The sequence below is a fragment of the Gordonia sp. 852002-50816_SCH5313054-c genome, assembly GCF_001665925.1.
Classification (GTDB): domain Bacteria; phylum Actinomycetota; class Actinomycetes; order Mycobacteriales; family Mycobacteriaceae; genus Gordonia; species Gordonia jacobaea.
Genome location: NZ_LZTE01000057.1, coordinates 1 through 57671, shown reverse-complemented (window position 1 = coordinate 57671; position 57671 = coordinate 1). Strand labels below are relative to the sequence as shown.

At 66.3% G+C, this 57671-nt stretch carries 46 protein-coding genes, 1 pseudogene and 2 riboswitches (1 of these 49 running past the window's edge); of the genes and pseudogenes, 19 read left to right on the top strand and 28 right to left on the bottom strand.

Features of this window, described 5'->3' with window-relative positions; all coding sequences use genetic code 11:
* On the top strand, positions 1–305 hold the final stretch of the coding sequence (locus tag A5788_RS13645) for an adenosine deaminase (RefSeq protein WP_231894100.1). Its footprint begins 910 nt before the window's first position; 305 of the gene's 1215 nt are visible here — the last part of the coding sequence; its start codon lies beyond the left edge, outside the window; it ends in the stop codon at positions 303–305.
* A 68-nt stretch (positions 306–373) separates the two neighbouring features.
* On the opposite strand, the gene A5788_RS13640 is transcribed toward A5788_RS13645, so the two are convergent.
* Genes A5788_RS13640 through A5788_RS13630 form a run of 3 tightly spaced genes read right to left on the bottom strand, consistent with a single transcriptional unit; the run spans position 374 to position 3027 of the window.
* Positions 374–1675 (bottom strand): hypothetical protein, encoded by a 1302-nt coding sequence (locus A5788_RS13640; protein WP_064868700.1) that lies wholly within the window; start codon positions 1673–1675, stop codon positions 374–376.
* Between the two features lie 57 nt (positions 1676–1732).
* Positions 1733–2683, bottom strand: coding sequence for a C40 family peptidase (locus A5788_RS13635; protein WP_064868703.1), 951 nt, complete (start codon positions 2681–2683; stop codon positions 1733–1735).
* Positions 2680–3027 carry a type VII secretion target gene (locus A5788_RS13630; RefSeq protein ID WP_064868706.1) on the bottom strand — a complete coding sequence of 116 codons (348 nt, stop codon included), beginning with the start codon at positions 3025–3027 and terminating at the stop codon, positions 2680–2682. Before A5788_RS13630 ends, A5788_RS13635 begins: the two co-directional genes overlap by 4 nt.
* A 105-nt stretch (positions 3028–3132) precedes the next feature.
* Here A5788_RS13630 and upp point away from each other — a divergent pair, with 105 nt between their 5' ends.
* The gene (gene upp, locus A5788_RS13625; RefSeq protein WP_049699795.1) at positions 3133–3756 is read left to right on the top strand and encodes a uracil phosphoribosyltransferase; all 624 of its coding nucleotides are present in this window, start codon (positions 3133–3135) and stop codon (positions 3754–3756) included.
* Between the two features lie 53 nt (positions 3757–3809).
* Here upp and A5788_RS13620 read toward each other — a convergent pair whose 3' ends face one another.
* The 4 genes from A5788_RS13620 to A5788_RS13605 are packed head-to-tail and all read right to left on the bottom strand — an operon-like array spanning position 3810 to position 7888.
* Positions 3810–4604 (bottom strand): ABC transporter ATP-binding protein, encoded by a 795-nt coding sequence (locus A5788_RS13620; protein ID WP_064868710.1) that lies wholly within the window; start codon positions 4602–4604, stop codon positions 3810–3812.
* 60 nt (positions 4605–4664) lie between these two features.
* Entirely contained in the window at positions 4665–5318 is a 654-nt protein-coding gene (locus tag A5788_RS13615) for a hypothetical protein (RefSeq protein WP_049699794.1), read from the bottom strand.
* 48 nt (positions 5319–5366) lie between these two features.
* Entirely contained in the window at positions 5367–7058 is a 1692-nt protein-coding gene (locus A5788_RS13610; RefSeq protein WP_064868800.1) for a phospho-sugar mutase, read from the bottom strand.
* A gap of 17 nt (positions 7059–7075) precedes the next feature.
* Positions 7076–7888, bottom strand: coding sequence for a purine-nucleoside phosphorylase (locus tag A5788_RS13605; RefSeq protein ID WP_064868713.1), 813 nt, complete (start codon positions 7886–7888; stop codon positions 7076–7078).
* Between the two features lie 58 nt (positions 7889–7946).
* On the opposite strand from A5788_RS13605, the gene A5788_RS13600 reads away from it, so the two are divergent.
* Together A5788_RS13600 and A5788_RS13595 are read left to right on the top strand one after the other, a co-directional pair.
* Positions 7947–8660, top strand: coding sequence for an enoyl-CoA hydratase/isomerase family protein (locus A5788_RS13600; RefSeq protein WP_064868716.1), 714 nt, complete (start codon positions 7947–7949; stop codon positions 8658–8660).
* Complete coding sequence (locus tag A5788_RS13595) at positions 8657–9823, top strand: amidohydrolase (RefSeq protein ID WP_064868719.1); 1167 nt, start codon at positions 8657–8659, stop codon at positions 9821–9823. The genes A5788_RS13600 and A5788_RS13595 overlap by 4 nt, the downstream gene beginning before the upstream one ends.
* A gap of 37 nt (positions 9824–9860) precedes the next feature.
* On the opposite strand, the gene A5788_RS13590 is transcribed toward A5788_RS13595, so the two are convergent.
* Positions 9861–10343 carry a gamma-glutamylcyclotransferase gene (locus A5788_RS13590; RefSeq protein ID WP_049699792.1) on the bottom strand — a complete coding sequence of 161 codons (483 nt, stop codon included), beginning with the start codon at positions 10341–10343 and terminating at the stop codon, positions 9861–9863.
* A 166-nt stretch (positions 10344–10509) separates the two neighbouring features.
* Between A5788_RS13590 and A5788_RS13585 the strand changes: the two genes are divergently transcribed.
* The 5 genes from A5788_RS13585 to A5788_RS13565 all read left to right on the top strand — a co-directional run bounded on the left by A5788_RS13585 (position 10510) and on the right by A5788_RS13565 (position 16184).
* Entirely contained in the window at positions 10510–11913 is a 1404-nt protein-coding gene (locus A5788_RS13585) for an NAD(P)H-quinone dehydrogenase (protein ID WP_064868722.1), read from the top strand.
* Positions 11914–12032: 119 nt separating this feature from the next.
* Positions 12033–13427: a hypothetical protein gene (locus A5788_RS13580; RefSeq protein WP_064868725.1), complete on the top strand. Its 1395-nt coding sequence runs from the start codon at positions 12033–12035 to the stop codon at positions 13425–13427.
* On the top strand, positions 13424–13870 hold the full coding sequence (locus tag A5788_RS13575) for a hypothetical protein (RefSeq protein WP_064868728.1): 447 nt from the start codon (positions 13424–13426) through the stop codon (positions 13868–13870). The genes A5788_RS13580 and A5788_RS13575 overlap by 4 nt, the downstream gene beginning before the upstream one ends.
* Before the next feature lie 63 nt (positions 13871–13933).
* Entirely contained in the window at positions 13934–15676 is a 1743-nt protein-coding gene (locus A5788_RS13570) for a glycerol-3-phosphate dehydrogenase/oxidase (protein ID WP_064868731.1), read from the top strand.
* Positions 15677–15761: 85 nt separating this feature from the next.
* On the top strand, positions 15762–16184 hold the full coding sequence (locus tag A5788_RS13565; RefSeq protein WP_064868734.1) for a pyridoxamine 5'-phosphate oxidase family protein: 423 nt from the start codon (positions 15762–15764) through the stop codon (positions 16182–16184).
* Positions 16185–16231: 47 nt separating this feature from the next.
* Here the strand turns inward: A5788_RS13565 and A5788_RS13560 are convergent, their stop codons facing one another.
* Together A5788_RS13560 and A5788_RS13555 are read right to left on the bottom strand one after the other, a co-directional pair.
* Positions 16232–17044, bottom strand: coding sequence for a DNA-formamidopyrimidine glycosylase family protein (locus A5788_RS13560; protein ID WP_064868737.1), 813 nt, complete (start codon positions 17042–17044; stop codon positions 16232–16234).
* Positions 17037–21704 (bottom strand): ATP-dependent helicase, encoded by a 4668-nt coding sequence (locus A5788_RS13555; RefSeq protein ID WP_064868803.1) that lies wholly within the window; start codon positions 21702–21704, stop codon positions 17037–17039. Before A5788_RS13555 ends, A5788_RS13560 begins: the two co-directional genes overlap by 8 nt.
* 53 nt (positions 21705–21757) lie before the next feature.
* Positions 21758–21912: riboswitch (cobalamin riboswitch) on the top strand.
* Between the two features lie 22 nt (positions 21913–21934).
* Here A5788_RS13555 and A5788_RS13550 point away from each other — a divergent pair.
* Positions 21935–22162, top strand: a complete 228-nt coding sequence (locus A5788_RS13550) for a CbtB domain-containing protein (protein ID WP_005207836.1) — start codon at positions 21935–21937, stop codon at positions 22160–22162.
* A 24-nt stretch (positions 22163–22186) separates the two neighbouring features.
* Entirely contained in the window at positions 22187–23002 is an 816-nt protein-coding gene (locus tag A5788_RS13545; RefSeq protein ID WP_064868740.1) for a CbtA family protein, read from the top strand.
* An 87-nt stretch (positions 23003–23089) separates the two neighbouring features.
* Here A5788_RS13545 and A5788_RS13540 read toward each other — a convergent pair whose 3' ends face one another.
* The gene (locus A5788_RS13540) at positions 23090–23764 is read right to left on the bottom strand and encodes a (2Fe-2S)-binding protein (protein WP_064868743.1); all 675 of its coding nucleotides are present in this window, start codon (positions 23762–23764) and stop codon (positions 23090–23092) included.
* A gap of 130 nt (positions 23765–23894) precedes the next feature.
* Between A5788_RS13540 and A5788_RS13535 the strand changes: the two genes are divergently transcribed.
* Positions 23895–25118 (top strand): acyl-CoA dehydrogenase family protein, encoded by a 1224-nt coding sequence (locus tag A5788_RS13535; RefSeq protein ID WP_064868746.1) that lies wholly within the window; start codon positions 23895–23897, stop codon positions 25116–25118.
* Positions 25119–25144: 26 nt separating this feature from the next.
* Here the strand turns inward: A5788_RS13535 and madC are convergent, their stop codons facing one another.
* The 8 genes from madC to A5788_RS13495 form a co-directional block, all read right to left on the bottom strand.
* On the bottom strand, positions 25145–26677 hold the full coding sequence (gene madC, locus A5788_RS13530; protein ID WP_064868806.1) for a MadC family VWA domain-containing protein: 1533 nt from the start codon (positions 26675–26677) through the stop codon (positions 25145–25147).
* A 13-nt stretch (positions 26678–26690) separates the two neighbouring features.
* Positions 26691–27788: a MadB family AAA-type ATPase gene (locus A5788_RS13525; protein WP_064868749.1), complete on the bottom strand. Its 1098-nt coding sequence runs from the start codon at positions 27786–27788 to the stop codon at positions 26691–26693.
* A 143-nt stretch (positions 27789–27931) separates the two neighbouring features.
* Positions 27932–29203: an NDMA-dependent methanol dehydrogenase gene (gene mdo / locus A5788_RS13520; RefSeq protein ID WP_064868752.1), complete on the bottom strand. Its 1272-nt coding sequence runs from the start codon at positions 29201–29203 to the stop codon at positions 27932–27934.
* 154 nt (positions 29204–29357) lie between these two features.
* Positions 29358–30068, bottom strand: coding sequence for an MgtC/SapB family protein (locus tag A5788_RS13515; protein ID WP_197494465.1), 711 nt, complete (start codon positions 30066–30068; stop codon positions 29358–29360).
* 322 nt (positions 30069–30390) lie between these two features.
* Positions 30391–31668 carry an Nramp family divalent metal transporter gene (locus A5788_RS13510; RefSeq protein ID WP_064868755.1) on the bottom strand — a complete coding sequence of 426 codons (1278 nt, stop codon included), beginning with the start codon at positions 31666–31668 and terminating at the stop codon, positions 30391–30393.
* Positions 31669–31835: 167 nt separating this feature from the next.
* Positions 31836–34688, bottom strand: a complete 2853-nt coding sequence (locus A5788_RS13505) for a molybdopterin-dependent oxidoreductase (protein WP_064868758.1) — start codon at positions 34686–34688, stop codon at positions 31836–31838.
* Entirely contained in the window at positions 34685–35515 is an 831-nt protein-coding gene (locus tag A5788_RS13500) for an FAD binding domain-containing protein (protein ID WP_064868761.1), read from the bottom strand. The genes A5788_RS13505 and A5788_RS13500 overlap by 4 nt, the downstream gene beginning before the upstream one ends.
* 28 nt (positions 35516–35543) lie before the next feature.
* Positions 35544–36923: an 8-oxoguanine deaminase gene (locus A5788_RS13495; protein WP_064868764.1), complete on the bottom strand. Its 1380-nt coding sequence runs from the start codon at positions 36921–36923 to the stop codon at positions 35544–35546.
* Positions 36924–37272: 349 nt separating this feature from the next.
* Here A5788_RS13495 and A5788_RS13490 point away from each other — a divergent pair, with 349 nt between their 5' ends.
* Positions 37273–38751, top strand: a complete 1479-nt coding sequence (locus A5788_RS13490) for a nucleobase:cation symporter-2 family protein (RefSeq protein ID WP_064868767.1) — start codon at positions 37273–37275, stop codon at positions 38749–38751.
* A 39-nt stretch (positions 38752–38790) separates the two neighbouring features.
* Here the strand turns inward: A5788_RS13490 and A5788_RS13485 are convergent, their stop codons facing one another.
* Together A5788_RS13485 and A5788_RS13480 are read right to left on the bottom strand one after the other, a co-directional pair.
* Entirely contained in the window at positions 38791–39396 is a 606-nt protein-coding gene (locus A5788_RS13485; protein ID WP_064868770.1) for a L,D-transpeptidase, read from the bottom strand.
* Positions 39397–39482: 86 nt separating this feature from the next.
* The gene (locus A5788_RS13480; RefSeq protein WP_064868773.1) at positions 39483–40934 is read right to left on the bottom strand and encodes a short-chain fatty acyl-CoA regulator family protein; all 1452 of its coding nucleotides are present in this window, start codon (positions 40932–40934) and stop codon (positions 39483–39485) included.
* Positions 40935–41052: 118 nt separating this feature from the next.
* On the opposite strand from A5788_RS13480, the gene prpD reads away from it, so the two are divergent.
* The 4 genes from prpD to A5788_RS13460 all read left to right on the top strand — a co-directional run bounded on the left by prpD (position 41053) and on the right by A5788_RS13460 (position 48144).
* Positions 41053–42564 carry a 2-methylcitrate dehydratase PrpD gene (prpD, locus tag A5788_RS13475; RefSeq protein ID WP_064868776.1) on the top strand — a complete coding sequence of 504 codons (1512 nt, stop codon included), beginning with the start codon at positions 41053–41055 and terminating at the stop codon, positions 42562–42564.
* A complete protein-coding gene (prpB, locus tag A5788_RS13470; protein ID WP_064868779.1) occupies positions 42564–43511 on the top strand; it encodes a methylisocitrate lyase in 948 nt (315 codons plus the stop codon). The genes prpD and prpB overlap by 1 nt, the downstream gene beginning before the upstream one ends.
* The gene (locus tag A5788_RS13465) at positions 43508–44638 is read left to right on the top strand and encodes a bifunctional 2-methylcitrate synthase/citrate synthase (protein WP_064868783.1); all 1131 of its coding nucleotides are present in this window, start codon (positions 43508–43510) and stop codon (positions 44636–44638) included. Before prpB ends, A5788_RS13465 begins: the two co-directional genes overlap by 4 nt.
* Positions 44639–44754: 116 nt before the next feature.
* Positions 44755–48144 (top strand): pyruvate carboxylase, encoded by a 3390-nt coding sequence (locus A5788_RS13460; protein WP_064868786.1) that lies wholly within the window; start codon positions 44755–44757, stop codon positions 48142–48144.
* A 123-nt stretch (positions 48145–48267) separates the two neighbouring features.
* Here the strand turns inward: A5788_RS13460 and A5788_RS13455 are convergent, their stop codons facing one another.
* A complete protein-coding gene (locus tag A5788_RS13455) occupies positions 48268–48900 on the bottom strand; it encodes a nucleoside/nucleotide kinase family protein (RefSeq protein ID WP_064868789.1) in 633 nt (210 codons plus the stop codon).
* Positions 48901–48971: 71 nt separating this feature from the next.
* Positions 48972–51296: a 5-methyltetrahydropteroyltriglutamate--homocysteine S-methyltransferase gene (metE, locus tag A5788_RS13450; RefSeq protein WP_064868792.1), complete on the bottom strand. Its 2325-nt coding sequence runs from the start codon at positions 51294–51296 to the stop codon at positions 48972–48974.
* A 142-nt stretch (positions 51297–51438) separates the two neighbouring features.
* Positions 51439–51629, bottom strand: a riboswitch (cobalamin riboswitch).
* Between the two features lie 165 nt (positions 51630–51794).
* Between metE and A5788_RS13445 the strand changes: the two are divergent.
* Positions 51795–52645: pseudogene (locus tag A5788_RS13445) on the top strand (SDR family oxidoreductase).
* A gap of 3 nt (positions 52646–52648) precedes the next feature.
* Here A5788_RS13445 and uraH read toward each other — a convergent pair.
* From uraH to A5788_RS13430, 3 genes are read right to left on the bottom strand one after another with little or no spacing between them, the layout of a single operon-like run.
* Positions 52649–52975 (bottom strand): hydroxyisourate hydrolase, encoded by a 327-nt coding sequence (uraH, locus tag A5788_RS13440; protein WP_049699533.1) that lies wholly within the window; start codon positions 52973–52975, stop codon positions 52649–52651.
* 10 nt (positions 52976–52985) lie between these two features.
* Positions 52986–53507: a 2-oxo-4-hydroxy-4-carboxy-5-ureidoimidazoline decarboxylase gene (gene uraD, locus A5788_RS13435; protein ID WP_049699532.1), complete on the bottom strand. Its 522-nt coding sequence runs from the start codon at positions 53505–53507 to the stop codon at positions 52986–52988.
* Positions 53508–53516: 9 nt separating this feature from the next.
* Positions 53517–55514, bottom strand: a complete 1998-nt coding sequence (locus tag A5788_RS13430) for a solute carrier family 23 protein (RefSeq protein ID WP_231894101.1) — start codon at positions 55512–55514, stop codon at positions 53517–53519.
* Between the two features lie 162 nt (positions 55515–55676).
* On the opposite strand from A5788_RS13430, the gene A5788_RS13425 reads away from it, so the two are divergent.
* A complete protein-coding gene (locus tag A5788_RS13425; protein WP_231894102.1) occupies positions 55677–56273 on the top strand; it encodes a nucleotidyltransferase family protein in 597 nt (198 codons plus the stop codon).
* A 19-nt stretch (positions 56274–56292) separates the two neighbouring features.
* Here A5788_RS13425 and A5788_RS13420 read toward each other — a convergent pair whose 3' ends face one another.
* Both A5788_RS13420 and A5788_RS13415 read right to left on the bottom strand, forming a co-directional pair.
* Positions 56293–57162 (bottom strand): 3-hydroxyacyl-CoA dehydrogenase, encoded by an 870-nt coding sequence (locus tag A5788_RS13420; RefSeq protein ID WP_049699531.1) that lies wholly within the window; start codon positions 57160–57162, stop codon positions 56293–56295.
* Positions 57163–57241: 79 nt separating this feature from the next.
* Positions 57242–57592, bottom strand: coding sequence for a hypothetical protein (locus tag A5788_RS13415; protein WP_064868795.1), 351 nt, complete (start codon positions 57590–57592; stop codon positions 57242–57244).
* Positions 57593–57671: the final 79 nt, after the last annotated feature.

The window sequence follows — 57671 nt, the reverse complement described above, 5'->3', positions numbered from 1 at the left end:
TTCCGCTCGAACTCTGCCCGAGCTCGAACGTGCAGACCGGCGCGGTCGCCTCGATGGCCGATCACCCGTTCAATGCGCTCGCGCGGCTGCGATTCCGGGTCACCGTCAACACCGACAACCGGCTGATGAGCGACACGACGATGAGCAAGGAGTTCTATCGGCTCGCGCAGCAATTCGGTTACGGCTGGGCCGATTTCGAGCGATTCACCGTCAATGCGATGAAGTCGGCGTTCATCCACTTCGACGAACGCCTCGCGTTCATCGACGAGGTGATCAAGCCCGGCTACGCGGTCCTGATCGGCTGACTCGGCTCAACCGTGCGGCACGACGTCGAGCTTGACTCAGACGTCGGGCCGCATCCGGGATGGACTCGTCAGCGCTTGATCTCCAGGCGGTCCTCGAAATCGTGCTCGAGTGCGCGCCACGCCTCGGCCTCGTTGTCGAACGGTGCCGAGGGTGCCAACCGCTTCGGGTCCGGGTTGATCGCGTAGTCGACGAACCAGCCGAGCGGGGTCGTGCTCGCCAAGGCCTCCGAGACTGCGTCGTCGTCGGCGTAATCGGCTGCGTCGGAGAACAATTCGACGGCGAGGTCGAGCTGGTTGCGGTCGATGCGGCGCGGGCCGTCGAGGATGTCCTCTGCGAGGCCGGGCAGCACGTAGACGTTGTCGTCGATGACGTCGAACTCGAGTGCCCCATCGGTTGCCTCGGTGCGGACGTCGGTGAACGTGGAGACGTCGGTGAGATCGTGGTCGTTGTTCTCGGCGAGGAATTTCGACAGCGTGCGCGGCGAGGTGAACACGAAGATCCTGCCCCGTGCACCGAGGAACACGGGGTCGTCTCCGAGGTAGCAGCGCAGCGAGAGGTATTCGCCGGTTCCGGTGACGATCTTGATCGGGTCGATGCCGACGCCCGCCCAGAAATCGTCGTCGTCGATGTCATCGAGGTCGTCTTCGTCGTCGTCCGCGGACTCGTCGGCGCCCGTCGCGGCCGTGACAACCGCAGCAGCCTCGGCGTCTTCGGAGTCGTCGTCGAGCAGGTCGATGTCGTCGTCGGGCTCGTCCTCGTCCTCGGCCGACGCCGCGGCTTCGAGTTCATCGGCGGCGACCGTGACGGCCGCAGCGTCGACGTCGGGGGTCTTGATGACGTCATCGATGGCGTCGAGGACGTCGTCCCAGTGCTTGGCGATGAGACGCCCGATGCGGACCCACAGGTCGACGCCGTCGCGGCCCTCGAAATTGCGGGTACCGGTCGTCACCGCTCCGAGGATCGGGTTGCCGTTGAAGAACTTGGTGACGGTGATCAGTTCGCAGACCTCGCCGAGGATGCGCACGATCTCGAGTGCGTCCTCGAGTTCGGCGATCACCTCGGGTGTCGGGTCTTCTGCTGCGAGCTCCGGCACACCGACGAGATCGTAGGTGTGGCGGTCGTCGGGGATCAGTTCGTCGGCCGAGAGCTGCTTGACGGTGTCCCACGCCGGGTGCTCGATGAGATCGTTGTCCGTGTCGGTGCGGACGAAGCCGACGAGCTCGGCGACGCCGGGGAATACGTACAGGTCATCGTCGAGTCCGAGGAATGCCTCCCACTCGTCGTCGCCCTCACGCCAGCGTGGCGCCCACAGGGTGAAACCGTTTCCGTTGGTGAGTCCGAGTTCGATGGGAACGATGTCTCCGGCCATGAGGCAACAGCGTAGCGATGATCACTGTGAACTCGATACCTGCCCCGTCCGCCCCGATCACTTCGGCCGGAAGAAGCCCTGGAATCCCTGCCCCGCGTTGGTGGTCCGCAACGGGGAAACGCCCACCGGGTCGCCGGCCTCCACGAGCTGGTCGTTGCCGATGTACATCGCGACATGCCCGTCCCACACGGCGAGGTCGCCGGGCATCAACTGATCTTGCGTGACCGCCATACCTGCGGTGTCTTGCTCCTGCGCCAGTCGAGGAAGTTCGACGCCCGCCTGTCGGTATGCCCACTGGGTGAATCCGCTGCAATCGAAGCCGTCGGGTGTGGTGCCACCCCAGACGTACGGCACGCCCTGCTGGCTCAGCGCTGCACGGACCGCGGCGGCCGCGCGTTCGTTCGGTGCGTACGCGACCGAGCCGTCGGGGAGCGTGACCGCGACGCCCTTGCCCGTCGGCGACGACGCTGTGTTCGCCACGGGTTGCGAGCCGACCTCCGCCGGTGCCTCGTGACGGCCGAGTTCGGACATCGTCCTGGTGTCGTCGGCGAGGTCGGTCTGCGCACGCGACACGATCGACAGCCCGCGCTGCACGTGGTCGACGGCGACCGGCACGATGGCCGCCAGGCCCGCCGGCGTCGACAGCGCGGGACCCATCGCGATGGCAGCGCGCTCGAACGAATCGACGAGCTCGCGCAGTTGTCGGGCGGCGAGTTCGATTCGAGCACTTGCGGTTTCCACCAGTGTGGCGATCTGCCGTCCGTCGTCGTCGACTGTGGTCGAGGTGCGCGCAATGCGGTCGGCTGCCGCTGCCGCGCCACCTGACCCGATTCCGCGCCACTCGTTCTGCACGGCAGACGTTGCCGCCGCTGATGTTCGACGCACCTCGTCGAGGTCGGTGCTCGCCGATCGGATCATCGTGGCGGGATTCTCGGCGGGCAGCACACCGGTGCCGAGTGCGGTGATCAGGATTCGCAGGGGTGCGATGAGGATGTCGACGGTGATCATGGCAGGCGCAGCCCCATGTCGGAGGCGCTCGCGGTGTCGGCGTCGGAGTAGGCGACGGCGGCGGTCGTCGTGTTGGTACCGATTCGATCGTGTGCGACGGCGATGGAGTCGAGTCGCTCGGCGCGGGCCTGCATCGTCGCTGACAGTGCCGCGAGGAAGTCGGCTCCGATCACCCCGAACGTCGGTGTCAGTGCCGCGAGGTCGGCCCGGCCGGCGGTCGCGTGTGCGGCGACACGGTGCCCCGCGGCGCGCTGGGTGCCCGCGTAGGCATCGAGTGCGGCGGTCTCGAGTGCGGCGAGTGCTGCGGTGTCGAGGGAGGTGCGATAGGAGGTGAGGTCCGTCATGCGAATTGAGACGGCGAGAAGCCACGATCGGTTCCATCGAATTTGCGTTCTCGTGGCTGCCGGACAAGTGCGCACCGACGGTGGACGCGCCCTAGAGTGATCCGCATGCAGGTACAGATCGTCGAACATCCGCTTGCCGCGGCCCGGCTCACCACGTTGCGCGACAAGACGACCGGTAACGCGGGATTCCGTGCGGCACTGTCGAGTCTGACGCAGATGCTGGTGTACGAGGCATTGAGCTCTGCGAAATCTGCGGTCGTCGAGATCGAGACGCCGTTGCAGCCCTACACCGGTTCGAGGCTGGAATGTGCGCCGCTGCTCGTACCGGTCCTGCGTGCGGGAGTCGGCATGGTCGATCAGGCCCTCGCGATGGTGCCCGAGGCGCACGTCGGATTCGTGGGTATCGCGCGCGACGAGGAGACCGCTCAGCCGGTGCCGTACCTCGAATCGCTGCCCGATGATTTGTCCGGATTCCCGGTGTTCGTCCTCGATCCCATGCTGGCCACCGGCGGATCAATGCTGCACACGATCGAACTCCTCGTCGCACGCAACGCGACCGACATCACCGCGGTCTGCGTCGTCGCGGCACCGGAAGGTGTTGCTGCACTGGCTGATTCAGGGCATCCGGTGCGTCTTGTGGTTGCATCGGTCGACGACGGACTCAACGAGGCCGCCTACATCGTGCCCGGTCTCGGCGATGCGGGTGACCGCCAGTTCGGGCCGCGCTGAGGGCACGGTTCGGAGTCGGGAGATTCGACGCCTGGGTTTCACGCCAAGGCGCGCTACGCGGCGGTCGCCGACCAGCGGCCGTCGTGGCGTCGGACCGAGACCGGATGGTCGAAGCAGGCGCTGATCTCCTCCGAGGTCAGCGTCTGGGCAACCGGTCCCGACGCCGTCACCTCGCCAGCGCGGAGCAGCATAGCGTGCGTCGTCGAACTCGGCAGATCCTCGAGGTGATGGGTGACCAGCACGCTCGCAAGGCGGTCGACGTCTGAGCGCAGGCGGTCGATCGCCGACAACAGACGCTCGCGGGCGGCGAGGTCGAGGCCGGTTGCGGGCTCGTCGAGCAGCAACAGGGCAGGACGCGGCATGAGAGCGCGCGCGATGAGCGTGCGACCGCGCTCGCCCTGGCTCATCACCGGCCATTCGGAGTCGCGTCGGGCACTCATGCCGAGCATGTCGAGCAGATCGTCGGCGTGGCGATGCTCGTCGTCGGTGTAGGCGTGGCGGCGGTCGAGTTCCGGGGTGTTGGTCAGACCGGTCAGCACGACGTCGTGCGCGGTGATCGGTACGTCGATGCGCCAGCGCGGATCGACGTGACCGATGTGAGTTCGCAGTTCGCGCATGTCGACCCGACCGAGCCGACGACCGAGCACATCGACAGTTCCGGTGGTGGGGTGGCTGCGCGCGCCCAGGATTGCCATCAGCGTCGACTTGCCCGCCCCGTTCGGTCCCAACAGCGCCCAGTGCTCGCCCGGAGAGACCGACAGGCTCACGTCATGCAGCAGCTTCCGTCCCCCGCGGACGACGTCGACCGATGAGGCGTTCAGGACTGGCGCGTCGGTGGATGAACTCACCCGTCAGTTGTAATCCAGCGACGCCGACGCCCCGTCACGGGGTACAGGGGAGAGCGCAGTTCAGGATGCGGTCCAGTACGCATTCATCGGCTCGGTGGCGATGGTCTCGCCGTTCTTCTCGATATCGAGTTGGCTTGGCCCCACGACGTAGGTCACGTTGCCGTTGGTGGCTCGATAGGTGTCGCCGCTGCGAGTCGGATAGCCGACTTCGACGGAGTTCCCCTCGGCGTATCCCTTGTAGTACCAGCGTCCGGCCTGCGAACCCACCTGGCAGATCACGATCTGCGAGCGATTGGTCGCAGCGATCACCATCGCCGGGTCGTCGGCCGCGTTGCACCGTGGACCCGCGGTGAATCCCTGCCAGTCGGTTCCAGAGATGTCGGGGGTGGCATGCGGGGTCGTAGGGCTGTCTGTGTCCTGAGTGCCGTTGTTCTGGGGATTCTTGTTCTGGATTTCGGGAGGGCGAGTGCCGTTCTGGGCGCCACCTGAGCCTGCCGTGGTGGTCGCGGGTCCGACGTTGCCCGGTGCCCCGGACGTCGGTGCAGGTGAACTCGACGCCGCCGCCGAGTTCGAGTCGTCGCCTTCGAGACGGGGGAGCAGGATCAACGCGGCCAGTACAACTCCGACGACGAGAAGGATTCCCGTCGCGATCGCGATGATCACCGCCGGAGACGACCACGGCGACCGCTGCGGGGGCTGCTGGGGGTAGGTCATGCGGAGCATTCCTTCCGTCGGTGACCCGTCACGGACCTCTGGTGTCGATCAGGTGCGGCCGTACTCGGCGAGTTCGGCCGCGACACGCAGCGTCAGGTCGTCGAGCAGATGAACAAGTGCGCGGGTATCTGCACCGTATGTCGTCGGCGCCGCCGATTGTGTTGCCGACACCACGAAATCGGGAGGTGTCGTCATTTCGATGTAGTACTTGAGTTTCGGCTCGGTGCCGGACGGGCGTGCCATCACCCGTACCGACATTCCGTCGCCCGCAACGCCGCGCAACGCGATCAGATCCGTGCGCAGACTGTCGCTGCGTCGGGCGTAGTCCGCCGCCGTCACCGCGATGTCGGCCAGTGTGCTCGGCGGCGCGGTGCGTAGCCGCTCCATCAATGCGGCGATCACCGTGGTGTCGTCGACGCGCACCGAGTGTTGGCGCGTCACATGCACGCCGTGTGTCTCGTACAGCTCGAGGAGCAGGTGCGCCACACCGCGGCCGTCGCGGCGACAGCGGTCGGCCAATACGGCCAATGCCACCGCCGCGCTGATGCCGTCTTTGTCGCGCACCGCGTCGGGGTCGACACAGTGCCCTATCGCCTCCTCATAGGCGTATCGCAGCGGTTCTCCGGCGCGCACAAGCCATTTGAAGCCGGTCAGCGTCGTCACATGGTGGGCGCCCGCACGCGTGGCGATCTTCTCCAGCAGACTGCTCGACACCAGCGTGCTCGCAACGACCGGGGGTTCTCCGTCGGGGCCTGCCGCACCGTCGGAGAGGATGAACGAGCCGAGCAGCGCGCCGGTCTCGTCGCCGGTGAGCATCCGCCAGGTGCCCTCGACGCGCGTGCCCACGGCGCACCGGTCGGCGTCGGGATCGAGCGCGATCGCAATGTCGGCGTCGACCTCTTCGGCGAGCGCGAGCAGCAGGTCACTCGCGCCTGCCTCCTCGGGGTTGGGGAAGTCGACGGTGGGGAAGTCGGGGTCGGGTTGGAACTGTTCGTCGACGACGTGGACGTCGGTGAATCCTGCACGCGCGAGGGCGTCGACGGCGATCGCACCGCCGACGCCGTGCATCGGAGTCAGTGCGATCCGCAACGAGGTGTCGGCGACGGTCGGGAAACGCCTGCCGACGCGATCGAGGTAGCGGCCGACGACCTCGTCGGCACGCGGGTCGTGCACGACGGGCTGGCGGGGAATGTCGACGGCGTCGGGTGATGCCGCGATGAGCTCCTCGATCTCACCGTCGGCGGGCGGAACGATCTGTGCGCCCCCGGCGAGGTAGACCTTGTAGCCGTTGTCGCCGGGTGGGTTGTGGGATGCCGTGATCTGGACCCCCGCGACGGCGTCGAGATCGCGGCACGCGAACGCCACCAGCGGCGTCGGGCCCGGCGCCGGAACGACGACGACGCGGAAGCCTGCCGCCGCGAGGACCTGTGCCGACGCTGCGGCGAACGGCTCGGAACCATGGCGGGCGTCACGACCGACCACGACTGAACCGCCACCGTGTCCGTGCTCGATCAGCCACGCGGCAAGGCCCGCCGTCGCTCGGGTGACGACCGCGACGTTCATGCCGTTGGGGCCCGCGCGCACCGGGCCGCGCAGTCCCGCGGTACCGAATCGCAACGGTGCTGCGAAACGCTCGGCGAGGTCGGCGTCGTCGACTGTGGTCAGTTCGGCCCGGGTTGCGGGATCTGGATCGGCGGCGATCCATGCGGCAACCCGCTCGTCCGCGACTCCGTCGCTCACGTCCCCGACTCCGTCGCTCACGCGGTGCCGAGTTCTTCGATGATCGCGGCGAGCAGCGTGCCCATTCGTGCCGCAGACGCCCGCCCCACCTCGAGTACCTCGGTGTGGCTGAGCGGTTCTCCGGTGATGCCGGCCGCGAGGTTGGTGACCAGAGAGATCCCGAGAACCTCCATCGCCGCGGCCCGTGCGGCGATCGTCTCGTGGACCGTCGACATACCGACCAGGTCGGCGCCGATGGTGCGGAGCATGCGGATCTCCGCCGGGGTCTCGTAGTGGGGCCCGGGTAGTCCGGCGTACACGCCCTCGGCAAGCGACGGCTCGATACCGCGGGCGACGCCGCGCAGCCGGGGCGAGTAGGCATCGACCAGATCGACGAACTGCGCACCGACAAGCGGCGAACGCGCGGTGAGGTTGAGGTGGTCGCTGATGAGGACCGGTTGGCCGACGGACATGTCGTCTCGTAGGCCGCCCGCCGCGTTGGTCAGCACGATCGTGCGCGCGCCGGCCGCCGCTGCGGTGCGTACCGGGTGTACGACGCGGGCGAGGTCGTGGCCCTCGTAGGCGTGAATCCTGCCCAGCATCAACAAGACTCGACAGTTCCCGATCCGCACCGAATGAATGACGCCGCCGTGTCCCGCTGCCGTCGGCGGCAGGAAGCCGGGAATGTGGGCCATCGGCACCGACGCGATCGGTGCGCCGAATGCCTCCGCCGCCGGAGCCCAGCCGGACCCGAGGACGACCGCGACGTCGTGCGTTGAGGCATCGGTTTCGGCTGCGATGGTCGCGGCCGCGGAGATGGCCGCGGCGTCGGCGTCGACGGTGGGATCCATGGGCATCACACTAGGGGCATCCTGCGTGCCGCGTGTGACCAGGCGATAAGGTCAACCCATGCCGTATCTGTCTGACGCTGCGCAGTCCGAGAATCCCGATATCGCCTACCTGTACCTCGGGTCGCCGGGTGTCGAACTCGACGAGAACAATCCCGAGAACCGGTTCAGCCCTGCGTGGCTCGACGCGATCGAAGGTCTGCTCGACGAGATCGCCGCGGGTCCGGACAAGGCACTGGTGATCACGTCAACAGGCAAGTTCTTCACCAACGGACTCGACACCGACTTCGTCTTCGCCAACGCATCCGAGCTGCCCGCCTACCTCGACCGGGTGCATGCGCTCTACGCGAAGGTTCTGACGCTTCCGCAGTCGACGGTCGCAGCGATCAACGGTCACGCCTTCGGCGCCGGCGCCATGCTCGCGCTGTGCGCCGACTACGCGGTCATGCGCACCGAACGCGGCTTCTGGTCGCTCCCTGAGGCCGCACTGAACATGCCGTTCCCGCGCGGGATGGCCGGCCTGCTCACCACACGACTGCCGGATCGCACTGCCACAGAGGCAATGCTGACCAGCCGCCGCTACGGTGCGGCCGACGCCGTGGCAGCGGGCATCGTCGACGACGCCGTGTCGGCGGACGAGCTACTGACGCGGGCGGGTGAGGTGGCCGCTGAGCGCACGGCGGTCGCCGGGCCCAATCTTGCCAACGTCAAGCGAGCTCTGCGGCAGCACCTTCTCGCCGATCTCGTCGCCCCGACGCCTGCCGCGCTGCTATGAGCGACGGCGCGTCGATCATCGACGACTGGTGGGCGGCTCATCGCGCCGACGTCGTCGGTTGGCGGCGTGCCATCCACCAGCAGCCCGAGTTGTCGCGGCAAGAGGTCAAGACCACCGAGATGGTCATGGCGCTACTCGGAGAAGTGGGCCTGAACCCCACGCGTCTTCCGCTGGGAACCGGGGTGGTCTGCGATCTCGGCCCGACGACGGGTCAGCGCATCGCGCTCCGTGCCGACATGGACGCGCTGCCCATCACCGAGCACACCGGATTGCCGTTCTCCTCCACCGTCGAGGGTGTCTCGCACTCGTGCGGCCACGATGCGCACACCGCGATCCTGATCGGGGTGGCCCGGCTGCTCGCGGCCGTCCCGTCGCTACCGGTCGGTGTGCGACTGATCTTCCAGCCCGCCGAGGAGGTCATGCCGGGCGGTGCGCTCGACGCCGTCGCCGCCGGAGTGACCGAGGGCGTCAGTCGGATCTTCGCGCTGCACTGCGATCCGCGACTTCCCGTCGGCTCCGTCGGCCTCCGTGCAGGCGCACTGACATCTGCAGCGGATCACATTGAGCTGCAGATACATTCGCCCGGTGGGCACACGTCGCGCCCGCACCTCACCGGCGACATCGTGTACGCGATGGGCACGGTGATCACCGGACTTCCCGGTGTGCTGTCGCGCAGGGTCGACCCACGCTCGGGCACGGTGATGGCGTGGGGTGCGGCGCATGCGGGCAACGCGCCCAACGCGATTCCGCAGGAGGGCATGCTTCGAGGCACCGTCCGCACCGGAGATCACGCCACATGGGGTGAGTTGGAACCGTTGGTGCGCAGCGTCGTCGGGCAACTACTCGGCCCGCTCGGAGTGTCGTACGACCTGTCCTACTTTCGCGGAGTGCCGCCGGTCGTCAACGACGAGACCGCGATCGCGATGTTGGCGACCTCGGTATCGGCACTCGGACCCCAGGCCATCGCGGATACCCCGCAATCGCCTGGCGGAGAAGACTTTTCGTGGTATCTCGAGCACGTGCCGGGCGCGATGGGCAGGCTCGGTGTGTGGGACGGGATGGGGCCGCAGATGGACTTGCACCAACCCAACTTCGACCTCGACGAGCGCGCGCTCGAGGTCGGCGTGCGCACCCTCGCGGGCGTCGTGCTCGACATAGCCTGAGTCGACGCCGACCGAGGTGATGCCCCGCCGGGGCCTCTCAGGAATCGATCGGGCCGGGTCCCGGTCCGACGTTGCGCGCTTCGCGCAACCTGATGTCCTGTACGTAATCGGCTGGGGCGCCTGCGCTTTCGGCCGCGTCGGCCATCACGCCGAGGTAGCGTGCCGACGGGAGTCCGCCTTCGAAGGCGTCCATCACGTAGAGCCACGCGAGCACGGGTCCGTCGGCGGTGTCGACGCGGGCGCGGATCTTGCGGTGGATGCCGAGTTCTGAGCCCTCCCAACGGTCGAGGGTTGCCTCGTCCTCGTCGGGGACGTCGTAGAGGACGACGAAGACCTGGGCCTCGGGGTCGTCGCGGTCCTCGGTGACTGTCGCGAGCGAACCCTCCCAGCCGATGTCGGCGCCGGCAAAGGTGAGTCGCCAACCGCGCAGCCAGCCGGTCCCCGACATCGGGGAGTGCGGTGCGCGCTCGGTCATCTGGTCCGGACTCATGTTGGACCCGTACGCGGCATATATCGGCACGTCGGGAAACTCTAGATGGTCGCGGCCCGTCACGAAAGCGGACGGTGAGCGACGCGACTCGCCCCGTGACGGCGTGGACGCCCGGGTGGGACTAGGTTGGAGGTGTTGAGCGGCGCCTGTATGTGCCGTGCCCGATGGCCCCTCTCGCCGAACAGGAGTGTGCTCTGTGACCAGGATCGTGATCATCGGCGGTGGCCCCGCCGGATACGAGGCCGCGCTGGTCGCGGCAGCGTACGGCGCCGACGTGACCGTGATCGACTCCGACGGCATCGGCGGCGCGTGTGTGCTGTGGGACTGCGTGCCGTCGAAGACCTTCATTGCCTCGACCGGCATCCGAACCGAGGTTCGACGGGCCATCGACCTGGGCATCAACCTGCGTACCGACGACGCACTGGTCACCTTGCCGCAGATTCACCAGCGCGTCCGCGACCTCGCGTTCGCGCAGTCAGCCGATATCCGCGACCGGCTGCTCAGCGAGGGCGTGACACTCGTGTCCGGCTACGCATCACTGGAGGAGACGCACCCGGGGATCGCGTCGCATCGTGTCGTCGCCACGCTGCAGGATGGCACCACTGAGCACTACGACGGCGACGTCGTCCTGATCGCGACGGGCGCGTCGCCGCGGGTACTTCCCGACGCCAAACCGGATGGCGACCGCATCCTGACGTGGCGCCAGCTCTACGACCTCGAGAAGCTGCCGGAGCATCTCGTCGTCGTCGGCTCGGGTGTGACCGGTGCCGAGTTCGTGCACGCCTACACCGAACTCGGCGTGAAGGTGACGCTCGTCTCCAGCCGCGATCGCGTGCTGCCGGGCGAGGACGAAGACGCAGCGCTGGTCCTCGAGGATGCGCTGGCCGAGCGCGGCGTCGAATTGGTCAAACATGCGCGTGCCGACAAGGTGGAACGCACCGGCGACTCCGTGACCGTGTACCTCGCCGACGGCCGCACGGTGACCGGATCGCACGTGCTGATGACCGTCGGTTCGGTCCCCAACACGAAGGACACCGGTCTCGATCGGGCGGGAGTCGCGACCGACAAGGGCGGCTACATCACCGTCGACCGGGTGTCGCGCACCTCTGTGCCGGGAATCTACGCGGCGGGCGACTGCACCGGATTGTTCCCGCTCGCCTCCGTCGCCGCCATGCAGGGGCGCATCGCGATGTACCACTCGCTCGGCGAGGGCGTGAGCCCGATCAAGCTGAAAACCGTTGCCTCCGCGATCTTCACGCGTCCGGAGATCGCCACCGTCGGTGTCTCGCAGCAGGCGATCGACGCAGGCGAGTACCCGGCGCGCACCGTGATGCTGCCGCTCTCCACCAACCCGCGCGCCAAGATGAGCGGTCTGCGGAGAGGTTTCGTCAAGATCTTCTGCCGCCCCGCGACCGGTGTCGTGATCGGTGGCGTGGTGGTCGCACCGACGGCGTCGGAGTTGATCCTTCCCATCGCGTTGGCCGTGCAGAACAAGCTGACCGTCGGCGATCTCGCCCAGACCCTCTCGGTCTATCCCTCGCTGTCGGGTTCGATCACCGAGGCCGCTCGGCAGCTCGTGCGGCACGACGACCTCGACTGAGTCGCTCGCCGCGGTCCGGAGTTAGTGCACAGGCGTGAGGATCCCCGGTCGGACGCGTCGATGTCGCGGTACTCTTCGACTTCGGCGAGATCGAGCGACTACTGACGGGGGAGGTCCGCGTGCCGGGTCAGTCTTTCTCGCATTCCCCCGATGCGTCGGCGGAGGTCAGTGCCACCGGCTCTCGGAACGCGTATCTGCTCACGCCCGGGGGTTCTCACGCGACGAGCGACGGGCGTACCCCGTGGGCGTCGATGAGTGTTTCCGAGATCCTGGCGAAGATCGAGAGCATTACCGACAGCTCAGCCAGTGGTGATGCGAAAGCGATTCAAGCCGCGCTCGACGCCGTGAGCAAGGTTGTGGAGAGTCTGACGAGCGCCTTCGGGGACGACACGATGCTCGGGCGTGCCGCCGAGGGCAGCAGCGCGGCGGGTGCGGGCGTCGGCAACGTCATCACCACGGCAGCCGAGTCCGTGCGGCCGGCGATCGACGCGCTCGCACAAGCCCGCAGCGTTCTCGCCAACACCTCGCAGCAGGCCGGTGCCGTCAGGCATGCGGCCGCGCAGATCCGCGCGCATCCCGAGGACGCGTCGACGCTGCGCGCGCAGGTCGTGTCGCTGATGGAGGGCGTGTATACAAACCCGATGATCAGCGTCCAGACGTGGCTGCCGGAACTTCCGGCCGCGTCGTCGGATCAGATCACCGGCAGCGACTCGGGTCAGGGTGTGGCCGCGGGTACGGGCGTGGATTCGGGGCGCGGGCAGTCGGGCAACATCGCTGATTCCGATCTGAATGGCTCTGCCGGACCGGGGGCGGGTGGCGGCGCGACGACCTCGTCACCGACACCGTCGACTGCGTCACCCGGTGCCGGTCGCGCCGGCCCCGGCGCACCCTCGAGCGCCGCGGGCACGTCGGCCGCTGGCACGGGCGACGCCGATGCCGACCGGCTCACTCGGGGCGGCCTCGGCAACGCCGACTCCTCAGCGGACACCACGGCGGCCTCACCGGCGAACGGTGTCGGCGCACGCGGTGCGGCGGACTCCGGGCGATCGGACTCGCTCGGCGCAGGTCGCGGCGGATCGTCGGGTCTCGGTACGGGTCAGGGCATCGGCGTCGGTTCGGGAAGTGCGCTTGCACCCTCCCTCGGCGCGTCGCGACCGCCGGGGATGGCGGCCGCGCCGTCGACGCCCGCAACGTCGGCGACTCCGAGCGCGGGACCCGCAATGCGGACCGGTCCCACCTCCGCGATGCCGCCGGGGTCGGCCGGCGGTGCGCGTGACCGCGGCGACGACAAACACCAGTCGGCCCGCTACCTCAACACCCGTGAGCACGGCGAGGAGATCGTCGGAGACCTCCCGCTCGTCGGTCCTCCGGTGATCGGCGACTGGACGCCACAGTCGATGCCGCCGCTCGATCCCGCTGCCGATACCACTGCTGCCGAACCGAAGGTCGATGCACAGCGATCCGACGCGCGCTCGGGCGCCGAGTCCTCTCGTGAGCGGGGCGGGGGCCGATGACCCCGCACGCCGCGCCCGGTCGGATCGACAGGCTGTCGGCAGACGTCCGCGGTCTCGCCGACCGCATTGCCGACGACGTTGTCGACGATGCTCTTGCCCGGCTGGCTGTCGTCGTCGTCGATGTCACCGACATCGGTGGGGTCGAATCGGTACTCGACGCGATGACCCAGTGGCAGGCCACTCGTCGGGTGTCGATGGACACCCGCAAGCGACTCGACGCCGCGTTGATGCAGCGCGATATCGACGGTCTCGCCGCACACCGTGTCGGCGACGTGTTCACGCAACGTGTCCATTTCCGTGCCGCCCGCGGATTGACTTGTCTGGCAATAGTTTTCGACCCGGACATTGCCGCTCGACGTCGAATACGTGAAGCGGTGTACGAGGCGTCGGTGGCACTGGGCGGCAGCGCGGGTGTCGTCGGCGTGCTGGTCGAGTTCACCTGATCGGGTGCCCACGCGCCGGATCAATGACGGGTGAACCCTCGAGGTGTCGATTAGTCTCGGCTCATGGAGACGGAGTTCAATCCGGACCGACCTGCCGACCTCGGGCCGCTCTACCGCGAGCAGGCGTGGCGTCGGTTGGGTACCGAACAGTTCGACATCGTCGTCATCGGCGGTGGTGTCGTCGGAGTCGGAGCCGCTCTCGACGCCGCGACGCGGGGACTGCGGGTCGCGCTCGTCGAGGCGCGTGACATTGCCTCGGGTACGTCGAGTCGGTCGTCGAAGATGTTTCACGGCGGACTGCGCTACCTCGAACAACTCGAGTTCGGATTGGTGCGCGAGGCGCTCCACGAACGTGAACTCTCGCTCAGCCTCTTGGCCCCACACCTGGTCAAGCCGTTGCCGTTCCTCTACCCGCTCACGCATCGCGTCTGGGAACGCCCGTACGTCGCCGCGGGAATCTTCCTCTACGACACGATGGGCGGCGCCAAATCGGTACCGGGCCAAAAGCACGTCACCCGGTCGGGCGCGCTCCGCGTGGCGCCCGCGTTGAAGCGCGATTCGTTGATCGGCGGCATCCGCTACTACGACACCGTCGTCGACGACGCCCGGCACAGTCTCACCGTCGCGCGCACGGCCGCAAACTACGGTGCGGTGATCCGCACCTCGACTCAGGTGGTCGGATTTCTGCGCGATGCCGACCGCATCATGGGCGTGCGCGTCCGCGATACCGAGAACGGTGAGACAGCCGAGATCAAGGCGCACTGCGTGATCAATGCGGCAGGCGTGTGGACCGACGAGGTGCGCGCACTGTCCAAGCAACGTGGGCGGTTCAAGGTGCGGGCGTCCAAGGGCGTACACATCGTGGTGCCGCGCGATCGGATCGTGAGCGAGACGGCGATCATTCTGCGCACCGCGTCGTCGGTGTTGTTTGTGATCCCGTGGGAGACGCACTGGATCATCGGGACGACCGACACCGACTGGCACCTCGACCTCGCACACCCCGCTGCGACCCGCGCCGACATCGACTACCTCCTCGAACGCGTCAACGAGGTGCTGGTGACGCCTCTGCGTCACGACGACATCGAAGGCGTCTACGCCGGCCTGCGCCCACTTCTCGCGGGCGAGGACGAGGCGACGTCGAAGCTCTCCCGCGAGCACGCGGTGGCCGAGGTCGCACCGGGACTCATCTCGATCGCCGGGGGCAAGTACACGACGTATCGCGTAATGGCCGCCGACGCCGTCGATGCCTGCGTCGACTTCATCCCGACACGCGTTGCACCGTCGATCACCGAGCGTGTCCCGCTCATCGGTGCGGACGGCTACTTCGCGCTGATCAACCAGTGTGAGTCGCTCGGCGAGAAGTACGGGCTGCATCCCTATCGTGTCCGCCGGCTGCTCAACCGGTACGGATCGCTGATCGACGACGTGCTGTTCTACGCCGCGGACGATCCGTCGCTGTTGCGTCCACTCGAGGCCGCGCCGCAGTATCTGCGCGTAGAGATCGTGTACGCGGCCGTCGACGAGGCAGCGTTGCACCTCGAGGACATCCTGGCGCGCAGAACCAGGATCTCGATCGAGTACGCACATCGCGGTGTGGACTGCGCCCAGGAGGTCGCCGACCTCGTCGCGCCGGTTCTCGGCTGGAGTCCCGAGAAGGTCGCTTTCGAGGTTGAGACCTACCAGGCGCGGGTCGCCGCGGAGATCGCCTCACAACAGCAACCCGACGACGAGTCGGCCGACGCACTACGCGCCGCCGCACCGGAGTCGCGGGTGGACATCCTCGAACCCGTGCCGGTTCCGGACTGATCGCGCATTTTCCTTTCAGGACCAAATGCCCTTCGCTCGGTAACCTCGGCGGCGTGACAATGAAAATATGAGCAGAGGAGACGCCATGGTGCACAATCCCATTCACGAGCTTCCCGTCGACGAGGCATGGGCGCTGCTCGCCAGCTCCGACGTCGGAAGGATCGCGTTGAGCGTCGGGGGACAGCCCGACATCTTTCCCATCAACTACTTCGCCGGAGACGGCCGCGTGTTGATGCGAACAGCGGAGGGCACCAAGCTCGCCGAACTCGCCGTCAACGGCAAGGTGGCCTTCGAGGCCGATGCCTACAACGACGACGGTGGGTGGAGTGTCGTGGTCAAGGGGTCGGCGCGAATCCTGAGCACCGGTGCCGAGATCGCCAAGGCCGACGAGGCCCCGCTGCGGCCATTGATCCCGACGCTGAAGTACAACTACATCGAGATCGTCCCCGACGAGGTCAGCGCCCGCCGCTTCGAGTTCGGCCCGGAGCCGGAGCGGTATCCGGTCTGAGCGTCGTCGCCACGTCGGCTCGGACGTCGTAGTCGCCTGTCTGACGTTTAGGTCTGGCAGCGAGGGCAGTAGTACACGACCCGATCCTCCCTGGTCGAGTCCGGCCGATCACGCCAGAACTCGCGGGCGATGAGCGTTCCGCATCGTCGGCACGGTTGGCCGATTCGTCCGTACACCCAGGTGCGCGCATTGTGTCCGGTGCGACCGGTTGTGGTGCGCGCCGTGCGAAGCCTATTGGCCCACAACATTCTTCGACACAGGTCGACGAGCGGCGGCACGTCGACGTCGGCGACGAGTCGGTCGGGTCGGATGCCCCGAAGAAAGCATGCCTCACACCGGTACACGTTGCCGACGCCTGCCATGAGCCGTTGCTCGAGGAGCGCCTCGCCGATCTTCGCGTCCGGGTGTGCCTCGATGTTGGCGACGGCGCGCGCGGCGTCGAAGTCGTCGGAGAGAAGGTCGGGTCCGAGGTAGTCGAGGTCGGCGGCCGCACGAGGGAGCAGCTCAAGAATCCCGAGTTCGAATCCGACGGCCTCGTAGCCGTTGGCCTGCAATACGATTCGCGCCTGGAAGGCGGGTTTGCGCCATCTGGTGCCGACGCGATGGACGTGCCACACGCCCTCCATCTTCAGATGGCTGTGGATGCTGACGCCGTCGGGCGCCGACGTCGCGGTCCCCAGTGCCGGCACCACGTCGATGAGAAGGTGTTTGCCTCGGGAGCGAACCGCGGCGACGTGTCCGCCCCGCAGGTCGGTGGTGGCCAGCGACGGGATGCGAAAGTCGGTGCGCTCCAACGTGGTCTGGTCGAATGCGCGACGGAGACGGTCGGCTGCCTGGTAGACGGTATCGCCCTCAGGCATGTTGTCCGTATCGCATTCGGAGGCCACGGGGCGTGGTCGCGAAACCTGCGCCGACGAAGACCTGCTGCAGTTCGGAGCGCAGCGCGGTGACGCCGTCGATCGAGTCGATGGTCAGGCGGGCGACACGTCCGGCCCGCACGACGTCGGCGAGCGCCGCCGCCATGGTCTCCAGTGCGGGGACGTCGTCGCTGAAGGTCAACACGGTCTTCCCGCCGCGCTCGACGAACGCCAAGAGTTCGCCCTCCACCAGACATACGAGGGCGCCCGGTTTGCGCCCCGGTCGGTGCCCGCCTGCGCCGGGCGCCGTCTCGGGCCAGGGGAGTGCTGCCCCATACGGATTGGCCGGGTCGGTGGCGGCCAGGACCGTCGCGGTGTTCGGAGCTCGATGACTGCCCGGCGCACTGTCGGTCAGTGCGTGGCGGCGTAATTGGTCGACGGTGGAGGTGCCCGCGAACTGTGCGCCGCCGAGGCCGTCGACGTAGTAACCCCGTCGCACCTGGCCGCTGTCTTCGAAGATGTTGAGTGCCTTGTAGATTCGTGCGAAACCTCCGACGACGTCCTCCGCCGTCACGCTGCCCTTGGTGACAACCCCGTAGCGGGCGAGTAATTGGTCGCACAGGGCTTGCGTCGCGACGGTTGTCTCGAGTAGCGCACCCGGCGTTGCGAACCAACGGCCGGTTGCCGTGGAGGGCGTCGCGGCGCCGCCTGTCTGGGAGAGGAGATGCCGCGTGCTCAGCCGTCCGGGCCGCAGGCGCGGGGCCTGGCCGCGCGATCGGTGTGACGGCATTGCCCGACTCGACGACGAGGTACGACGAGGAGTCTGCAACGCACGGACCGGTGCAAAGGTGTCGTTGCTGACGTGGCCGGCCCAGACGAGGTCCCACAGGGCGTCCTCGACCTGCTGGCGCGTCGTGGTGGCGCCCGGCGATGATGCGCTCTGAGTCGAGGCGTCGTCGAGTAGCTGGGCAAAACGCAGTCCGCCGCCGGTGCCGAAGGTCTCGAGAAGGCGGGTGTGGATCTCGGTGGTGTCGATCTCGACCTCGGTCGGTACGAACAGCGGTGCGAGGTCGGCGGGGAAGAAGCTGATCCAGCCGTCGGTCGAGCCGATCCGGCCGTGCCCCGCCCACATGAAGTCGCCGCTGGAGAGGAGTTCATCGAGCATGGCGGGCCGATAGTCGCTGATCCTGCTCGGCAAGATCAGCGACTCCCACGCCGACGCCGGAAGCTGATGGCCCGCCAGTTGGTCGAGCACTGCCGCGAGTCCGTCGACGCCGGTGAGTCTTTCGTCGTCGGCGACGTGCTGCCAGGCTCCGAGGAATCGGGCGAAGGTCGGTCCGTCGACAGGCGCGACATCGGCGCGGCTTGCCGCGAGCGAGCCACGTCGGATCTGCCCGAGGACGTCGCTGTGACACCACTGCGTGGTCCATGCGGGGCTGCCGTCGGGATTGTCGTCGGTGGCGGGTAAAAAGTCGCCTTCGACGACCTTGCGTTCGGCCGCCAGGCGAATCAGCGTGTCGCGCACCACCGCCGGTGCCATTCCGATCGACTCGGCGGCCTCGTCGACGGTGAACGGGCCATGGGTTCGTGCGTACCGATGAACTAGATCGCCGACGGGATCGGGGACCGACTCGGTAAACGCTGCCGGAACGCCCAGTGGCGCAGGAACTCCCAAAGCGTCGCGCAGGCGTGCGGTGTCTTCGACCGCCGCCCACAGCGGCACGCCGCGGATGCTCACCGAGATGATCGCGCCGCGTCGATGCAACTCGGTCAGCATGTCGAGCGCCGCAGGGCTGTCGTCGTCGCGTCGATACCGCAAGGCCACCTCTTCGGTGGTCAGAGGACCGAGCCACCGCAGTAGGTCGGCGATATCCTCGGCGTCGCGTGCCTTGCGGTGCTCATCGAGGCGTTGCAGCCGTGCGACCACGGCGGCGATGACGGCTGGATCGAGCAGTTCGCGCAGATCGACGCGCCCGAGGAGTTGCGCGAGGAGCGCGGTGTCGAGGGAGAGTGCCGCGGCACGACGCTCGGCAAGCGGGGCGTCGTCGTTGTACATGAATGCTCCGACGTAGCCGAACAGCAGCGATGCCGCGAACGGCGACGGTTCGGGCGTCTCGACCTCGATCAGTCGGATACGTCGCGAGCGGATGCGGGTGAGGAGGTCGGTGAGCGACGGAAGGTCGTACACGTCCTGTAGGCACTCGCGAACCGTCTCGAGGATGATCGGGAAGTCGGGGAATTGCGATGCGACGGAGAGCAATTGGGCGCTGCGTTGACGCTGCTGCCACAGCGGGGCCCGCCGGCCGGGGTCCCGGCGGGGGAGTAGCAGTGCTCTGGCCGCGCACTCCCGGAAGCGGGAGGCGAACATCGCCGAGTCGGCGAGTGCGTCGGTGACCATCTGTTCGATCTCGTCGGGATCGACGACGAAGACCGCGGAGCCCGGCGGTTCGTCGTCGGTGTCGGGGAGGCGCACGATGATGCCGTCGTCGGATGCGGTGACGGCGCCGTCGAGTCCGAGGGTGGCCTGTAGGCGGGCGGAGATCGCCGATGCCCACGGCGCGTGGACGCGTAAACCATAGGGGGAGTGCAGGATCAGGCGCCAGTCGCCGAGCTCGTCGCGGAACCGTTCGATGATCAGGGTGCGGTCGGTCGGTAGTTGTCCTGTCGCGTCGCGCTGCTCGGAGATGATCGACGCGAGGTTGTCGCGTGCGTATTCACTGAGTCCGAGTTCGGTTGCCTGACGGTCGAGTTCGGACTCGTCGGCGACGGAGCCGACGAATTTCCCGATGGCCGCGCCCAGTTCGGCCGGGCGGCCCTGTGCGTCGCCGATCCAGAACGGGAGGCGCCCGGGCTGACCGAACGCGGGTGAGACCAGCACGCGGTCGTGGGTGATGTCCTCGATCCGCCAACTCGTCGCGCCGAGCGCGAAGACGTCACCGACGCGCGACTCGTAGACCATCTCCTCGTCGAGTTCGCCCACGCGGCTGGACTTTTCGCCGACCATGAACACGCCGAAGAGTCCACGGTCGGGGATGGTGCCGCCGGAGGTGACCGCCAACCGCTGCGCACCACGGCGGCCGGTCAGCGTGCCCGCATCACGATCCCAGGTGACACGAGGACGCAGCTCGGCGAACTCGTCGGAGGGGAAGCGACCCGAGATGAGGTCGAGGGTCGCCTCGTAGATCGACCGGCTCAACTCCCGGTACGGCGCGGCGCGGCGGACGACGCCGTACCATTCGTCGACGTCGAGCACATCGAGAGCGGCCGCGGCGATCGTCTGTTGCGCAAGCACATCCAGTGGATTGCGCGGCACCTGCAGCTCTTCGATCGCGCCCGCACGCATCCGCGAGACGGCGACCGTGCAGCCGATCAGATCGGTGCGATGCTTGGGATACAGAACACCCTGACTGATCTCGCCGACCTGGTGGCCTGCGCGACCGATCCGCTGCAGCCCGCTGGCCACCGACGGTGGTGTCTCGACCTGGATCACCAGATCGACGGCGCCCATGTCGATGCCGAGCTCGAGTGAACTCGTCGCGACCACACAGCGTAGGCGGCCGCTCTTGAGGTCGTCTTCGATCTCGGCGCGCTGTTCCTTGGAAACAGAGCCGTGGTGCGCGCGGGCCAGGACGGTCGCTGCGCCGGTGGTGGCTCCCGACGCCATGACCATTGCTGGCGCGCCGCCGCCGGCGCGGTCGTTGCGTGGCGGTTCGCGGCCGGGCTCGGTGCGTTGCTCGTGGATCTCGTTGAGCCGCGCGGTCAGGCGCTCGGCGAGCCGTCGGGAATTGGCGAACACGATGGTCGTGCGATTGGTCTCGATGAGGTCGACGATCGACGCCTCGACGTAGGGCCAGAGCGAACCCGCCGTCGGGGAGAACGCGTCGTCGAGCTCGTCCGAGTCCGGTGCGTCGGGTGGCGGTGGGATGTTCGCCATGTCGGGTACCGGGACGTCGACGCGGAGGTCGAAGGTCTTCGACGCCTTCGGGCGCACGACGGTGCACGGGCGGGAGCCGGAAAGGAACTCGGCGACCAGCTCGGGTGGGCGCACCGTCGCCGAGAGTCCGATGCGCTGCGCCGGGGAGTCGAGGAGTTCGTCGAGGCGTTCGAGCGACAGCGCCAGGTGAGTGCCGCGTTTGGTCCCGGCGACGGCGTGCACCTCGTCGACGATCACGGTCTCGACCGTCGTGAGCGCTTCCCGTGCCGAAGAGGTCAGCATCAGGTAGAGCGATTCGGGCGTCGTGATGAGGATGTCGGGTGGGGTCTTGGCGAGGAGTCGACGCTGGGTGGCGGGGGTGTCGCCCGAGCGCACGCCGACGGTGATCGACGGTTCGGTGACACCGAGATCCTGCGAGGCGCGCGTGATGCCCGCCAGCGGCGCGCGCAGGTTGCGCTCGACGTCGACCGCCAGCGCTTTGAGTGGCGAGATGTAGAGGACGCGCGTGCCCTTGGACCGCTCGGGGCGGGCGGCGAGCGAATCGAGTGCCCAGAGGAACGCCGAGAGGGTCTTGCCCGAGCCGGTGGGCGCGATGACCAGGGTGTTCTCGCCGTCGGCGATGGCCTTCCACGCGCCCTGCTGGGCGGGGGTCGGCGCGGGAAAGGCGCCGCTGAACCACCGGCGCGTGGGGTCGGTGAAGCGGTTCAGGATGGAGGACGGGCCGGGCACGCCTCCATTGTTCCGCACGGGTCTGACAGGGCGGCACAACGTGCTGGTCGGGCGGCGAGAACCTGGTATAGAGTCGATCCACGCTGGTTGCCAGGAACCCGGTGAGAATCCGGGACGGTCGCGCCACTGTAAGTCCGACGGGAAGCGACCTGTCGCGACGAGTCAGGACGTGGCAACCAGGCCACATTGCTCCACGTCAGGGACGCGTCATCCCGGAAGGAACCCTCTCAATGGTTGCCACCTCATCACAGGCCGAACGTCGGCCCGCCGCGCTCGCCGTGCCGAACCTCTCGGTCGCCTCGGCTGCGCTCTGGCTCACCGCCACCGTGCTCATCGCCGCGCTGGCCTACTACTTCATCGGCTACGACCAGGGCGCCTGGTCGGTGTTCGGCAGCGACACCCACATCCACGAGTTCGTGCACGACTCCCGCCACTTCCTCGGCTTCCCCTGCCACTGATCTGACCCGGGAGACAACAGAACAATGGAGAAGAAGTTCATCGGCGCGGGCCTGCTATCAGGCCTGATCGCCGGAATTTTTGCGTATGTGTTCGCTCGCATCTTCATCGAGCCGGTGGTCGCGAAGGCCATCGATTACGAAGACGGCCGTAGCCACGCCGAGGAGATGCTGACCGGCGAGCACGGCCACGAGCACGAGGTGTTCACCAGGTCGGTGCAGGAAAACATCGGCGCCGGGGTCGGCACGATCGTCTTCGCACTCGCGATGGGTGCCTTCTTCGCGGTCGGGTTCACTGTCTTGTGGACCTACCTCGGACGGCGATACCCCGCCACCGACCCGCGCTGGGCGGCCGCCGCACTCGGTGCGCTCGGATTCGTGGCGTTCTTCGGCGTCCCGTACTTCGCGTATCCCGCCAACCCGCCGGCAGTCGGCAACGACGAGACCATCGCCGACAGGTCGAGTGCCTACCTCACCATCACCGTGGTGTCGGTGATCGCGGTCATCGCGGCCGTCGTCTTCGCGCTGTGGCTGCGTCCGCGGATCGGCGGCCTGCTCGGTGCGATCGCAGGCGGCGTCGGCTACCTGGTTGTGGTCACCGTCGCCATCGCGTTGCTGCCGAGCTTCGACGAGGTGCCGACGCCGGTCACCAACGATGCGGGCCAGATCGTGTTCCCGGGCTTCCCGGGCGACGTCATCGGCGACTTCCGCGTCTACTCGATCGCCAACCAGGTCATCCTGTGGACCGTGCTCACCACGGTGTTCGCGCTGGTCCTGGGATGGATGTCGCGCTCGCGGTCGTCGAAGCAGGTCGACGACTCCGCGACGCAGACCGTCGCCTGACCCTCACCCCGACGTTCCACACGCGGCTCGAGTTGGCAGACGCGGCTGGTACACCAGCCGCGTTCACCAGTTCGGGCCGCGTTTGGCTTATCCGTAGGTCAGTACGCAGTCGCCACACACGGCTGTCCGGTCGCCGGAGACCTGGTAGATCAGGCAGCAGCTGCGTCGTCGAAAACTCGGGCCAGCCCGCAGGTGCCCACCCTCGACGTCGGGGTGGGCGAGGAAGAGGTCGGCGTGGCGTCGGGCCGAGTCGGCGAGTTCTGGCCGGGCGGTACCGATCATCCGTGCCGCGGAGTTGATCGCCGACGCGACGTTGCCGCCGAGGACGCGCGGCCCGACCGAGTACGACGTGTCGAAGAGTGCGGTGAGTGCGTCGACAGCACTCGGGAGTTCGCCGTCGGCGGCGGGCTCGGCGTCCACCGTCGCGACGGACAGCGGGAAGGGCCCGCCGAGGTGGTCCTGCCACCAGATGTCAGCGGGGTCGGGGGACAGGTGGGTGTTGGTCACCGCTGCGGCAAGCGCCGGCGCCAGCAGCCTGGCGACGAGACCCAGATGGGTCACCGACGCCGCGACGCGCAGTGAGACGTTCGACGCCGCGCCTGCGCCCAGTGCCGTCTGGACCCGTTCGACTCGGCCGTCGATTCGTTGTGGATTCGCCAGTGCCGCAGCCAGAGTCGACCATGGGCCGTCGACTGATGCACCGGCTGCATGGGTCTCGCTCGCAAAGAAGGGCCCGAACTCGGCGAACACGTGATCGTTCACGCTCTCTGCCTATCTCATCGACCGCTCGCGCGTCCAGCGAGCCCACGACGGCCGCGGCTGGACAAGCCGGGATCGCGGCTGACACAGTAGTGGAACGTGTTCTAGTTCCGGTGTTGAACGGTGGGTGGCAATGTTCGAGTGGTCCGAGGAAGACCTCATGGTTCGCGACGCGGTGCGGTCGTTCGTCGACAAGGAGATCCGTCCGCATTCCGACGAACTCGAGAGCGGTGCCATGCCGCCGTACGACATCCTGCGGAAGCTGATGACATCGTTCGGCGTCGACGCGATGGCACGCGAGGGCCTGGAGAAGGAGCTCGACGCCGAGGCTGCGGGCGAGTCGAAGCCCAAGGGTTCCGGCGGCGGCATGATGAACTCGATGGCGCTGATCCTCAATATGGAACTCGCGGCCGCGAGCCTCGGCATGGTGGTGTCGATGGGCGTCAGCGTCGGGTTGACGGTGTCGACGATCCGGTCGAAAGGCACACTCGCACAGAAGAAGCGGTGGCTGCCCGAACTGGTCACGCTCGAGAAGGTCGGCGCGTGGGCGATCACCGAACTGGACTCTGGCTCGGATGCTCTCGGCGGGATGAAGACGACGGTCCGTCGTGACGGCGACGGCTACATCCTCAACGGGCAGAAGACCTTCATCACCAATGGTCCGTACGCCGACACGATCGTGGTGTTCGCGAAGCTCGACGAGGGCGACGGCGCCTCGATCCGCGAACGTAAGGTGCTGACCTTCGTGCTCGACAAGGGCATGGAGGGGCTGACCCAGGGCAAGCCGTTCAAGAAGATGGGCATCATGAGTTCGCCAACAGGTGAGTTGTTCTTCGACAACGTTCACCTCGGTCGCGACCGGTTGCTCGGAGAGACCGAGGACGCGGGGTCGGGTAGTCGAGGTGACGATGGAGTCAAGGCGGGCTTCACCGCTGAGAGGATCGGCATCGCAGCACTGTCGATGGGCATCATCAATGAGGCGCAACGCCTTTCGATCGAGTATGCGAAGTCGCGGACGCTCTGGGGGCAGGAGATCGGGAAGTTCCAGCTCATCCAGCTCAAGCTCGCCGAAATGGAGATCGCCCGAATCAACGTGCAGAACATGCTATTCAACGCGCTCGAACGTGCGAAGGCGGGTAAGCCGCTCTCGCTGGCCGAGGCGTCGGCGATGAAGCTCTACTCGTCACGCGCCGCGACCGAGGTCGCGATGGAGGCGGTGCAATTGTTCGGCGGCAACGGCTACATGACCGAGTATCGCGTGGAACAGCTTGCGCGCGACGCGAAGTCGTTGATGATCTACGCCGGCGGCAACGAGATCCAGGTGACCCACGTGGCCAAGGGCCTATTGGCGCAGTAGCGGCTTGCTAGGCCAGGGCTGACTTGCTAGGCCAGGGCTGAGCCGAGTTCGTCGACCTTGTCGATGAGCTCCGCTCCGTCGCGCGCACTCACGACACCGGAGCAATGGTCCGCGTAATCATCGAGCGCGCAGCCTGTTTGGTGCCAGTAGCGGGACGGCTCCGGCGTCACCCAGGCGAGGCGATGCGCGCGGCGGGACAGTTCGGCGACGAGATCGGTGCGGGGGTCGAAGCCGTTGCTGCGCGCATCCCCAACCATCAGGATCGACGTGCGTCGGGTAACGAGATCGCCATGGCCGTCGAGCAGTTCGGCGAACATCCTGCCGTAGTCGCTGGTTGCCGAGAGATCGAGTCCATCGGTCGCCAGGACGGATGCGAGTGCCCCGTCGGCGACAGCGGTACGTAGCGCGGTGGTGACCACTACCGGTCGGTCGACGAACGCGATCACGTCACAGCGGTCGCCGAACCGATGCAGCGTCTGGGCAAGGCGCAGAATGAATCCGACGACCGGTCGGACCGACAACGAGACGTCGACCACCACGAGTAGCCGCACCGGGGCTGATCGGTGATTCCTGCGCCAGAGAGCGAGGGGGACCCCGTCGGTACTCGTTGCCGAACGCATGGTGCGCCGCATGTCCAGGACGCCGCGGTCGCCCCGGCGGGTCACGGCTCGGGGTGCGCCACGGATGCGCGCAATGAGCCTGTGGCACGCTTGGTCGATCTGAGGTTGATCGCTGCCGATTCGGCAGGGGGCGTTGTCGACGTCTGCGGGGTCACTCGCCAAGCGTTCCGACAGCGCGGTGATGAATGTCAGGAGGGCGCGTTCGAGTTCGGAACGCTGGTGGCTTGTGAGGTCGTCAGCGCCATCCTCGCCGTAGGCGTGCCGGGCGTCAACGGAGTCGAGTGCACGCAGGATCGCGGAGGCGTCGGCGAGCGTCAACGACGTGCCGTGGACGCGAGTCGTCGACCCGATCAACTCGCCGACGTCGGCGGCCGCGGCTGCGTCGAGCTCGACTGTGTAGGTGATTCCGCCTGCGACGGAGTTGCTTTCGGAGTCGACGGTGAGTTGCTCCGTCCCCGACGACACCGAGAAGTCGTTCTCTTCGCGGTGTGCGCTCTCGCCGTGTCGTTCGCGTGCTCCGGGATCGTCGGCCGTGAGGTCGCCGATTTCGTCGGTGTGTTCGTCGGCGCCGATTCGGCGAGCCGCACCTTCGAAGTCGTCGTCTGCTGCCACGTCGTCCGGCAGTTGCGCGGCAGTCCCACGAGGCCGTGGGAGGTTGGCGGAGTCGTCCTGTGGCGCCCCGCCGCAGAAGACCATGTCGAACCCGACGTCGAACCCGGCGGCTTCGTACGCGTATTTCGCGCTGACCGCCCGTAGCGCAGAACGCAGTCGGTCGAGATCGTGTGCTCCCACGAGCGCGATGGCGCGTCGAATTTCGATGGTCTCGGCCGGTGATACGGCGACACCGTTGCGCCGCAACACATGTGCGAACAGTACGGAGACTGCGTCGAGTACGTGGTCGCGTGTGTGGCCGGTGGGATCGAGGTAGGTGGGATGCATGGTCGTGGCGAATTCAACGCCGGGCCGCGGTGCGGGCACGACCCGAGCCGAACGCTGTCGCCGTGACCGATCCGCGCGGACTCGAGCCGTCGGCGGATATCGGTGTGCCGCTACCGGATCTGTCGGAGTCCTCAGATCGTCTGTCGGAGTTCAGCATTGTTCGCGCGGTATCGAGGTCGGTGCCGAACTTCACCAGCAGTGACAGCAACGTGTGGTCCACGGCGGGGTTGTCGTGGTCGCGAGCGGATGCGCGTTGGCTCGCGCCCAGATACGAGGCGGCCCTTGCCGCGTCGATGACTTCGGCGATCGACGGACTCTTGCGCAGCGGCAGCTCGCGCAGTCGGCGTGCGAGATCGACGACATCGGCGATGACGCCGGACTCGACTTCGGGCGCTCGAACGGAAACGATTCGACGCTCTCGATCTGTGTCGGGGTAGTCGACCAGGAAGTGCAGGCAGCGACGTTTGAGTGCGGGGGATAGTTCCCGAGTGTCGTTGGACGTCAGGATCACCCAGGGCGCCGAACGTGCAGTGAATGTGCCCAGTTCTGGCACGGTCACCTGACGTTCGGCCAACACCTCGAGCATGACCGCCTCCATGGCCTCGTCGGCGCGATCGATCTCGTCGACGAGCAGTACGGCCGGGGTGGACGTTGTGATCGCCGCGAGGAGTGGACGCGCCACGAGAAAGCTCTCGGTGTAGACGCCGACGTCCGCGCGGGCCAGCGCCGCGGATGCCACCGCCAGCGTCGGCGCTTCGGCGAGTTCGGATCCGATTCTGTCCCTGAGCATCTGGACGTGCAGCAATTGCCTGGCATAGTCCCACTCATAGAGCGCCCTGGATTCGTCGAGCCCCTCGTAGCATTGCAGGCGAATGAGTTCGCGACCTGCGGCCGCGGCGAGCGACTTGGCCAGTTCTGTCTTTCCGACACCTGCCGGTCCCTCCAAGAGCAGAGGCCGGTCGAGCAGTGTCGCGAGGTGTACGACCACAGCAAGGTCGTCATCGACCAAATAGCCTTGGCCGTCGAGGCCTTCGATCAGATCGTCGACGGTGTCGAAACTCGTTGATTCTGTGGATAACTGGGCTGCGGTCAGGTCAGAGGCTTGCGACATGGTTCCTCGCGGCAATCGTCGTGATGAGTGGGAAGCGGGAACGGATCGGCCCGGGTGAAGGGTCAGGTCGTGACCTCACCCGGGCCGATCCGTGACTCGGGAGGTGCTCAGTCTCCCGAGGGTCTCGATGGGCGCTACGCCTATCAGTAGCTTCCGGTCATCACATGTGTGACCATCGGGATGAGCGAATCAACGCTGCATTCACGTGGGTTGGCAGGCGTGCACCAGTCGTCCATCATGTGCTCGGCGATCGCGCGGACCTGCTTGTCCGAGGTGTCCATCGTCTCGCCGCGACCCTCGTACTTGCCGGTGTTCATTCGATTCTTCTCGTAGCTGTCGACACTGATCTGGCCGAAGTTGTCGGGAATGCCGAGGTCCTTGGACAGTCGAATCGCTTCCTCGACCGCGGCGTCGGCGGCCTGAACGGTCGTCATCTTGGAGGTGTCAACACCCAGAAGCGCCGCGATGTCGGCGTAGCGCTCGTAGCGGCTGGGCAGGTTGTACTCCCATACGCGGGGCAGTGCGATTGCGTTGTTGAGGCCGTGGTGGCTGTCGTAGAACGCGCTGACCGCGTGTGAGAGCGAGTGGATGAGACCGAGTCCACCGGAGTTGAATGCCTGTGCGGCAATGTATTGCGCGTGCATCATTCCGGTGCGGGCCTCGAGATTACGAGGCTCGTACACGGCGGTGCGCAGGTGATCGCGGATGAGTTCGATGGAGTACTTCGCGTTGCCCAGCGACGGTGCGAAGTCGAGCCGAGAGACGTAGGGCTCCGAAGCGTGGGCAAGAACGTCGAAGCCGCAGAACGCCGTGAAGTGTTCGGGGCAGCTGTAGTACAGCAGCGGATCGTCCATCGCGAGGTCGACGAGACAGGTGTCGTCGAAAGCCACCCACTTGTGCGGTTTGTTCATATCCGAGGTGTCGGTGATGACGTACGCCCACGAGGTCTCCGACCCGGTGCCCGCCGTGGTCGACACCGCGATGTGCTTCGGGTTCTCCTTGTTGGTGGCCTTGGAGAAGCCCTCGAACTCGTTGATGTTGCGGCCATCATGCGCAATCACCATGCGGGCGCCCTTCGCGGCGTCGTGGCTCGATCCGCCGCCGACGGAGATGATGCCGTCGCATTTCTCCGACTGGTAGAGGGCGGCCGCGTCCATGCAGTTGTAGTCCTTGGGATTGGACTCGACCTTGTCGTACAGCACTACGTCGACACCCTGGTATTCGATCTTGCCGACGAGTTCTTCGATGATGCCCGAACCGCGCAAACCCGTGGTCATGAGCAGCACACGCGTCATCCCCAGGTTCTTGGCCTCGACGCCGAGCATGTCATGGGCGCCGACGCCGAGTTTGCCGTTGGGGAACGGGTGGAAGTCCTTGATCGGGAAGTCCCAGATCTGATTGAGCTCGATGGCCATGTGGCGATCTCCTTGTGACGTAACCGGTGATTCACGATCCACTCTGTGCGCCACATCACGTCCAAACAAGTCCACCTGCTCAGATGAAAAGGTGATCAGACCAGAAGAGCAGCGACGATCCTGGCCAATCGGACAGGGAGTCCGGGCGTCCTCGTCAGTCGGCGCTCGGCTCGGCGGTCGCCGACCACCGCACCGAGGTCACCGGTTCGGCGCGCACGACTGTTGCGAGGGCATCTTCGATGTCGCGGTCATTGCGCTCGGCGCTGAACACGTGCGCGGTGATCGTCACGATGCCGTTTTCGTCGTCGGTCGCGGCGATGGAGCGTACGGTCAGCTCCGGGCGGTGGACGGCGTCGAACACCATTGCGCGCACGGTGGTTTCGGCTGACTGTGGACAGGTGACCTCGAAAATGTAATTCGCGGAGGGCGATTCACGGCCGGTGTCGCCGGGGTGGCGGTCGATCAGCCTGCCGAGCGGTCGGAGCAGCGTATTAGCGAGCATCACGGTTGCGGTTCCCGCGATCGCGACGAGGAGCAGTCCGCCGCCGGCGAGAGCGCCGACAGCGGCCGAGGCCCACAGTGTCGCCGCGGTGTTGAGACCGGAGATCGACGCGCCCTGCTTCATGATCACGCCCGCACCGAGAAAGCCGATACCGGAAACGATCTGAGCGGCGACGCGAGTCGGGTCGGCGTCTGGACCATGAAAGCTGAATGCCCCCATCACGACGAACAGGGCCGCGCCGAGTGCGACAAGTGCGTTCGTGCGCAGACCCGCTGTGCGAGAACGCCACTGGCGTTCGAAGCCGATCGCGGCTCCGCACAGGAGTGCTACGGAGATGCGGGCAAAGATGTCGAGTGCGGTGATGGACATGGGGACCGCCTTGGGGTCAGGGTTCCCCAACCCGCACGCGGCCGCGGTGCCGCACGCGATACGCGCGGCGTCGGCTCACCTGTGACGAGCGAGGGGAGGACACGATTCGAACGATGGTCTGTCAGAAGAACTGTCACCAGATGGCATTCGGATCTCACCTCCCTGCATGCGCGTTCGCGCCCGGTCGGTCGAGCGCCATATCAGTGATAGCCGTGCTGGCCGGTGATGTCAAAGTGAAGGAAGGCATGTGGGGCCGAGATGTCGGAATAGAGAAGTCCCAAGTGGCGCAGATGACAACACGCGAAGCTGCTGATGCTCACGCGCCGATGATCAGCAGCACGATGAGGGCAAGATTCAGCACGACGATGAGCACCGACGAGACCGCGGCCCCGATGCGCAGCGGCCACCCGTCGGCGTACTCGCCCATGAGTCCTCGGTCGGCGGTGAGTCGGCCGAGCGGGATGATCGCGAAGGGGATTCCGAAGCTCAGTACCACCTGGCTGATCACCAGCGCCCAGGTCGGGTCGACGCCGACAGCGAGCACGATGAGCGCGGGAATCAGTGTGATGAGTCTGCGCAGGACGAGAGGCACCCGAACGTGCAGCAGGCCATCCATGATCGCCGAGCCCGCCGACGAACCGACCGAGGTCGCTGCCAGGCCGCTGGCCAGCAGACCGATCGCGAAGATGGTTGCCACCGAGGGGCCGAGCGAGTCGCGGACGGCGTCGTAGGCTCCCTCGATGGTGTCGGTGCCCTCCTTGCCGCGGAGATTGGTGGCCGCGAGCAACAGCAGTGCGATGTTCACCGCACCGGCCACGATCAGAGCGATTACGACGTCCCAGCGCGTCACCCTGATCAGGCGTCGCTTCCGAGACCGCGTCGTGCTGACGCCGTGTCGGTCGACGACCAGCGAGGAGTGGACGTAGATCGCGTGCGGCATCACGGTCGCGCCGAGCATGGACGCGGCGAGCAGCACTGTCTCGGGTCCCTGCAGTCGGGGCACGAGCCCACCGAGAACCTCTCCCGCAGGAGGCGGTTCGACGACGAGACCGGCGAGGAATCCCACGACGATGATCGCGAGCATGCCGAGAATGACCCGTTCGAAGACGTGTTGTTGGCGCGGGTTCTGCAGCAGCAGCATCAGGAGTGACACCACGCCGACGATCACGCCGCCAAGAACGAGTGGCAGTCCGAACAGCAGGTTCAGCGCGATGGCCCCGCCGAGCACCTCCGCGAGGTCGGTGGCCACTGCGACAGCTTCGGCCTGAACCCAGAACGCGAGCCGAGAACGACGACCCATCCGCGCGCCGATCAAAGCGGGTAGTCCCTTGCCGGTGACGATTCCGAGCTTCGCCGACTGGTACTGGATCAGCATGGCGATGACGTTGGCCAGCACCAGCACCCAGACCAGCAGGAACCCGTACCGGGAGCCCGCGGTGATGTTGGCAGCGACGTTGCCGGGGTCGACGTAGGCGATGGCAGCGACGAACGCGGGGCCGAGCAATGCGACGTTCCGCAGTAGTGCACGTGGCCGACGTATGCGACGGCGGACCGCGGTCGGGTCCGGCTGCTCGCGCTCTTCGACCGTGCTCACCTGACCAATCTCGCACAGCTCGACGTCGAGTTCAACCTGGGCGAATCAAAAAGTTCGGGTCACCGAAACCGTGGCTCGCCGGAGTAATCCCAGACGCGGCTCGAATCGGTAGACGCGGCTGGTGTACCAGCCGCGTCCACACGGTCGGGCCGCGTCTGGGATGTCGATCACCCCTGGAGGAGGCGCCAGACCCGATCACGCGACATCGGCAGCTCGTAGGGCCGCTGGCCGATCGCCCGCCGGATGGCGTTGGCAAGAGCAGGTGCGACCGGGTTGTAGGGCGACTCGCTCATCGACTTCGCGCCATACGGACCGAGCTCGTCGGCCGTGTCGGCGAAGTAGACCTCGGTCTCGGGGACATCCGCCATCTGGGGCACCCGGTAGGTACGGAACACGGGGGTGAGCGCTACCCCCTTCCCGTCGAGCATGATCTCCTCGTACAGCGACGATCCGATCGCCTGTGCCACACCGCCTTCCACCTGACCGCGACACTGTTGTGGGTTCATCACCGTGCCGGCGTCGGCCGACTGGACGGACTGCAGGATGCGCACGCTACCTGTCGCGGTGTCGACGGCGACACGAAAAGCGTGCACGTTGAACGCAATCGAGCGCAGCGCGCCACTCTCGGAACCGGTGGCGACCACGCGGTCGCCCACGCGATGCGACGCATCGACGGTGTCGATGAGCTCGCCGAAGCTCACCAGTCGTTCACCGACGAGTGCGCCGTCGGGGACCAACCGGATGGCATCGGGTGCCGTTGCGGTGATCGACGACGCCGCGTCGAGCAGCACCGTACGCAGCGCGAGTGCTGCGCCGTAGGTCGCCTTTCCCGCGACCGTGATGCCTGCCGACGCGAAGGCGCCGGTGTCGTAGACCGCTGCGTCGGTGTCGCCGTGCGCCAACACGATTCGTGACGGATCGGTGCCCATCGCCTCGGTGACGATCTGGGTGAGCACCGTCGTCGTGCCGTTGCCGAACTCGGCCGTGCCCACACCGACGTGGTAGTGACCGTCAGTGTCGACACCGACGGTCACGGTCGAGAAGTGGCCACGCGGCGCCATCGTGGCGATGGCGGCAATGGCCATGCCCTCGCCGACGCGCCACGAATCACCTTCTGGCGCAGCGACATCGTTGCCGCGACGCAGCGCCGTCTGGGCGAGGTCGAGGCACTGGTCGAGTCCGTAGCTCCCGTAGATCAGGTCGTCCTCGGGTTCGGGGTGCGCGATGAGAAGCGGATCGCCGTCGCCGACCGCGTTGAGTCGACGCAGTTCGAACGGATCGATGTCGAGTGCGATCGCGAGTTCATCCATGGCGGATTCGACGGCCAGGATCACCTGCCCCAAACCGTAGCCACGGAATGCACCCGACGGCGGGTTGTTGGTGTAGACCACCTCGGCGTCGATCCGTTTGACCGGGCAGTTGTATACCGAGACCGATTCGGCGCACGCGTGGAACATGACACCCATGGAGTGATTGCCGTACGCGCCGGTGTCGGAGAGGACGTCGACCTTCATCGCACGCAGTCGGCCGTCGGCGTCGGCGCCGAGATCGACCGCGACACGGAAGGGATGACGATAGGTGGTGCGGGTCATCTCGTCGGTCCGCGACATCTCGTAGGCAACGGGCATTCCGGTGCGTAACACCGCGATTGCCACCAGATCCTCGGTGAGCAGTTCCTGCTTGCCGCCGAATCCACCGCCGACGCGGGCGCTGAACACACGAATGCGATCCGCGGGAAGGTCGAGCAACAGAGCGAGCTCGTCACGGACCAGGAAGGGCACCTGCGTGCTGGTGCGGATCACCAATCGACCGTCGTCGTCGAGCCAGCCGATGGAGCCGTGGGTTTCCAACTGTGCGTGCGAAATTCGTGCGGTCTGCCAGGTTCCGCCTACCGTGACGGCAGATTCGGTGAGTGCGGTGTCGACGTCACCACCGAATCCCTCGTGGAACGAGGAGATGACGTTGCGCTCGGCCTCGAACACGCGGTCCTCGGGAGTGCGTTCGGGATGAACCAGAGGAGCTCCGGGGCGTCGTGCCTCCTCGGGATCGAAGACGCCGGGGAGGGGCTCGTATTCGACGTCGATCAGTCGGCACGCTTCCTCGGCGATTCCGGCGGAGTCGGCGACCACCGCCGCCACCCGCTGCCCGACGAACCGCACCACGGAGTCGAGGACGAGCGTGTCGTCGGGGTCGTCGGCGCGTGACTCGTGCCTCGCGGTGGAAAACCTTCGCGTACTGACGTTCTCGTGGGTGAGGACGAGCGCGACGCCGGGGAGAGCCTGCGCCGCGGACGTGTCGATCGAGACGATCCGGGCGTGCGGGTGCGGCGAGGTGAGCACTCGCAGGTAGCGGGTCCCGGGCACTGCGACGTCGAAGGTGTACGGCTCGGTTCCGGTGACAACCCGGCGGCCGGCGGGCGGCGTGAGCGACGTGCCGATCGCGGGGGAGGTGGTCTCGACACGACGCTCGTTCCTCGCGTCTGCTCGACCAGCGGGGGACGCGTTCGTCCCGTCTGCTCGACCAGCGGGGGACGCGTTCGTCCCGTCTGCTCGACCAGCGGGGGGATCAGCGGGTCGTGCGGTGTCTACGCCCTGGCGGATCGCCTGGCGGATCGCGCGATATCCCGTGCAGCGGCAGAGGTTTCCCTTCATCTTGCGCTGTAGCTCGTCGGTGTCGTGGACGGTGTCGGCGTCGAGCGTTGACGCCGTGACAATCATTCCGGCGGTGCAGAAACCGCACTGGAAGCCGAAGTTGTCGACGAAGGCCTGCTGCATGGGGTGGAGGTCGTCGGGGGTGCCGAGGCCCGAGACTGTTGTGACCGAACGCCCTTCGATGCGCTGGGCCGGAAAGATGCACGAGTGCACCGGCGTGTCGTCGACCAACACCGAGCACGCGCCGCAGTCGCCCGCATCGCAGCCCTTCTTGACCTCGAAGTGGGCTTGGTCGCGCAGGAACGTGCGCAGGCACTGGCCGGCGGCGGGAGTTGCGTCGACCGACTCGCCGTTGATCTCGAACTTCACGGTGCACCAACCCCTTCGGCGTTCCGTTCTAGTTCGCCACGGATCTGTTCGGCCAGGACCGCGCTGACTCCCCGTCGCCAATCGGCGGCACCGAGCGGGTCGGTGTAGTAGCCGTCTGCCGACGAGATATCGGCGCGCAGACGCTCGGCGTCGGGTAATCCGTTGTAGCGCAGCACAGTAGGCCACAGCGTCGCCGCGGTGATCCCGACGACGACGGTGTCGTCCTCGTCGCGGCGTCCGGTCACCACCACCCCGGAGCGCCCGAGCTCTGCCAGGGCGATCTTTCTGAAACCGGTTCGGCCGCGCAGTGCGTATCCGGGAATGTCGATGGCGCGCAACACTTCTCCCTCGCCCAGGGTGTTGGTTCCGTTGCCGGTGACGAAGTCGGCGACGTCGACGCTGTAATCGGTGCCATCGGGGCGCCAGATCAGTACGCGACCGTCGAGTCCCGCTGCCAGTGACACCATCGATGCGGCAGCGAACGAACGGCAGATGTTGCCGCCGACGGTCGCGACGTTCCAGATCTTGAAGGAGGCCAGAAGTGCTGTCGCGCATTGGAAGAGCAGCGGGTGTGCCCACCAACCCGGCTTGGCGGGCAGTTCGGCGAGTTGCGCGATGGTGGCTGTCGCCGCGATCCGCAGGCCACCGCCGGGTAAATCCTCGAAGGGCTCCCAGTCGATGCGGCTGATGTCGACCACCCCGCTCGACGTCACCTGCGGTTCGGAGAAGAACCACGTGCCGCCCGCGACGATTCGTTCGCCTTCCGCCAGGGTGAGGTCGTCGCGGCTGTAGGCGTAGCGGTAGGTCGAGATCGTGTGCAGATCCATCACAGTCCCCGACGTGTCAGAAGAGGTGTCATGTCCGGGCCCCGCGTGCTTTGTCCAGCAGTCGGCGATGCTCGTGTGCGCAGTCGGCCGCGACGGTCGTCGTGTCGACGGTGAGTAGCTCGGCGTCGGCGACGATCTGTGTGCCGTTGACCCACGACGCCTTGATCGGCGGGATGGCGCCGAGAACCAGTGCTGCCACCGGGTCGTCGATGTCGGCGTGCGCGAGCGTGGTGAGGTCCCAGAGGACGAGATCGGCGAGCTTCCCGACCTCGATGGAGCCGATCTCGTTGGCGCGGCCCAGTACTCGAGCGCCACCGATGGTCGCGAGCTCGATCGCCGTCCGTGTCGTGAGTGCGGTGGGGCCTCCCCGTGTGCGGGCCATCAGCACGGCCTGGTGTGCCTCTTCAAGGAGGCGCGCCGATTCGTTCGACGCCGCGCCGTCGACGCCCAATCCCACGGGAACCCCGGCGTCGACGAGGTCGCGAGTGCGGCAGATGTGGTTGCCGAGGCGGGCGTTGGAGGTGGGGCAGTGGGCGACGCCGGTCGACGTCGCCGCGAGCCGGGCGATCTCGTCGTCGGCGAACTCGATGCCGTGGGCGAACCACACGTCGTCGCCGGTCCAACCGACAGATTCCATATATTCCAGTGGGGTGCAACCGAAATGCTCGTCGCAGTAGGTGTTCTCGTCGATCGACTCGGCGAGGTGGGTATGCAGTCGGACGCCGAGTTCTCTTGCCAGTACGGCGGATTCGCGGAGCAGGTCGGTGGTCACCGAGAACGGTGAGCACGGTGCCAACGCGATGCGCAGCATCGAGTCGGGTGCCGGATCATGCCAGCGCGCAACGGCGTCGGAGCTGGCGGTGAGGATCTCGTCGATGCTCTGCACCACGGTGTCCGGCGGCAGGCCGCCGTCCTTCTCGGACAGGTCCATCGAACCGCGCGTCGGGTGGAAGCGCACGCCGACGGCCTGGGCTGCACCGATTTCGGCGCCGAGCAGGTCGCCGCCCTCACGCGGGAAGACGTAGTGGTGGTCGGTCGTCGTCGTGCAGCCGGACAGCGCCAGTGTCGACAGGCCGCCGAGCGCCGCCGTGTGCACCGCCTGCTCGTCGATACCAGCCCAGATCGGGTACAGCGTCGTCAGCCATTGGAAGAGCGTGTGATCGGCGGCGAGGCCACGGGTGATCCACTGATAGAGGTGGTGATGGGTGTTCACGAGCCCGGGCGTGACCACGCAGCCGGTGCCGTCGATGCGGAGAACGTCGTCAGGCAACGGCACCGCCGGGGCATCCGTCTCGATGATCGCTGTGATCGTGGTGCCCTCGATGAGTACCGACGCGCGCGTCAATTCCCGACGATCCGGGTCGACGGTCACCACGGAGGCATTCTCGATGAGGGTTGCTGAGGGCACAGCGACACGCTACGACGATCAAGCCGGTGCGGCATGTCGGGGTGTGCGCAATCGTTGCGAGTATACCCGCCCAACCGGCACGTTAACGCTGTTGTTACGTGATGTGAATCGGTCGTAACACGATCCCGTTTTACTTGTATACGCAAGATGGATTGCACGTAGTAGGGGTCCCGACCTGTACTGCGTCGCGGGAACCGGAGTCCGGTTCCTTCGCTTTCGAAAAGCGCGTGCGATCTCACGGATTTCCACCGTGATCGATCGGGTACAGCGCAGTTCCTCCGATGAATCGGTCGCCGCCGGAGCCGTGTAAGAGCCGAACACTCGGCGCCGCTTGAAACAGGAACAGGCCATGAGCAACCCCACCGCAGTCTCCCGCGTCCGCGACAGGATCGTCCGCAAAAACTTCGATCCCACCGCGACGACCGATCAGATCGTCGTCGACCAGTCCGCACCCCGCGTCGAGCCGCACGACTCGACCCACCCCGACGCTGCGTCGGACAACGCTATCGACCCGGTGAACAAGGTTCCCTCACCCGGTCGGCTCGTCGTGTTCGCGCTCCAGCATCTGCTCGTGATGTATGCGAGCACGGTGACGGTGCCCGTCGTGGTGTCGGCAGCGCTCGATCTCTCGCGGGCAGATCTCGTCTACCTCGTCACCGCAGACCTGCTGTTGTGCGGTTTCGGCACGCTACTGCAGTCGCTGGGCATCTGGAAGGTCGGCGTGAAGCTGCCGATGGTGATCGGTGCGTCGTATACCGGCATCGCGCCGATGCTGATCATCGGCGAGGGTGAGGGACTGCAGACGATGTACGGTTCGGTGCTCGTCGTCGGCCTTGCGACGATCGCCATTGCGCCGCTGGTCAGCAAGCTCATGCGGTTCTTTCCGCCGGTCGTCATCGGGACGACCATCCTGCTTATCGGTATCCAGTTGATACCAGCGGGCGGAAAGATGATCGTCGGTTCCGATCCCGACGACCCCGGGTTCGCTTCTCCGGCCAAGATCGGCTTGGCGGCTGCAACAGCGCTGGCCATCGTGCTCTGCTACTGCCTGTTGCCGCGCGCGCTTCGACCGGTCTCGGTGTTGATCGGCATAATCGTCGGCGTCGTTGTCGCGGCGCTCACGGGGATGTTCGACGGTTCGGGTATCGGTGAGGGTGCCGCGTTCTCGTTCCCCGACCTCCTGCATTTCGGTGTTCCGCGTTTCGACCTGCTGGCGATCTGCTCGCTTGCCCTGATTCAGATCGTGCTCATCGTCGAACTTGCCGGACAGGTCAATGCCGTCGGGGAAGTGGTGGGACAGAAGGTCTCGCGCGATCGCCTGGCAGCGGCCGTGCGTGCCGACGGCGTGGTCACCGCGCTGGGCGGTGGCGTGTTCCAGTCGTTCATGTACGTCACGTTCGCGCAGAATGTCGGCATTCTGACCATCACGAGGATGTTTAGCCGCTACGTGACAGCGCTGACCGGCGCGATGCTGATGTGCCTCGCGTTCTTTCCCGTCGTCGGTGAGGTCGTGGCGGCGATCCCGCGGCCCGTCCTCGGGGCCGCAGCAGTGGTGATGTTCGGAACCATCGCGGTGGTCGGTATCCGCATCCTCGGGCGCGTCGACTACAGCCAGAACTCCAACGTGATCATCACGGCTGCGGCGATCGGCGTGGCCCTGCTGCCGATCACGATCAACGGCTTCTACAGTCAATTCCCGACGGCGGCCAAACAACTGCTCTCCAGTGGCGCTGCGGTGGGCATCTTCGTGGCCATCGCGTTGAATCTGCTGTTCACGACGCGGCGTCACGACGGCGCAGAGAAGGTCAACAGCGACGACGTCGCCTGAACGGCCGGGTCACGATCACTGCCTGAGTCGATATGAGACTCAGGCAGTGATCGTGACAGGCGTGCCGTCGCCGGCCCAGTCGTAGAGGTGCTTGATCTCGTTGCCGGGCACGTGAATACAGCCTTCGGAGCCTCGGGTCTTGTAGGCCGTCGTGTCGCCGTAGGGAAACTTCTGCCAGGGCGAGTCGTGGAATCCGATGTCGCCGAACAGGTGCAACCAGTAGTGCACGAACACCGTGTACCCGGGACCGCTCAGCGTGCGATCGACGTCATGACTTTCGATGCGCCAGGTTCCCAGCGGTGTGCCTACACCGCGGTCGACGCTGCCGGTGGTCACCGCGATGTCGGAAACCGGTTGCCCGTCAAGGCATAGGACCATGTGTTGCGACGCGAGTCCGACGACGATGGCCTTCCCTTCGGACTTCTCGGGGCAGGAGGGCTTGGGGATGATCGGGGCAGCGACCGGACGTGCGGCAGTCGTCGCGGCCGCGGAGTCGGCGGCCGGGGACGACTGCACTGTGAGACCTACGACCACCGCTATGGTGACAGCCAAGACGGCGAGGGCAGCAAGAGCCGGCCACGCGTACCCGAGTACGAGTGACCGAGCCGTGAGAGCACGGCTGCGCTTCTTGGTAACCGATATCATTTCGCCCGACGTTACCGCAGACGGGATACGCGCCGACGCATGCGTGACGGACAGAACGACGTCGGACTGTCGCTCACGCAGGTCACCTACCCTGTGCGGGCCGGGCGATAGGGGATGGAGTCACTGACGGTGACGTCGACGTCGATGGGCCTGCCGACCTGGGGGAACGCCCGCTGCGGGCAGGCTGGTCTTGGGCACACCTTGCATCCCGCGCCGATGGGTACCGTACGGCGGTCGTCGGCGAGGTCGATGCCGGTGGAGTAGACGAGGCGGTCGGCGTGTGCGAGATCGCAACCCAATCCGATGGCGAAGGACTTGTGCTGTGTGAGGTAGCCCAACCCCTCGTCGGTGCTGCGTGCCAGCCAGAAATACGACCGGCCGTCGGGCATCTGCGAGACCTGGGTGACAACCCGCCCCGGCGAGGCGAAGGCGTCGTGTACGACCCAGAGCGGGCAACTCCCTCCTGCCCGTGAGAAGTGAAATGCGGTGGCGGATTGTCGCTTGGAGATGTTTCCCGCGCGATCGGTCCGGACGAAGATGAACGGGACACCGCGATGTCCGGGGCGCTGGAGCGTCGACAGCCGATGACATACCGTCTCGAAGCTGACGTCGAAGCCGACGCAGAGCAGTTCGATGTCGTAGCGCGCTTCCTCCGCAGCATCGCGAAAGTGTCTGTACGGCAGCAACAATGCTCCCGCGAAGTAGTTCGCGAGTCCGATTCGGGCTACAGACCGGGACTCTTCGCTCAGTTCGACGGCGTCGGCGATCACCGCGTCGATCACATCGCTCTGCGTGATCAACGCCAACTGGGTGGCCAGTTGGAACGCGCGTTGCCCGGAGGTGAGTCGACCCGCGAGCTGGACGACGCGCCGAGTGGGATCGAAGACGCGTTTGGGGCGGCGCGCGGCGGCGACGGGGTCGGTGTCACGGCTGATCGACACGGAGACGCCGTGTTCGCGTGACAGCAGCGTCGCCAATTGCAGATCGAGTCCTCCGACGCGCAGGCCATGCTGATCGAACATGTCCTCGGCTGCCCGGTCGAGGACGTCGATGTAATTCTTGCGGTCGTAGAAGAAGTCGCGGACCTCCTCGAACGGCATCGGAGTCGACGACGCTCCGCCGTTGGCTGCTTGGCCCCGGTAGGTGTCGAGCTCGGACTCTGCCGCGACGAGGCGCCTGTGGAGGGCTGCGATCGTGCGACCGACGTCGGGCATTCGGGAGACGAGCTCGGTGATCTGCGCGCGCGTGACGTCGCCGCCGTCTGGCGCGGTGGCAAGTGCGTCGGCCAGGTCGGCGACCAGGCGCGCGTCGGTGTCGGCCGCGAAGTAGTCGGCGTTGAGGTCGAACTCGCGGGTGAGTGCGAGAAGTACGCCGACGGTGATCGGCCGCTGATCGTTCTCGAGCTGATTGACGTAGCTGGTCGACTTGTCGATTCGACGAGCGAGTGCGGCCTGAGAGAGTCCCTGCTCGTCGCGAAGTCTGCGTAGGCGAGCTCCTACGAGAAGTCTCCCGGGCGTCGCGGCAGAGGGGTGTGCCATGTGCAGAGCCTAGCTCGTCATGTGTTCACAACATTCGCAAATTTGCGGGTAGTCATCCACAAAAATACGCATTCGCCAGGACTTATGTGGAGCGGAACGAGATGCGTACGGTGCGAACATGATCATTCACAACGTGCGGACCCGCCGCAGTGCCGAGGACTTCGGGCAGTCGGAGCATCTCGCTCAGAAGATCGCCGAGGTCGCCGTCGACCCTGTCGAGGTGCCGACCGAGACAGCCGAGATGGTGATCAATCGGGTCATCGACAACGCGGCGGTCAGCGCCGCATCGGTGATTCGTCGGCCGGTGACGACTGCGCGATCACAGGCGCTCGCGCACCCGTACGGGCGGGGCGGTCGCGGCGCGGCGGTGTTCGGTGTCGCCGGCGCGTACTCCCCGGAGTGGGCGGCGTGGGCCAACGGGGTTGCCGTGCGTGAACTCGACTTCCACGACACCTTCCTCGCCGCCGAGTACTCGCACCCGGGAGACAACATCCCGCCGCTGGTCGCGGTGGCGCAGCACGTCGGCGCCGGGGGTGCAGATCTGATCCGAGGCATCGCCACCGCCTACGAGATCCAGATCGATCTGACGCGCGGAATGTGTTTGCACGAGCACAAGATCGACCACGTTGCGCACCTCGGTCCTTCCGTCGCCGCGGGGCTGGGAACCATGTTGCGTCTCGACGTCGAGACGATCTACCAGGCCGTCGGCCAAGCCCTGCACCTGACAACCGCGACGCGGCAGTCGCGGAAGGGGCTCATCTCCAGTTGGAAGGCATACGCGCCGGCTCACGCGGGCAAGATCGCGATCGAAGCCGTCGACCGTGCGATGCGTGGTGAGGGGGCGCCCGCTCCGATCTGGGAGGGCGAGGACGGCGTGATCGCGTGGCTACTCGGTGGCCCCGAGAAGGTCTACGAGATACCGCTTCCCGGTCCGGGCGAGGCCAAGCGGGCGATCCTCGACAGCTACACCAAGGAGCACTCGGCCGAGTATCAGAGTCAGGCGCCGATCGACCTCGCGCGTCGGATGCGTGAGCGGATCACCGATCTCGCCGAGATCGAATCGATCGTGCTGCACACCAGCCACCACACCCACGTCGTGATCGGCACGGGCTCCGGCGATCCCCAGAAATTCGATCCGTCGGCCAGTCGCGAGACGCTCGACCACTCGGTGCCCTACATCTTCGCCGTCGCACTGCAGGACGGTTTCTGGCACCACGAGGCGTCGTATGCGCCCGAACGTGCGAATCGTCCCGACACCGTCGAGCTATGGCGCAAGATCTCGACCGTCGAGGATCCCGAGTGGACCCGCCGCTACCACTCCACCGATCCGGCGGAGAAGGCATTCGGCGCGAAAGCGGTTGTGACGCTGCGCAACGGTGAGGTCATCACAGACGAACTGGCTGTTGCGGACGCACATCCGCTCGGTGCCCGCCCATTCGCTCGGGAGCAGTACGAGGCCAAGTTCTCCACCATGGCAGACGGCGTGATCGATGCGGCCGAACAGCGTCGATTCCTCGATGCGGCAGCCGGTCTCGCGTCGCTCGAGGAGGGAAGCCTCGGTGCTCTCAATCCGACAGTGCTGTCCGTCGTGCTCGACAAGGCACCGACCATCGGGACGGGGATCTTCTGATGACCTCATCGGAAAGCGCTGTGGCGGGGCTGTTCTCGTCATCCGTACCTGCCGCCGACAAGCGGATCGCGCTGCGGGCGGGCCTGGCGTCGGGAAGTCTGCAGCGTTGGCCCGGCGCATTCTCGCCGCTGGTGGCCAAGCTCATAGCCGACGTCGGGTTCGAGGGCGTGTACGTATCCGGCGCTGTGCTCTCGGCCGATATCGGCCTCCCCGACATCGGGCTCACGACGCTGAGTGAGGTCGCCGCTCGCGGCGGGCAGATCGCCCACGCAACCAACCTGCCGTCACTTGTCGACGCCGACACCGGATTCGGTGAACCCATGAGTGCGGCGCGGACCGTTGCCACCCTCGAAGACGCGGGGTTGTCCGGCTGCCATTTCGAGGACCAGGTCAATCCCAAGCGGTGTGGTCATCTCGACGGCAAGGACGTCGTTCCCGTCGGCGAGATGCTCGCAAGGCTTGCGGCAGCGGTCACGGCACGACGCGACGAGAACTTCGTGATCTGCGCGCGGACGGACGCGCGTGCCGTCGAGGGTCTCGACGCCGCGATCGACCGCGCCAAGGCGTACGCCGATGCCGGCGCCGACCTCATCTTCACGGAGGCATTGCGTGACGCCTCGGAGTTCGAGAGATTTCGTGCGGCCGTTGACGTTCCGCTCCTTGCCAACATGACGGAGTTCGGCAAATCCGACCTGCTCACTGCGAAACAACTGGGGGACTTCGGCTACAACGCGGTCATCTATCCGGTGACGACGCTACGCATCGCGATGGGTGCCGTCGAGTCCGGACTTCGGGAGATTGCCTCTACCGGAACACAATCGGGGCTCCTCGACGACATGCAGCACCGGAGCAGGCTCTACGAGTTGCTGCGCTACGCGGACTACAACGACTTCGATTCCGAACTGTTCAACTTCACCCTGAATTCCACGCCGGAGGTACATCCATGAGCGCGCCGCCAGTTAGCCAACCTGCTATTCACAAGGGTCTTGCCGGGGTCGTCGTCGACACCACTGCGATCTCGAAGGTTGTGCCCGAGACGAATTCGTTGACCTACCGGGGCTATCCCGTACAGGATCTCGCCGCGCGCTGCAGCTTCGAGCAGGTCGCGTACCTGCTGTGGCACGGCGAGTTGCCCACCGACGCCCAACTCGCCGCGTTCACGCAGCGGGAGCGGGCGAGTCGTCGACTCGATCGGTCGACGCAGGCCGTCCTCGCCCGTATTCCGGAGAACTGCCACCCGATGGACGTCGTTCGCACGGTCATCAGCTACCTCGGCACCGAGGACCCGGACGAGGACAATGCGGCGCCCACCGCGAACTACGACAAGGCCCTGCGGATGTTCTCGATCCTGCCGACCATCGTCGCGGCGGATATGCGTCGACGACGCGGACTCGACCCGATCGCCCCGCACCATGGACTCGGCTACGCGGAGAACTTTCTGGCCATGTGTTTCGGGGAAGTTCCCGATCCGGTGGTCGTCTCGGGGTTCGAGAAGTCGATGGTGCTCTACGCCGAGCACAGTTTCAACGCATCGACCTTCGCGGCCCGTGTGGTGACGTCGACTCAGTCGGACATCTACAGCGCGGTGACGGCGGCGATCGGAGCGCTGAAGGGATCGCTGCACGGCGGCGCGAACGAGGCGGTCATGTACGACATGATCGAAATCGACCGCCCAGAACGGGCGGTCGCCTGGCTCGAGCACAAGCTGGAGAACAAGGACAAGGTGATGGGGTTCGGCCATCGCGTCTACAAGAACGGTGATTCGCGGGTGCCGACGATGCGTGCGGCTCTCGTCGAGGTCTCCGAGCAGCTCGGCGAGGACCGGTGGCTGCGCATCTACACCGAACTCGAGCGGCTGATGGACGAGCGCACGGGCATCAGACCGAACCTCGACTTCCCGACCGGACCCGCGTACCACCTGATGGGCTTCGACATCGGATCGTTCACGCCGATTTTCGTGATGAGCCGCATCACGGGGTGGACTGCGCACATCATGGAACAGGCAGCGTCGAACTCGCTGATCCGTCCGTTGAGCAGCTACACGGGGCCCTCGCAGCGCTCTCTCACACTTTGAGACAAAAGTGAGGTATCACCCTCACTTGCGGATAAGGTCGACGACGACGGCGGTGCCTGTCCTGTGGGTGCCTGCCCGGGCAACGTGTATTCGACGAACGAAAGTTGTGTCCCGAGATGTTTGAGAAAGTCCTGGTCGCAAATCGTGGAGAGATCGCGATCCGTGCCTTTCGTGCGGCATACGAGCTCGGGGCAAAAACGGTCGCGGTGTTCCCGTACGAGGACCGCAATTCGCTGCACCGACTGAAGGCCGACGAGTCGTACCAGATCGGCGTACCGGGTCATCCGGTCCGTGCGTATCTGTCCGTCGACGAGATCATCGGTGCCGCACTGCATTCGGGTGCAGATGCGGTATATCCCGGCTACGGCTTCCTGTCGGAGAACGCGGGCTTGGCAGCGGCGTGTGCCGAGCACGGCATCACGTTTGTCGGACCGCCCGCGCACGTACTCGAGTTGACCGGCAACAAGGCCGAGGCCGTGGCCGCGGCGAAGGCTGCCGGTTTGCCGGTGCTGGCGTCCTCGGAACCGTCGGCCGACGTCGACGAGTTGGTCGCGGCATCCGCCGAAATGCAGTTCCCGGTGTTCGTCAAGGCCGTCGCCGGTGGCGGTGGCCGCGGTATGCGTCGCGTCGCGAAGCGTGAGGATCTCGCCGAAGCCATTTCGGCGGCGTCGCGCGAGGCCGATACCGCGTTCGGCGACCCGACGGTGTTTCTCGAGCAGGCCGTGATCAATCCGCGCCACATCGAGGTGCAGATCCTGGCCGACACGCAGGGCAACGTCATTCACCTCTTCGAGCGTGACTGCAGCGTGCAGCGTCGGCACCAGAAGGTCGTCGAATTGGCACCGGCACCGAATCTCGATCCGCAACTGCGTGAGCGGATTTGCGCTGACGCCGTCGCATTCGCCAAGCAGATCGGCTATTCGTGCGCCGGGACCGTCGAATTCCTGGTCGACGAACAGGGTCGGCACGTCTTCATCGAGATGAATCCGCGCATTCAGGTGGAGCACACGGTGACCGAGGAGATCACCGACGTCGACCTTGTCGGTGCGCAGTTGCGGGTGGCGTCGGGGCAGTCGCTCGACGACCTGGGGTTGAGTCAGGACTCGATCGCGATCCGTGGAGCAGCACTACAGTGCCGTATCACCACCGAGGATCCGTCGGATGGTTTCCGGCCGGACGTCGGGCGTATCACCGCCTACCGCACGCCGGGTGGTGCGGGCATCCGACTCGACGGCGGTGCGGTCCTCGGCGGAGAGATCAGCGGCCATTTCGACTCGATGCTGGTCAAGCTGACCTGCCGGGGTCGCGACTTCGACACAGCGGTGCGGCGCGCACGACGTGCCTTGGCGGAGTTCCGCATTCGCGGTGTGGCGACCAACATCCCGTTCCTGCAGGCGGTGCTCGACGACGCCGACTTCGCTGCGGGACACGTGACGACGTCGTTCATCGAAGACCGCCCGTGGTTGTTGAATTCGCGTGGATCGGCAGACCGCGGCACGCGCATCCTCTCGTATCTCGCGGACGTGACGGTCAACAAGCCGCACGGGGAACGCCCGAGCACGGTGTACCCGCGCGACAAGCTTCCTGCCCTCGACCGTGCGCAACTACTCGCACCACCCGACGGCTCGCGGCAGCGACTGTTGACCTTGGGGCCCAGCGGTTTTGCGCGTGACCTTCGTGACCGCGCGGCGGTCGGTGTCACCGACACGACGTTCCGCGACGCCCATCAGTCGTTGCTCGCGACGCGCGTACGGACGAGCGGAATGCTCGCCGTCGCACCGTATGTCGCGGCGACGACCCCGCAGTTGCTGTCGGTCGAGTGTTGGGGCGGTGCCACCTACGACGTCGCGCTGCGGTTCCTGAAGGAAGATCCGTGGGATCGGTTGGCGCAGTTGCGCGAGGAGATCCCCAACATCTGCCTGCAGATGCTGCTTCGCGGTGCCAACACCGTTGGCTACACGCCGTACCCGCAGAAGGTGACGACGGCATTCGTCGCCGAGGCAACGGACGTGGGCATCGACATCTTCCGAATCTTCGACGCGCTCAACAACATCGAACAGATGCGACCCGCCATCGACGCGGTGCTCGAGACCGATCGCGCGGTCGCCGAGGTCGCGATGAGCTACACGGGCGACCTCGCGAACCCCGACGAGAAGCTCTACACGCTCGACTACTACCTGCGCCTGGCGGAGCAGATCGTCGACGCAGGCGCGCATGTCCTCGCCATCAAGGACATGGCGGGTCTGCTGCGTGCACCTGCGGCCGACAAGCTGGTCCGTGCGTTGCGAAGCGAGTTCGATCTGCCGATCCACGTCCACACCCACGACACGCCTGGCGGGCAGTTGGCGACGTACCTCGCGGCCGTCAACGCGGGGGCAGACGCAGTCGACGGCGCGTCGGCACCCTTGGCCGGCACGACGAGTCAGCCGCCCCTGTCGGCGATCGTCGCGGCGTTTGCGCACACCGAACGCGACACCGGGCTGGACCTCAAGGCGGTCTGCGACCTGGAACCGTACTGGGAAGCGGTGCGAAAGGTGTACGCCCCGTTCGAGTCCGGTGTTCCCGCACCGACCGGGCGCGTCTACTCGCACGAGATCCCGGGCGGCCAGTTGTCGAATCTGCGTCAGCAGGCCATCGCGTTGGGGCTCGGTAACCGCTTCGAGGCCGTCGAAGAGGCCTATGCTGCCGCCGATGCGATGCTGGGGCGTCTGATCAAGGTGACGCCGTCGTCGAAGGTCGTCGGCGACCTTGCTCTCGCTCTCGTCGGGCAGGGCATCGCGCCCGCTGGCTTTGCCGCGAACCCCGGTTCCTACGACATCCCCGACTCCGTCATCGGTTTTCTCCGTGGCGAACTGGGTGAGCCCGCGGGCGGGTGGCCGGAGCCGTTGCGTACCCGCGCACTGGCCGGTCGTACGGCGCCGCGCCCCGTCGAAGAACTCAGTGCCGCCGACGACACCGCACTCGACACAGCGGGCAGACCGCGGCAGGAAACCCTCAACAGGCTGTTGTTCCCCGGTCCGACAAGGGAATTCGAGGAGCATCAGGAAACCTACGGGGATACGTCGAGGCTGTCGGCCAATCAGTTCTTCTACGGACTGCGCTACGGCGACGAGCACCGAGTGGAACTCGAGCCGGGCGTCGAATTGCTGATCGGCCTCGAGGCGATCAGCGAACCCGACGAGAAGGGCATGCGCACGGTGATGTGTGTGCTCAACGGTCAGTTGCGGCCGGTCGCAGTGCGAGATAGGTCCGTCGATTCCAAGGTCGCGGCCGCCGAGCGTGCCGATCGGGCGAACCCGAACCACGTGGGCGCACCCTTCGCGGGCGTCGTGTCGCTGTCGGTGAACGTCGGCGACGAGATCGCAGCGGGCGCGGCGATCGGCACGATCGAGGCCATGAAGATGGAGGCGACCATCACCGCGCCGGTCGGCGGCAAGGTCGCCCGGGTCGCGGTGACGTCCGTGCAGCAGGTCGCGCCCGGCGACCTGCTGATCGAAATCGGCTGAGGCCGGGCGGGTTCGGCGGCGCGGCGCGGCGGATCCGTATGACACTTGGCCCGGATCGCGGGCATTCTGTCATACGGATCGGCGGCAGCGCCCCACGCGGCGGTGCAACTCGAGCCTCGGCGGTCAGTCGATCGTGGTGGCGTCGAGCTCGGCGTCGGAGTGTGCACGGGTCGCCCTGATCTGAGCGGCGTTCGGGTCGTCGACGCGCCTGATCCACTCGAGAGCATCGTCGACGCTCCGCCCGGTGGCGACGTGCCGCGCCAGGAGGCGTTCATGTCTGATGGCGTCGGGTAGGTCGACGAACCACATGCGGTCGATGAGTCGACGGACAGGGGCCCACGCGCCGTCGAATCCGAGGTAGTTGCCCTCGACCACAACGATTCTCGCTGTTGCGGGGATCAGGGCGGCTGCTGCGATCGGCTCGCCGAGGTTGTGGTCGAAGTCGGGTGCGTAGACCTCGGTGTCCGGCGTGGCGGCCCTGCGGAGCGTCGCGACGAATCCGTCGACGTCGAAGGTGTCCTGGGCCCCGCGCCGTTCGGTTCGGCGGAGTAGGTGCAGCATCGGCGTCGCGAGATGGAAGCCATCCATGGGGAGATACCCGATGTGAGCGTCGCCGAGGCGGTCGGCGAGTTCGAGAGTCGCCCGACGCGCGACCGTCGTCTTACCCGCTCCCGGTGGGCCGGTGAATCCGACGACCACGCGGGAGCGGGTGTTCGCGAGGTCGATGATCTCTGCGACCAGCGCGTCGATGATCATGACTGAAACGATACGAGACGATCGACAGGGAATCGACGAGATGGACTCATCCCGTCGATTCCCGGTCCGTATCAGTCCTCGACGTCAGCCCGCACAGTCGTCGCGGCGGTGACCAGGTTGGTCAGCGACGCGATCACCTCGCCGGGTGTGCGGGTCTTGAGTCCGCAGTCGGGATTGACCCAGAGTCGTTGCGGGCCAACCGCCTTCAACGCTGCGCGCAGGGACCGTTCGATCTCCGCCGTGCCCGGTACCCGTGGCGAGTGGATGTCGTAGACGCCGGGGCCGACGCCGTTCGAGAATCCGACGGCGTTGAGGTCGTCGAGGATCTCCATCGCAGAGCGGGCTGCCTCGATCGACGTGACGTCGGCGTCGAGGTCGGCGATCGCGCCGATGACCTCACCGAACTCCGAGTAGCAGAGGTGGGTGTGGATCTGCGACGAGTCGGCGACACCCGAGGTGGACAAGCGGAACGCGCGCACCGCCCAGTCGAGGTAGCGCTGCTTGTCCGCATCTCGCAACGGAAGGAGCTCACGCAGTGCGGGCTCGTCGACCTGGATGATGGTGATTCCGGCCTTCTCGAGGTCGACGGTCTCGTCGCGGATAGCCAACGCGATCTGATCGGCCGACTCCGAGAGCGGCTGGTCGTCACGGACGAACGACCAGGCGAGGATCGTGACCGGACCGGTCAGCATTCCCTTGACCGGCTTGTTGGTCAGCGACTGCGCGTAGGTGATCCAGTCGACGGTCATCGGCTGCGTGCGCACGACGTTGCCGTAGAGGATCGGCGGCCGCACGCACCGGGTTCCGTACGACTGGACCCACCCGTTGGCCGTGGCGAAGAAGCCGTCGAGTTGTTCGGCGAAGTACTGGACCATGTCGTTGCGCTCGGGCTCGCCGTGCACCAGTACGTCGAGTCCGAGTTTCTCCTGCAGCGCAACCACATCGGCGATCTCGGCGCGCATCCGTCGCTCGTACTCCGGCTCGTCGATCTCGCCCGAACGCAGCGCGGCACGGGCGAGTCGGATCGCCGAGGTCTGCGGGTAGGAGCCGATCGTGGTGGTCGGCAGCGGAGGAAGTTCGAGCTGCGAATTCTGTGCCGCGATGCGCTCTGCAGCAGGCATCCGCGTGATGTCGGTGTCGGTGACGGCCGCCAGGCGAGCACGCACCGCCGGGACATGCACCCGCGGATCGCTTGTGCGCGTGGCCAGCGCCGCGGCGGACGCCTCGAAGGCATCCCGCTCCGACTCACGACCGTTGCGCAGTGCGCGGGCGAGCACCCCGACCTCGTCATACTTCTGCGCGGCGAATGCCAGCCAGCCTCGCAGGTTGTCGTCGAGTCCGTCCTCGGCGTCGAGCGTGTAGGGCACGTGCAGCGTCGAGCACGACGTCGAAACAGTAAGCGCGCGTGCCGATCCCAACAAGGTGCCGAGGGTGGCGAGCGCCTTGTCGAGGTCGGTGCGCCAGATGTTGCGACCGTCGACGACGCCTGCGACCAGCAGCTTGTCGGCGAGTTCCGGGACCACGACGACCGAGTCGACCGAGCCCTCGACGAGGTCGACGCCGATGGCTTCGACCGGTGTACGCGCCAGGGCGGCGAGAGACGCACCGGGGTCACCGAAGTAGGTGTTGACGAAGAGCGCAGGACGCTCGGTGGCGGCACCGAGCCTCGAGTACACCGAATTGACCAGTGCGGGAAGGTCTTCGGCATAGTCGGTGACGAGAACCGGCTCGTCGATCTGGACCCACGAGACTCCTGCCTGCGCGAGCTGTGCGAATAGCTGCTCGTACACCCCGAGCAGGTCGTCGATCCTCGTCAGTGGCGCGGGCGCGCCGTCGACGGCCTTGGCGAGTGCCAGGAAGGTGATCGGCCCGATGATGACGGGTCGGGCGTCGACGCCGCGCGCCCGGGCTTCGGCGATCTCGCCGAGAACCTTGTCGGGGTGCAGTCCGAACGTGGTGTCGCCGCCGATTTCGGGGACCAGATAGTGGTAGTTGGTGTCGAACCACTTGGTCATCTCCAGGGGAGCGATGTCCGCGGTGCCACGTGCCGCGGCGAAGTATCGGTCGAGTGGATCGGCGATGCCGTCGAACCGGCGGGGGAGTGCACCGAGGAGGACCGCGGTGTCGAGTACCTGGTCGTAGTACGAGAAGGTGTTGACCGGGATCGAGTCGAAACCGGCTGCGGCCAACTGTGTCACGGTGTCGCGGCGCAGTCCGGCTGCGATCTGCTCGAGCTCGGCGGCGCTGACGCGGCCCGCCCAGTAGCCTTCGATGGCCCGCTTGAGTTCGCGGCGCGGGCCGATCCGCGGAGTGCCGGGCACGGTGGCGGTGAACGGCCTGCCAACCTGATCGGACGCCGTCGTGGAGACAGTGGTGTCTGCTGAATTGATGGACATGAGTTCGTGAACTCCTGCATTCGACGTGGACGGTTCACCGCCATGCAGGGAGAGTCGACAAGCCCCGGGTGGTGTGCAGAAGACACCACGACACGCTGATCGACCTGCGCCCGGTCCACGAGGCGGCGAGCCACCGGTCGCGGCGCGACCGGTACAGGAGGCAGGTCTTCGGACTCGTCGGCGGGCTCACACGAGGTGAGATTCCTAGTGGCCGTCGCTTCCCGGGCTCGTGCCCAGTGCTTGGTGACGGCGGTCGTTCCGACATACCGCTGCGGGACAGTTCCGGATTCTCACCGGATTCCCTCTCACCCGACCGCCGATTACGGTGGCCGGATTCGACGCCGCGCGCGGGACGGAGGGGCTCCATCACAATTCCCGGCGGGCGAACCAGCTGCCGTTGCAGCATAGCGCAGCCTTTTTGTCGTCAGCCTCACCGTTGTGACCCAGTAGACGACCATCGCCATGAATCCGCGAACCCAACGGTTCCGAACCAGATAGGTGACTGAACAAACGAACACCACGTATCTCATCACCGGTGCAGGCAGCGGCTTCGGCAAGGAGGTCGCACTGCGCCTCGCGGAGCAGGGCCACGACGTCATCGCAGGTGTCGAGATCATCGCGCAGGTCAATGTCCTGCGCGCCGAGGCGAAGGAACGCGGCGTCGACCTGCGCGTGGAGAAGCTCGATGTCACCGACGAAGGAGATCGCGACAAAGCGGCCCAGTGGGACGTCGACGTCCTGCTGAACAACGCGGGAATCTCCGAGGGCGGGTCGTCGGTGGACATTCCCGCCGCGAATATCCGGAGGCAGTTCGAGGTCAACGTCTTCGGACCGAGCCGATCGCGAAGGCCATGGTCGCCAAGGGCGGCGGCAAGATCGTGTTCATGTCGTCGGTGGCCGGCCTCACCGTCGACCCGTTCACCGGTGCCTACGCCGGGTCGAAGCACGCGGTCGAAGCGTTTGCCGATGCGCTCGATCAAGAGCTCAGCGAGTACGGGATCACGGTGGCGACGATCAACCCCGGCCCATTCCTGACCGGGTTCAACGACACGATGTTCGAGGCGTGGAAGTCGTGGGAAGACGATCCGTCAACCCGGCTCTTCGATTACGAGAAGCTCTCGTTTCCGCATGAGCAGTTCGACCCGGAGGAAGTCATCGAGGTCACTCTCGACGTGCTCACCGGTGCCGACACCGACTACCGACACGTGCTGCCCGCCCACACCGTTGACGACATCAAGTCGCAGGTCTCGGCGCAGTGGGACCGGACGCTCAACGACGGCAAGCGTGCCGAGCTGGTTCAGACCGCATACGACATCTCGCCCTACACTCCGGTCACCCGGGACGCGTGAGCGTCAGCTTCCGCGGTACGTCGAATACGAGTACGGGCTGAGCAGCACCGGTACGTGATAGTGCCGGTTCGGGTCGTCGACGGTGAAGCAGATGTCGATCTGCGGGTAGAAGCCGACAATTCCGTTGGCGCCGAACCAATCCGCCGTCGCGAACACGAGGTGGTAGGTGCCCGGGGCGAGCGGGTCGACGTTGACCTGTGAGATGCGGCCGTCGCTGTCGGTGGTTCCCGACGCGAGGCGCTCGCCGTCGACATCGCGCAGTGTGATCGACATTCCGACGGCGGGCGCACCACTGGTGGCGTCGAGTACGTGGGTGGACAGACCGGTCATAGGGCTCAGCCTAGTCGTCGACGAACTCGATGGCGGGAGTCAACATCCGTTGCAGCCGACTGCGATTGATCTTCGCGAGCTCCATGCGCATGACACGTCGTTCGGTCGGCGCGTCGTTGCGGATGCGCTCCTTGAGGATCGCGAGCAGTTCTTCTGCGGGGCGTCCGTTGGCGAACACGAGGTAGACGTGTCCGAACTTCTCGTCGTACTCCTTGTTGAGCTGTTTGAGCTCTGCGAGTACCTCGGGGTCGGCGCCGGTGACCCCGGACTGCTCTCTGCTCGACGAGGCGTTGTCGGGGCGGTCTCCGATGCGGGGATGCCCGGACAGCGCCTCGTCGAGGTCGGACTCGGTCAGTTCGGCGAGAATCAGATCGGCGTACTCCAGGAGCGCTTCGTCGTCGACGAAGGGCCGCGCCTTGGCAACGCGTAACGCCCAGATCGACGAGCTACAGCATTCGTACAGCGTGCTGATCGCACGCAGTTCGGACAGCTCGTTGAAGCTCGGGAGGCCTCGCCAATCGACTCGTCGCACGCGGTCAGCCTACGAGAGTTCCGGTTGACGGCTGAACCGAGCCGACGTCAGCGGGTTGGCGTCGGCCACCAGATCGTCGAAGCGATGGTTGGCGATCTTCGCGATCTCGATGAGGGCGAACGACTTCTCCGAGGTCTCGGAGTTGTCCATGCGTGCCCAGCCGTTGCGCAGCACGCGGTCGTAACGCTCGGCCTCCTGTGCGTCGATGACGAGCGGGAACCCGAAGTGTTCCTTGTAGGCCTTCGCGAGGTCGACGACGTTCTCGTGCTCGGTCTCCTCCAGGTGTGACAGCCCCTTGTGATCGACCGCGGTCAACTCTCCGGTCTCGTCTTCGGCTCCGAGGTCGGGGAAGGCCTGAATGAGCTGGAGTTGTTCCTCGTCGCTTCCGGTCAGCATGGCCTCTTGGAAGGCGCTGCGCAGATCGTGCACGTCCTCGAACGGACGCTGCTCGTAGGCGCGTTCGACCACCCAGTCGACGTTCTGCACGAGGCCGCCGAACGTCTCGTTGAACTCGACGAAGCTCATCTTGTTGACCGCGTCGAGCGTGATAGCACCGCGGCCTGCGACCGCCGGGCCGCGTCGTCCGATGTGGAAGAACAAGAGGTTCAACAGGATTGCGGTGATCGCGCCCATGGTGATACCCGTCGAGAACGGTATCTGCAGGATCATGTTGGGCATCGATTGGTCGACGCCGGGGAGGGCGGGTACATCGACGTGCGCGCCGCCCTTCTCGATCACGGTGGTCGGGCTCGACGACTGCGAGAACTGCACGTAGAGCGCAACTGCCAACGAGGTTGCTGCGATGATGAGGTTGCGGTGATCGGTGAAGTCGACCGAGGTGAGCGTCTGAATACCCACGATGGCCACCGTCGCGAACATGATGAGCGCGGCGCCACCGAGCACCGGGGCGGGAATCGACTCGACGATCTTCGCGAGCTTGGGTAGGCAGCCCAGGATGATCATGATGACGCCTGCACATGCGACAACCCAGCGGCTCTTGACTCCGGTCAGGCGCACCAGACCGACATTCTCGGAGAATGCCGTGTACGGGAACGAGTTGAAGATGCCGCCGAAGATGGTGGCGACGCCGTCGGCGCGCACGCCCGCCGCGACGTCCTCCTTCTTGATGCGCTTGCCGACGATCTCGCCCGTGGCGAAGATCGATCCGGTCGATTCCACGGCGACCACCAGCAGGACGACGATCATCGACACGATGGCGACGAGATCCCACCTCGGTGCGCCGAAGGCGAACGGCGGTGTGAAGCCGAGCCATGCTGCCTCGCCGACCGAACTGAACGTGGCGTCGCCGCACAGCCAGGCGACGAAGGTGCCGACGACCAAACCGAGGAGCACAGCGATCGTGGCCATGAAACCGCGGAAGAAGCGCTGCATCAGCACGATCAGCAGAATGGTGCCGAGCGTGTAGCAGACCCACTTCCAGTTGGCGTTGTCGTGTAGATGCTCCGCCGGGTTGGTCACGGCGTCACCCGCACCGACCGGGATCAGGCACACGCCGATGATCGTGATCAGTGTGCCGGTCACCACCGGTGGTAGGAAGCGGATCAGTTTCGCGAAGAACGGTGCGATGAGGAAGGTGAACACACCGGCAGCGATCACCGCGCCGTAGACGGTCTGTAGTCCGACACGACCGCCGCCGTGTTGATTGGCGATCTGGATGACCGGGGCGAGCGTGGCGAACGTGATGCCCTGAAGTAGCGGCAGGCGCACGCCGATCTTCCAGATGCCGACTGACTGCAGCAGCGATGCGATTCCGCAGGTGAAGAGGTCGGCCGTGATGAGCATCGTCAGTGCGTCGGAGTCGAGTTTGATCGCGCGGGCGATCAGCAGGGGCACGAGCACCGCGCCCGCATAGAACGCGACGACATGCTGTGCACCGAGCGCGACGAGTTTGCCGGGTGGCGGCACCTGATCGACGGGGTGCACGCGCTTGCGCTTCTTCGCCGGCGGGGACGCGGGCGTCGCCTCGGTTGTCGTGATCGCCTCCAACGGATGGTGGTGTTCCGCGCACACGAATGTGGCGCCGACTGCGAAGGGATGCGCGTCAGCAGATAGATAGTGGACCCGCGCGCGACTTCTCGCGCATCGGAAAGTGCACGTTTCCGCGACGTTAAAACGGAGATCTCCGACACGCGACTACGATCGGCTCCCGTGAACATCGCACGCCCTGACGAGGCGGACCGTCCCGAGTTTTTCGGCGGCGATCCGGTGGTCGGTGTTGTGCTCGCCGCGGGCGCGGGGCGTCGCTACGGAAAGCCGAAAATACTTGCGGCGCACGGGGAATGGCTGGCGAACGCGGTATCGGCGCTGACCGTTGGCGGGTGCGACGACGTGGCCGTGACGATGGGCGCGGCGGTCGTGGAGGCCCCCGATGGTGCCGCGACGATCCGCGTCGGCGACTGGGCTGATGGGCTGTCGGCGAGTGTGCGCGCAGCACTCATGTGGGCGACTGAGAAGAACAATGCCGCCGGAGTGGTTTTACATGTTGTTGACATGCCGGATGTGAGTGGCGAGGTGGTTGCGCGCGTCGTCGGGCAGTCGGGGCGTCGACGCGATGCCGTGGTGCGCGCGACGTATCGAGGGGTCCCGGGACATCCGGTCTATCTCGGAGCCGACCACCTTGTGGCCGTCATGGATTCGCTGAACGGCGATGTCGGCGCCGCGGCATATCTGCGCGCGCACGCCGACATCGTCGAAACCGTCGATTGTGCGGACCTGGCGTCGGGACGTGACATCGACGAGCCGTAGCGCCGGGCCGTCATCGATCTCAGGCAGGTTGCTCCTGCTTGGGGTAGGTGTAGAACCCCTCGCCGCTGGCCATCCCGAGCTTGCCCTTGTCGATGTAGTTCTGTTTGAGCCACGCGCCGAGGTGTCGGTTGCCCTGATCGCCATTCATCAAGATGTTGTACGGCGTCATCAGTCCGACGACGTCGTAGATCTGGAACGGTCCCAGCGGCGATCCGGTGGCGATGCGCCAGGTGTTGTCGACATCCTTGGGATCGGCGTAGCCGCCCGCGGCGAGTTCGAGTGCCGCGTTGAGGAACGGGATCAGCAGCGAATTGAGAACGTACCCGGCCTTCTCCTTGTGGATCTGAATGGGCACCATGCCGATCTCGTCGGCGAACTTCACCACCTTGGCGTAGACCGCCGGGTCGGTGTCCTTGGTGCCCATGATCTCGGCGGTGTTGAACTGCCAGACCCGGTTGGCGAAGTGCAGCGCGAGGAACTTGTCGGGCCGACCCGTCGACGACTCGAGATCGCTCGGTAGCAGCGACGACGAGTTGGTCGCGAAGATCGTGTCCTTCGGCGCCAGTTCGTTGAGCTTGCGGTAGGTGTCCTGCTTGAGCTCGAGGACTTCGGGCACCGCTTCGATGATCAGTTGGGCCTGAGCGGCTTTCGCGAGGTCGTCGGTAAGGGTGATGCGCTTGCGCGCTTCCTCCGCTGCGCCGTCGGCGGCGCCGGGAACCTCACGCTTGTAGGTCTCGACGAGTTCGTCGTATCGCTTCGACGCGGCGTCGAGCGCCTGCTGATTGATGTCGTAGGACGTGACGTCGAATCCCTTGTACGCGGTCTGGAATGCGATCTGGGAACCGAGGACGCCCGCACCGAGCACTGCAACTGTGGAGAACTCTGCCATCGTGAACCATCTCCTGTAGGTCGTTACTTCCCTACAACTCAACGTACTCGCGCGTGCATCGACGAGGAGTTGATGCTCGTCACGTCTGCGGGTCGGACACCGTGACGCCGAGTGCTCCCGTGGCGAAGCGGGCCACGACCGGATACGCGGAAGCGAGCGCGTCGTCGTAGCCGTCGCGGGCATCTCCGACGAGCCTCGCGCGATCGTCGTCGAGAATGACCGACACGGTCGCCACGAGCTCGCCCGTCGTCGGCTCGCAGACCGCCCAGGTGAACGACGACTCGTCGGACCACTCCGAATCTACTTGCCGCACATAGGCTTCGGGATCGTCGACGCCCAGGTCGCGCAAAGCTGCTGAGTCGGAGATCCGCTCGTCGTCGCGGACTCCGCGTAGGTACCAGGCGCCCGCGTTGATCTCGATCGGTTCCATCGGAATTCCTCGGAAAATGAGTCGGGCCCGACCGCATGGTCGGGCCCTTATACACATCTGACGCTCCCGACGATCGCAT

Excerpts from the sequence above, each read along its gene's own strand:
- A5788_RS13460 (WP_064868786.1), top strand. The coding sequence starts at position 44,755 with ATGTTTGAGAAAGTCCTGGTCGCAAATCGTGGAGAGATCGCGATCCGT.
- A5788_RS13465 (WP_064868783.1), top strand. The coding sequence starts at position 43,508 with ATGAGCGCGCCGCCAGTTAGCCAACCTGCTATTCACAAGGGTCTTGCC.
- A5788_RS13615 (WP_049699794.1), bottom strand. The coding sequence starts at position 5,318 with ATGACCTACCCCCAGCAGCCCCCGCAGCGGTCGCCGTGGTCGTCTCCG.
- upp (WP_049699795.1), top strand. The coding sequence starts at position 3,133 with ATGCAGGTACAGATCGTCGAACATCCGCTTGCCGCGGCCCGGCTCACC.
- A5788_RS13455 (WP_064868789.1), bottom strand. The coding sequence starts at position 48,900 with ATGATCATCGACGCGCTGGTCGCAGAGATCATCGACCTCGCGAACACC.
- A5788_RS13500 (WP_064868761.1), bottom strand. The coding sequence starts at position 35,515 with ATGGATCTGCACACGATCTCGACCTACCGCTACGCCTACAGCCGCGAC.
- A5788_RS13415 (WP_064868795.1), bottom strand. The coding sequence starts at position 57,592 with ATGGAACCGATCGAGATCAACGCGGGCGCCTGGTACCTACGCGGAGTC.
- A5788_RS13545 (WP_064868740.1), top strand. The coding sequence starts at position 22,187 with ATGGAGAAGAAGTTCATCGGCGCGGGCCTGCTATCAGGCCTGATCGCC.
- A5788_RS13600 (WP_064868716.1), top strand. The coding sequence starts at position 7,947 with ATGCCGTATCTGTCTGACGCTGCGCAGTCCGAGAATCCCGATATCGCC.
- A5788_RS13635 (WP_064868703.1), bottom strand. The coding sequence starts at position 2,683 with ATGATCACCGTCGACATCCTCATCGCACCCCTGCGAATCCTGATCACC.
- A5788_RS13575 (WP_064868728.1), top strand. The coding sequence starts at position 13,424 with ATGACCCCGCACGCCGCGCCCGGTCGGATCGACAGGCTGTCGGCAGAC.
- mdo (WP_064868752.1), bottom strand. The coding sequence starts at position 29,203 with ATGGCCATCGAGCTCAATCAGATCTGGGACTTCCCGATCAAGGACTTC.
- A5788_RS13605 (WP_064868713.1), bottom strand. The coding sequence starts at position 7,888 with ATGGATCCCACCGTCGACGCCGACGCCGCGGCCATCTCCGCGGCCGCG.
- A5788_RS13535 (WP_064868746.1), top strand. The coding sequence starts at position 23,895 with ATGTTCGAGTGGTCCGAGGAAGACCTCATGGTTCGCGACGCGGTGCGG.
- A5788_RS13595 (WP_064868719.1), top strand. The coding sequence starts at position 8,657 with ATGAGCGACGGCGCGTCGATCATCGACGACTGGTGGGCGGCTCATCGC.
- A5788_RS13420 (WP_049699531.1), bottom strand. The coding sequence starts at position 57,162 with ATGGCAGAGTTCTCCACAGTTGCAGTGCTCGGTGCGGGCGTCCTCGGT.
- prpB (WP_064868779.1), top strand. The coding sequence starts at position 42,564 with ATGACCTCATCGGAAAGCGCTGTGGCGGGGCTGTTCTCGTCATCCGTA.
- A5788_RS13640 (WP_064868700.1), bottom strand. The coding sequence starts at position 1,675 with ATGGCCGGAGACATCGTTCCCATCGAACTCGGACTCACCAACGGAAAC.
- prpD (WP_064868776.1), top strand. The coding sequence starts at position 41,053 with ATGATCATTCACAACGTGCGGACCCGCCGCAGTGCCGAGGACTTCGGG.
- uraH (WP_049699533.1), bottom strand. The coding sequence starts at position 52,975 with ATGACCGGTCTGTCCACCCACGTACTCGACGCCACCAGTGGTGCGCCC.
- A5788_RS13550 (WP_005207836.1), top strand. The coding sequence starts at position 21,935 with ATGGTTGCCACCTCATCACAGGCCGAACGTCGGCCCGCCGCGCTCGCC.
- A5788_RS13490 (WP_064868767.1), top strand. The coding sequence starts at position 37,273 with ATGAGCAACCCCACCGCAGTCTCCCGCGTCCGCGACAGGATCGTCCGC.
- A5788_RS13525 (WP_064868749.1), bottom strand. The coding sequence starts at position 27,788 with ATGTCGCAAGCCTCTGACCTGACCGCAGCCCAGTTATCCACAGAATCA.
- metE (WP_064868792.1), bottom strand. The coding sequence starts at position 51,296 with ATGTCCATCAATTCAGCAGACACCACTGTCTCCACGACGGCGTCCGAT.
- A5788_RS13570 (WP_064868731.1), top strand. The coding sequence starts at position 13,934 with ATGGAGACGGAGTTCAATCCGGACCGACCTGCCGACCTCGGGCCGCTC.
- A5788_RS13565 (WP_064868734.1), top strand. The coding sequence starts at position 15,762 with ATGGTGCACAATCCCATTCACGAGCTTCCCGTCGACGAGGCATGGGCG.
- A5788_RS13480 (WP_064868773.1), bottom strand. The coding sequence starts at position 40,934 with ATGGCACACCCCTCTGCCGCGACGCCCGGGAGACTTCTCGTAGGAGCT.
- A5788_RS13485 (WP_064868770.1), bottom strand. The coding sequence starts at position 39,396 with ATGATATCGGTTACCAAGAAGCGCAGCCGTGCTCTCACGGCTCGGTCA.
- madC (WP_064868806.1), bottom strand. The coding sequence starts at position 26,677 with ATGCATCCCACCTACCTCGATCCCACCGGCCACACACGCGACCACGTA.
- A5788_RS13560 (WP_064868737.1), bottom strand. The coding sequence starts at position 17,044 with ATGCCTGAGGGCGATACCGTCTACCAGGCAGCCGACCGTCTCCGTCGC.
- A5788_RS13630 (WP_064868706.1), bottom strand. The coding sequence starts at position 3,027 with ATGACGGACCTCACCTCCTATCGCACCTCCCTCGACACCGCAGCACTC.